The following is a 50,451-nucleotide window of genomic DNA, read 5'->3' on the forward strand; positions in this document are numbered from 1 at the left end:
TGTAACGGACAAAAAGAAAAATCCGGTAAGAACTGGAAAACTCACCAGTTCTTACCGGAACTAATCTTAGATTGTTTTGTTTCCGAACATTACTCTATAACGTGCGCCAAAAGTCTGGATTCACGTGTCTAACTACAGCCAATTCAATAACCATAGTACGGTTATTGAATTGGCTTACGTTACGCAGTAAATCCAAAAGCGACTTTTGTCCCACTCCCTTGTTATTTTTAGACATTATTCTAGTGCATCAAAGCACCATTTTTAAAACGATTGACTAGTTTTCAGAACGCCAAAACCTAACTAAATCTGATCACGTGTAATTCAGTGGCCAAGCGGCATAAGCATTGTTTTTAATAGCGATATAATTCGATTTAAATATGAGCACTACACTTTTAACTAGGAGATCTTTACAATCACGCGGCCTTGGCGAGGTGATTTTAAGTAAGTTGGTAGGAATAATCCTAAATCTTTGAATAAGACGGTTTTTACTTTGAAATCAGTTAAATTGGTTGGCCAAAAATCAGTGGCCAAATGTTGCCAAATTACTGGTCGTTGCGTACTGGAAACGTTGACAGAGTCAATGCCATACAGGGTAATTCCCCGAAGAATAAAGGGTAAAGTGGTGGCGGCCAATTGGATGCCGGCAGCATTGCCAGATAAAGCAACGGCACCGGTGTAGCTGATTTGTGGAAGTAAATTATTTAAAAGGGTACCACCAACTGCGTCAACAACACCAGTGTATTTTTGTTTGAGTAATGGCCGTTTTTTATCATTAATTAGTTCAGCAGGATTAATTACTTTGGTTGCGCCAAGTTGCTCTAAATATGATTGCTGCTGTGGTTGACGGGTGACCGCGGTGAGATCTTGGTAGCCCAATTGGTGGAGCATCATGAGTGCTAGACCGCCGACGCCGCCGGTGGTGCCAGTGACAAGTAGTGGTGCTTGCGGATTTAGCATTGAGCTGTGCTGGCGCAAGGTTAGAATGGATAACGCCGCCGTAAAGCCCGCGGTTCCAAAAAACATGGCCTGTTTGGTTGTTAGGCCGTTGGACAAAGGGACCACCCAACTTTCAGGAACGGTAATGTATTCGGCAAAGCCACCGGGATGATTAATGCCCAGACCAAAACCAGTTACAACCACGGCAGTTCCAGGTAGTAATTTGGCGGAAGCACTGTTAACGATCACTCCCGCGGCATCAATGCCGGGAATTTGGGGGTAGTGGTGAAGAACGCCACTTTTTGCGTTAAGCGTTAGGGCGTCTTTAAAATTAATACTGGAATAATCGACCTTAATTTGGACTTGGCCGTCTTCAAGTGGTTGTAGTGTCTGGGTAGTAAATTGCGGGATGATTGTGTCCGCTTCTTGCGTGAGTTCTAAGGCTTGGTAGTCAGTCATGTTATTCCCTCCAAAGTGAAGCTACTTTCTTATCATTGTAAGCCATTTCACAATGGTAAAACAAGTACGGAAAAGGTTTAAAAAAAGCATTTTGTCCGATATAATTGGTGGTGCTGTGAATTAAACTTAAAAATGAATAACTTAACTAAAAAGGAGCAATGTGCGTTGGCAAATACAATTATTAGTTTTGAAGCTGTTGATAAGCGTTATGGTGACACAATTGCCTTAAATGATATTAATTTTGAATTAGAACAAGGCAAATTCTATACCTTATTAGGGCCTTCTGGTTGTGGCAAAACAACTATTCTTAGAATTCTGGCCGGTTTTACGAGCGCAACAAGTGGTGAAATAAAATTCAAGGGCCAAAAGATTAATAACTTACCCGCAAATAAACGTAAAGTTAATACAGTATTTCAAGACTACGCACTTTTTCCCCACCTAAATGTTTTTGATAATGTTGCTTTTGGCCTCAGTTTACGAAAAGTTCCTAAGGCAGAAATTCGGCGACGAGTACTTGAAGCGTTACGCCTAGTTCAGCTAACGGGCTATGATGATCGTGAGATTGCCGAGTTATCCGGTGGTCAACAACAACGGGTTGCAATTGCCCGGGCCATTGTTAATGAGCCGGAAGTTTTACTGTTGGACGAACCATTATCGGCGTTAGATGCCAAATTACGAACGGCAATGCAAGTTGAATTACGTCAGTTGCAACGTAGATTAGGCATTACTTTTTTGTTTGTTACCCATGATCAAGGTGAGGCACTGGCAATGAGTGATGAAATCTTTGTAATGAATAATGGCAAGATTTTGCAGCAAGGGAATCCGGTAGATATCTACGATGAACCAATTAATCATTTTGTTGCGGATTTCATTGGCGAAAGTAACATCGTCAAAGGAAAAATGGTCAAGGATTACTTAGTTTCTTTTGTTGGTAAGCAATTTGAGTGCGCGGATGCAGGAATGCGGCCTAACGAGCCCGTTGAGATTGTTTTACGCCCAGAAGACTTAGTTTTAACCGATGTAACCAAGGGAAAGCTTACTGTGACGGTAGATACGCAAGTTTTCCGGGGAAATATTTATGAAATTATGAGTCATGATAGTGCAAATAATCAGTGGCTCATTCACGCCGTGCATAAGGCCACGATTGGACAAAAAGTGGGGATTAGTTTTGGCCCCGAGGACGTACACGTTATGCGCTTTGGTGAATCAGAAGAAGAATTTGACGCGCGGCTTGAGACTTATGAAGGTGAAGAAGAATGAAACGTTTTAATCCGGCCTATAGCTTCCTGTACATCCTTTGGATCGTTCTTTTTGTAATTGCGCCGTTAGTCTTGATTGTTTACCAATCATTTTTTGATATTAGCGGCCATTTAACGCTTGCCAATTATCAAGCGTACTTTGGTTCGGGTACTTACCTTAAAATGACACTTAATTCGATTTGGTACGCACTATTGATCACGTTGCTAACACTCCTGATTAGCTACCCAACGGCCTATTGGCTAAATCAAACTAAAAACAAGCAGTTGTGGCTGTTGCTGATTATTTTACCGACTTGGATTAACCTTTTATTGAAGGCTTATGCGTTTATTGGTATTCTCAGTCAAAATGGTTCAGTGAATCATTTTCTCACTTTTGTTGGGATTGGCCCCCAGCAACTGTTATTTACCAACGCTAGTTTTATCTTTGTCGCGGCTTATATTGAAATTCCGTTTATGATCTTACCAATTTTTAATGCCATTGACGAGCTGAATCCATCCTTCGTTAATGCCAGTCGTGATTTAGGCGCGACTAATTGGCAAACCTTTAGTAAAGTAATTTTTCCCTTAACGATAAATGGTGTTAAGGCAGGCGTTCAAGCCGTTTTCATTCCTTCATTATCGTTATTCATGTTAACGCGTTTAATCGGCGGTAATAAGGTGATTACGCTAGGAACAGCAATTGAGGAGCATTTCTTAGTAACTCAGAATTGGGGAATGGGTTCCACGATCGGCGTGGTTTTAATTGTTGCAATGGTCATTATTATGTTTGTTACTGGTGAACGACGAAAAAAGGGGCGAAAAGGTGAATGAAAAAGCGATTTAGTTGGCAAAACTTATATTTAATCTTCGTTTTTGCGTTACTTTACGTACCGATTTTTTATTTAATCTTTTATTCCTTTAATCGTGGCGGAACGATGACGCATTTTACTGGTTTTACTTGGCAGCATTATACGGAATTATTTAGTGATTCCCGGATGATCGAGATTGTTGTTGATACCTTGTTAATCGCGCTTTTGTCATCACTTTTGGCGACTATTATTGGAACGTTGGGAGCATTACAGATTTATAGTGTTAAACGGCCGGTTGTTAAAAACGCTATTTTATCATTAAATAATATCCTAATGGTTTCGCCAGATGTTATCATTGGGGCCAGCTTTTTAATCTTTTTTACCTTTTTAGGGTTCAAACTTGGTTTTGGCTCCGTCCTACTAAGCCATATTGCTTTTTCAATTCCAATTGTGGTATTAATGGTGCTCCCTAAGCTAAACGAGATGAATTTATCTTTGATCGATGCCGCAACTGATTTAGGCGCTACCAATTTTCAAGTCTTCAGTCGAGTGATTTTACCCTACATTGCCCCCGGTGTTTTTGCCGGTTACTTCATGGCCTTTACCTATTCGCTAGACGATTTTGCGGTGACCTTTTTTGTTACTGGTAATGGCTTTGAAACGCTGTCAGTTGAAATTTACGCTCGGGCTCGGCAAGGAATTAGTTTAGAAATTAATGCACTATCTGCGTTGATGTTTGTTTTTTCTTTATTGTTAGTTGTTGGGTATTATTTTCTAAATCAGTATAATTCTTCCAAACGAACGCGAAAGCGGCAACGATTGGAGGCAACCCAAATTAAATGAAACGATTAGTTAGCTTTATTTTAGGAATTCTGGCGGTTTGTCTCTTATTATTTATGACTAGTAGCCATTTACAAAAGGCACAAGGCCTGACTAATTCCGATACGTTAACCCTGTATAATTGGGGCGATTATATTGATCCACAATTAATTAAAAAATTTCAACGGGAAACTGGCTATAAAGTTCGTGTTGAGACTTTTGATAGCAACGAAGCAATGTTTACTAAGATTCAGCAGGGCGGTACTAGTTATGATCTTGCCGTTCCATCGGAATACATGGTTCAAAAAATGCGAAAGGCGCATTTACTCAAGCCATTAAACAAGTCCCGAATTCACGGCCTGGCTAATATAAATTCACGCTTTCTTAACCTTGGTTTTGATCCGGATAATCGCTACTCAGTACCCTATTTTTGGGGAACGTTAGGAATTGTCTACAACGATCAGATGGTTAAGGCTAATCAGGTACAACACTGGCGTGATTTATGGTCGCCACGTTTTCGTAACCAAATTATGTTGGTGGATTCTGCCCGGGATATTATGGGAATGGCTTTAATCGAGCAAGGTCATTCCGTTAATACAACTAATCCAGTTCAGTTGAATGCAGCAAAAAAACGTCTTGATCAGTTAAGTCCAAACGTTAAGGCGATTGTTGCAGATGAGATTAAAATGTACATGGCACAAGATGAGGCGGCAGTAGCGGTTACTTGGTCCGGCGAGGCCTCTGAGATGATGGCGAATAATTCTCATTTACATTATGTTGTACCAAGTGAGGGAAGCAATCTGTGGTTTGATAATTTAGTGATTCCAAGGACAGCCAAGCACTATAAAGCAATTTACGCGTTCATTAATTTCATGCTAAGACCGGAAAATGCTGCGCAAAATGCGACCTATGTTGGTTACGCCACGCCGAATAAAGCGGCCGAAAAAAAGCTACCAAAATCAGTTGCTAATGATCCACAATTTTATCCTGATGAAAAAACAATTAGTCATCTGCAAGTTTACCAAGATCTAGGACCGCGCATGGTTGGTATTTATAACGATAAATTTCTTGAATTTAAGATGCATGGGCACTAAAGGTAATTCGGTTGTTTAGCGGTTAGGGAGGACTTTTCCAAATAAGTTTAGCGGAAACGTAGTCCCGTTCGTGCTATAATAATAACGCAAGTTTATAAGAAGTGGAGGTAGCCTATGTCAATTAATTGGAATGATCTATTAAACTGGGGTAACATCGTCAACTTGTTAGACATCTTTGTTGTCTGGTATTTTATTTATAAGTTGATCATGTTAGTCCGGGGAACCAAGGCGGTACAGCTATTAAAGGGAATAGTTGTGATCGTGGTAATTAAATTGATCAGTTGGGGAATCGGGCTACGAACTGTTTCATTTATTATGGATCAGGTCATTAATTGGGGTGTTATTGCCACTGTAATTATATTTCAACCTGAAATTCGACGAGGCCTAGAGCATTTAGGCCGCGGTTCAATTTTTGTACGTAATCGTTCGCAAAATGAACAGGAAAAGCGCATGATTGCCGGGCTTGATAAGGCGATTCAGTACATGTCAAAGCGGCGAATTGGGGCCTTGATGACGTTACAGCTAAATACTGGTTTAGAGGATTATATCGAAACTGGGATTACATTGGACGCTGATGTTACCGGGGAATTACTGATTAATATCTTTATTCCTAACACACCTTTACATGATGGTGCAGTAATCATTCAAAATGGGCGAATCGCGGTGGCCGCAGCATATTTACCGTTATCAGATAGTAATCTTATCCCTAAAGAATTAGGGACAAGACATCGGGCGGCCGTTGGAATCAGTGAAGTCACTGATGCCTTAACCATTGTTGTTTCAGAAGAAACCGGTGGGGTCATGATCACTCAAAATAGTGAAATGATGCGTGATCTATCCCAAGAGGATTACCTTAAAATTTTACGTCGTGAATTATTGAAGCCTGAACAACCGCAGCGAAATGTTGTGCAGGAATTTATCGACGCAGTCATTAAGGGGGGAATTAAAAAATGAACAAATTTTTTAATAGCCCTTGGGTTTACCGTGGCTTGGCACTAATTTTTGCGATCATGTTGTTTACTTACGTTAATATTGATCGAATCAATTCAACAAGACAAGCCGCCAGTAGCAGTAGTACAATGTTAGCAAATAAATCAAAAACAATTACGGTGCCTTTACAGATCAACGCTGATACGGATAAATATTTTATCACCGGTTATCCTGAAAAAGTTAAGGTTAAAATTGAAGGGCCTAGTGCTTTAGTAACAGCAACGACCAATACACAAAATTTTAAAGTAATGGCCAACCTTGAACGGCTGGGTGTTGGTAAACACGTTGTTACCTTGCGTCAGGAAGGGCTAAATAAGGAACTTAGTTACCGTATTAGTCCCCAACGAGTAACAATTGATGTTCAGCGTAAGGAGATCAAGCGTTTCCCAATTCAGGTTAAGTTTAATAAGGCTAATTTGGCAACCGGCTACACAACGGGCGATATTAGTTTGAATCAAACGACAACGACTGTAACGGGATCACGTTCGGCCGTGAATTCAATTGATCAAGTTGTTGCAACCGTAAATACAAAGAACAATATTGAAAGTGATATTTCCCAGGAAACTTTACTGCAAGCCTTAGATAGCAAGGGAAATACGGTTAATGTCTTAATGGATCCACAGGCGGTTAAGGTGACTATACCAGTGGAACATCCATCCAAAAAAGTAAGTATTAATTTGAAAGCTACTGGAACACCGGCTGATGGTAAAGCAGTTAAGTTATCTTCAGACACCAAGTCAGTTACCGTAACAGGACCGCAAAGTGAACTTGATAAATTGAAGGACTTAACAGTTGATGTGCCAGTGGATGATGCTTCATCTTCAACTACCAAGACGATTAGTCTTGATCCAGGCAGCAATAACTTACAATGTACTCCGAAGAGTGTTCAGGTACTTGTATCCGTTAATGATGATGATACTAATAATAATGACGCAGCAGCTGAAAGCGGCGCAACCAGCAGTAGTGTTGCCACAACTTCCAGTAAAAATAATAGTTCAAGTAGTTCGACTTCTTCCGAATCGAGTGCGGCGTCAAGTCAGAGTTCGAATCAAGGAAGCTCAAGTAGCAGCAGCTCACAATCTAATCAATAAACGAAAAAAGAAACGAGGAATTTAAGTTATGGGAAGATATTTTGGAACCGATGGCGTACGAGGTGTTGCGAATCAAGAATTAACGCCTGAGTTGGCTTTTCGCGTTGGTCGAACTGGTGGCTATGTTTTAGCTAAATACCAGGAAAATCAAGATAAAAAGCCACTTGTTTTGGTTGCGCGTGACACACGAATTTCTGGTCAGTTATTAGAAGAAGCATTAATTTCTGGTTTATTGTCAGTCGGCATCGAGGTTATGTCTTTAGGTGTTATTTCAACACCAGCCGTAGCCTATTTAACTCGTATTCAAGGAGCTGCCGCTGGTGTACAGATAACAGCTTCGCACAATCCAGCTGAATATAATGGCATTAAGTTTTTTGGTCCCGATGGTTTTAAACTTTTGGATGAACAAGAAGCTGAGATTGAGGACCTCTTGGATGAACCCAAGGACACGCTACCACGACCATCAAAAGAAGGTCTTGGTACTGTTGCGGACTATCCAGAAGGTGTATTAAAGTACACGCAATTTTTAGAACAAACCTTACAAGAAGATTTGTCAGGTCTAAATGTTGTTGTTGACGCGGCTAATGGTGCTACTAGCGGGATTGTCACTCGTTTGTTTGCCGACTTAGAGACTGAGTTTACGACAATTGCCACTAAACCAAATGGTGTGAATATCAACGATGGTGTTGGTTCAACTCATCCCGAAAAGCTTGCGGAAACGGTTGTTGCTAAGGAAGCACAGGCTGGTGTTGCCTTTGATGGTGATGGTGATCGCTGTATTGCAGTTGATGAAGAAGGTAAGATCGTTAACGGTGATAAGATCATGTACATTTTAGGTAATTACTTTGCTCAGCGTGGCCGACTCAAGAAAGATACTGTCGTCACAACGGTCATGAGTAATATGGGCCTTTATAAGGCGTTAGAGGCCGATGGTTTGAAGTCCCTACAAACTAAGGTCGGTGATCGCTATGTTGTTGAAGAGATGCGTAAGAGCGGCTACAACTTAGGCGGCGAACAGTCAGGACACGTTGTTTTATTTGATTACAATACAACAGGTGACGGACTTTTAACGGCTATTCAATTATTAAATGTTATGAAGCAAACGGGTAAAAAACTCTCCGAATTAGCAGAGCCAGTCAAAACTTATCCGCAAAAATTGGTTAATATTAAAGTTGCCGATAAGAAAAAGGCCCTTGATAACCCAACGATTAAGGATGTTATTGACACCGTTGAAAAAGAAATGAACGGTGATGGTCGTGTTTTGGTGCGTCCAAGTGGGACCGAACCATTACTGCGCGTCATGGCCGAAGCACCAACAAAAGAAGAAGTTGGTCAGTACGTTGATCGAATCGCGGCCGTTGTTCGGGAACAAGTTGGTGTCGAATAGCTTAGCAATGAATTTTTTTACCAACTAGATAATTGTAAATATAAAAAAATAAGGAACAATTACAAAAAAATTGTGATTGTTCCTTATTTTTGTGTCTTGGCTTATGATTAATAATAGTATACCAATATTAAATTATTTATTTTTATGTGAGCTATAATTGACAACTGTTTAACTTAAGGCTATAGTTTTAAGTGTTTCCAATTACTAAATGAGAAAAGGATGTGTCTATACCAATATAATGGAAAGCGCCTGGGCCAAAATTAATTTTTTGGTTGACGAGGAAGAAGTCTATCGAATATCGGCGGGTGGCTTCAGGGTCTGCACTCTACAGATTGATCGTTAAAAACAAGTGTAAGCTTGCAATAAAGCGGCAATCACGCAGTTGGAAACATGAACTTCAATTTAATCTGAGAAGAGGATGTTTTTTATGTGTGGAATTGTTGGTGTTATCGGAAAAGAAAATACCGTTGATATTTTGATCAATGGTTTACAAAAATTAGAGTACCGTGGCTATGATTCAGCAGGTGTTTACGTTAACGATCAAAATGGTCATGATTATTTAGTTAAAACAAAGGGCCGAATTGCGGACCTTAAAAAAGCGATTGGGCCTGAAGTGAAAGGAACCATGGGAATCGGGCACACACGCTGGGCAACTCATGGTATTCCTAGTGACGTTAATGCGCACCCACATGTATCGGCTGATGGTCGTTTTTATCTGGTCCACAATGGTGTCATCAATAACTATGCCGAATTACGTGATCAATATTTGCAGGGTGTTAATCTAGTTAGTCAAACTGATACGGAAGTTGTTGTTCAATTGGTTGACTATTTTGCAACCAAGGAGCAACTCTCTGGTAAGGAAGCCTTTCGGAAAACAGTTCAGTTACTGGATGGTTCTTACGCGTTCTTGTTAGTTGATCGTGAAGATCCGGACACGTTATACGTTGCTAAGAATAAGAGTCCGTTGTTAATTGGTGTGGGTGATGGCTTTAACGTTGTTTGCTCGGATGCCATGGCAATGGTTGGTCAAACCAAGGACTTTGTTGAGCTCCATGATGGCGAAATTGTGACGGTTAAAAAAGATGGAATTGCGATTGAAACACTGGCTGGTGAAGCAGTTACCCGAAAGTCATATCACGTTTCAATTAACGAAAGTGATACTGAAAAAGGCACTTACCCATTTTATATGTTAAAGGAAATTGACGAACAACCAGCCGTTATGCGAACATTGCTCCAGAAGTATTTAGATGATGCGGGTAAGCCTAAAATTGAAACTGATCTTTTAAAGGCGCTGAACCAGGCGGATCGGCTTTATATTTTAGCAGCTGGAACCAGCTATAACGCAGGTTTAGTTGCAAAATCAATTTTCGAAAAATTGGCCAATATTCCAACGGAAGTTCAGTTGGCAAGTGAGTTTGGCTATAACACACCGCTATTGTCCAAGAAACCGTTCTTCCTTTTCCTATCACAAAGTGGCGAAACGGCAGATAGTCGCCAAGTATTAGTCAAGGTTAACGAATGGGGCTACCCAAGTTTAACGATCACGAATTCAGAAGGATCAACCTTGTCACGTGAGGCTACGTACACGATGTTACTTGATGCCGGTCCCGAGATTGCGGTTGCTTCAACTAAGGCCTACACGGCACAAATTGCTTTACAAACTATTTTGGCTAAAGCATTAGGTGATGTTCGCCAGCAACCAGTCGCCGCTGACTTTGATGTTAAAGGTCAGTTGAGTATCGTTGCCAATGAAATGCAAAGTTTAGTTGATGAAAAAGAATTGATTAACTCGTTGGCCAAGAATTATTTGGCTACAACCCGCAATGCCTTTTATATTGGTCGTGGCTATGATTTTGCCGTTTCTTTAGAGGCAGCACTGAAATTGAAAGAAATTTCTTACGTCCAAGCAGAAGGTTTTGCCGGAGCTGAATTGAAACACGGCACAATCTCGTTGATTGAGGATGGCACGCCAGTTATGGCAATTATCACTGATAAGCGCGTGGCAAGTCATACTCGTGGAAATATCCAAGAAGTTAAGGCCCGTGGCGCACACGTATTAACCATTGCGATGGATAGTGTTGCCCAACCGGAAGACAACATTACTTTTTCGGATGTTGACCCAATGTTGACACCATTATTAACCGTTGTACCAGCTCAATTATTAGCCTATTACACTAGTTTGAATCGGGGCTATGATGTTGATAAACCACGTAATTTGGCCAAGGCGGTTACGGTAGAGTAAGCTTAATTTAAAAGTGAGTGGGTTAGGCCGTTTGGCAATAATTGCTAAATGGCCTAACTTATTTTTTTGTCAAATTTAATCGGTTAGATTTTTGAGGTGGGGATAATTCAGTTTAAAAATAAGTAATCGGTATCAATTTATTGATGGTGGGTCTTGTCAGCGACGGCTAGTTTTGATAATATAGTCTAGGTGTCTTACTGAATTGACACAACTTTTTGATAAAGGAAAGAGGGAAATAACATGTCAGGACATTCAAAATGGCATAACATCCAGGGCCGTAAAAACGCCCAAGATGCAAAGCGTGGAAAAATCTTCCAAAAAATATCTCGCGAGTTATATATGGCTGTAAAAGCTGGGGGTCCTGATCCTTCTTCAAACCCCCAACTACGCTTGATTATGGATAAGGCACGAGCTGCTAATATGCCGAAGGATAATGTTAAACACGCGGTTGATAAGGGTTCTAATACTGATACAGCAAATTATGAAGAAGTTACTTATGAAGGTTACGCACCAGGTGGCGTTGCCGTTTTAGTGCACGCTTTAACGGATAATAAGAACCGGACATCATCCAATGTACGTGTTGCTTTTACACGTAACGGTGGTGCTTTAGGGGCTTCTGGTTCAGTTGCTTATATGTTTGATCGCCGTGGTTATATTGTAATCGAACGTGAAGATTTGGACGTTGATGAAGATCAGATGTTAGAGGATGCTTTGGAAACTGGTGCCGATGATATGGAAACTTCAGATGAAGCTTTCGAAATTTACACTGATCCTAAGCAATTGGCAGCTGTTCGTGATGCTTTGGAAGCAAAAGGTTATAAGTTAGCAAACGCTGAATTAACCATGATTCCTGAGAACACGACACCAGTTCCAACGGATAAGGTTGAACAATTTGAACGGATGATTGATCTTCTCGAAGATGATGATGACGTTTCGGATGTTTACCATACTGGTGAATTACCAGATAATGAAGACGCTAAATAATAATTGTAATTTTAAGCACTTGGCAAAATAGCCAAGTGCTTTTTTATATCCGCCAAAAATGAAAACGGTGGTGTGACAAAGGCACGTGAACACTGATTTTGGGCGCACGTTCTAGTGCATCGTAGCGACCATATTTAAAACTAGTAACTAGTTTTTAAAACGCTAAAACCTAACTGGTACAGGAACGAACAGTTTAGATTCCATTCCGGCGCTGGCGTATGGAATGCGTGCACTGGATTGGAATCTAAATTAAATCCGCCCACGTGTAAGTCAATAGCAAGCGGCATAAGCATTATTTTTGGTAGCAATATAATTCAATTTAAATATGAACGCTACATTCCACTAGAGTAATGATCAGAAATAGTAAGCGGCTAGGATTTTTATTCCTGCCTTCTAAAAATTACATCTTATCAGTTAAATAAAATGGCGCTACGTTTTACGTAATTTATTGATAAGGAGGTGAGAACATGTCTGTTGAGGAACAAGCAACAAAAATATTGAGAATGGCCGTTGAACAAAGACTAACTGATTTATATTTCTTACCAGTTGGCCAGCAATATCAGATTAAAAAGCGAACGAGTACAGGCATTGAATTGTGGCAAATGATGACGAGAACAGAAGTTAAACCATTATTAAATCATTTGAAGTATAGTGCCAAGATGTCACTTAGTGAAACAAGGCGCCCACAATTAGGGGCACGGACACTTAAAATGGCGGATCGTACTGTATTCTTACGTTTATCTACCGTTGGAAATTTTGAAAACCTTGAATCAATGGTTATTCGTTTTATCTACGCGTACGCAGATACGAATCAATTTATTTTTCCCCAGCAATTAACCCAGTTGCAGCAATTAAGTCAACAACGTGGCCTGATGTTGTTTGCCGGGCCAACTGGTTCTGGTAAAACAACGACTTTATATCGAATTGCTCGGCAAAATGCTCAGGAAAAAATCGTCATGGCGATTGAAGATCCGATTGAAATTTATGAAAATAATTTTCTACAACTTCAAGTTAATGACCAGGCCAATATGACCTACGCCGAATTACTGAAGGTTAGTTTACGCCACCGACCAGATATTTTTATTATTGGGGAAATTCGTGATGAACAAACTGCCGCCGCAGCGATTAGGGCGGCCTTAAGTGGTCATTTGGTGTTGAGCACGGTACACGCGCGAAGTGCCGCGGGGGTCATTAAGCGCCTAACTGATTTTAAAATTGATCAAGAAACCTTAAAAGATTGTCTAACCAGTGTCTGTTATCAACGAATTTTACCCACTGAAAAAAAGCAAGCGGCTATTTTGTTTGATTTATTGAATAACCAGACCTTGGCGGGGGCCTTTACCGGAAAAACGATGGTAGGTTGGCCTAAATTATTGGAGCAGGCATGGCAAGATGGGATTATTTCTTCAGAAACGGCTAAAGCATATCAAAATGGGTAAGCAACGACGTCATTTTGAAATTGAATTTTTTTCGTTACTGGCCGATTTACTGGAGGCTGGTTTTTCCTTACCCCAAAGCATTGAATTTATGCTGGTATTACTACCTAATCAAGCAGACCGGTTAGTTCTACTCAAGCAACAATTAAGTTCGGGAAAAGAGCTGGCAGATGCCTTTTTTGAGGTGGGGATTAACGCGGATGTTGTGAGCCAAATTCGAATCACCGAAAAGCATGGTGACTTGCAACAAAGTCTAAAACAGATTGGCCGCCTATTACTTGAACAAGAAAAGCAAAAACGGCAACTTAAACGCCTATTACGCTATCCCTTCGTGTTGTTATTACTTTTAGGTGGGCTCATCTTTTTTGTCAAGCAGATGATCGAGCCTGAATTACTATCCTGGCAGGCCAATATGAACCAAAACGTCCTGCTTTATTGGCGTTACTTTGGTCTGAGTTTGGCGGGGATCGGCTTAGTTAGTTTGATCTTTTACTTAAAGCTACTTTTTGAAAAGAATCCGTTAAAAAGAGCCATATTTTGTAACCGTTTACCACTTGTTGGCCGTTCGTACCGAGAATATTATCATTATTATTTACTTTTTAACTTGGGAACGTTATTAAAAAATGGGCTAAATTTACAAGAAATATGTCAACTATTAACCAATTTTTCGGAAAACAGTTTACTTTATCAACTCGGCAAACAAATTCAACCGCAATTGGCAGAAGGTAAGAACTTAGCAAATATCGTAACCGAACAGGCGCTATTTCCAGATGAATTAGCATTATTTGTCCAAAAGGGGGAAACTAAAGAATTTTTGGGAGAAGAACTAATTGTCCAAGCAAGATTGACCTACCGCAAAATGCTTCAAGAGATCGAACGAATCGTCACTTACGTTCAACCTTTCTTTTTCGGCATTATTGCGCTGACGATCATTGGTGTCTATTTAAGTATCTTATTACCGCTGTACCAAATGATGGAGGGGATGTACTAATGAAAATTATTTTGAAGAATAAAATGGGTCAAAGGGTGTCATTGTGGGGGTCTTTTGTACAAATTAAAAAGTTGATTGCTTCATTTAGTCATCAGGTTTTAAAAAAATCGAAAAGGGCCTTTACCTTGATCGAAATGGTAGTTGTCTTATTTATTATTACTTTATTAATTATGATCGTGTTACCCAATGTGGGTGCCCAACGTAAAAATGCAGAATCAACGAGCGATGTCGCGTTTAAGACAGTGGTCCAAACCCAAAGGGATCTTTACGCCAATGATCACGATAATAAGCGGGCCAGTCTGGATGAATTAAAAGAGGCGGGTTATTTGTCTGAGAAGCAATTAACTAAGGCCAAGGCACTTGAAGCTAAAGAAAAATGATTAGTCACCGTGGCTTTACGTTAATCGAAACGGTTATTGTTTTGGCGATGATCGTTTTATGTATTACCTTTCCTGCAAGCCAAATCCGCCCTTTTTATTATCACCGGGCAGAAACGATTTTTTTAAATCAATTTGATCAGGCGTGGCACTATAGCTTGATTAAATCGGCCGTGGAACGGGATCGTGTCCAGGTGAGTATTACACAAAAGCAAGTTTTATTCCGTGGTAAAGATAGCGGCTGGAGTCATCAAATTATACTACCAGAAACAATGCGGGCGCTTCCGCAACAATTTTCCTTAAGTAATCAAGGGCACGTTAGTCCAGTTAAAATAACTTTTCATTCCGACTATTTTAAAAATAATACGGTTCTAAAACCGCAAATGGGGTGGGGTTCTTATGAATAAATTACGATCAGGTTTTGTTTTAATGGAGACCATGTTTGCGCTTTTTTTAATAACTTTAGGGATTATTAGTTTTGGAGAAAGCTTTCAACAATTTAAAAAACAAGTGAACCTCGAACAAGCTAAAGTAAACCAGGCAAAATTGGTTTACGAGTCCAGCCAAGTTAAGCTGGCCAAGACCGTTTTAGTGGATGATTGATGATGGCAATTAAAGTAAATCATTCTGGTTTTACGCTGGTTGAGACTGTCTTAGGTCTATTTGTGTTAGTTTTAAGCGTCTGGTTATTACAGTTCCAATTGACACAATTTAAACGGATTACCACCTATTTCAATGATGATACGGCGCTGAACTTTCATGTTGCTAACTGTCAATTGGGTGATTTTTTGGCGGATAGTTATTTTGTTAGTCGAAGTAACCAGCAAGTTACTTTTTACCGAATGAAAGAAAAAAAGATTTATCAATTAGAGCAATATCAGGATATGTTGCGGGTTCGGGGTGAAACTAAAGGTCATATGCCGCTGATACAGTCAGTTGCGAGTGTGAAGATGAGTTACCAGCAGCCAATTCTAACCGTCAAAATAATATTGAAGAATCGGCAAACTTTTAGTAGCAAACAATATTTACCTAAGGGGAGTCCGACAGTTGAATAAACGACGTTCAGGGAGTGTTTTAATCACGGCGGTTATCTTTTTAGCACTGACGATTTTATTGATTGAAGGGTATGCATTAGTTTACCGACAACAAGTGATGACGTTACGGACAATCAAGTTTCGTTACCAACAGGATACGCTTTATAATCTGACGCTAGCACAACTCGATCAAGGTGTTGCCAAAAATAAATTTAATTATTCACTTGGGCAAGTTACGGTTGTGGATAACCAACTTATTATTAAATTGAAGGAATCAAATAAGGAAATTCACCGAGATTTCGCAATAACGAAAAAGTCTGATACTAGTAAAACGAAAGCGCTTGAAAAAGTAGATTAGATTCGTTAAGATGAAATAGTATTATGTCTATTTATTTAGCTTGAGGTGAATTGATTGGGACAAAAAGATGTTGAAGCGTTATATAAACATTTAGATACAACAGCAATGTTGTTAAAGCGTGATTTAGATGTGTCCTACATGGATGCACTCATAGAAACAGGAGAAAATATTGTTGATGGCGGTCAAATCAAAGTAGAGGACGGTTTACCGCATGCGGCAATTCACCAGCAGTTAACAACAAGTTATCAACAGATAAATTTAAAACGTTTGACAACTGATGAGATTCGGCAAGCGTTTCAGTTAGCTATTCTACGTGGTGAACGAACGGATGCAATTCAGGCCAATCATCAAATGACACCGGACGCAATTGGTTTTCTGGTTGCCTATTTGATTGAAAATTTGGCCGGTTTAAATGACCAAGAACAGGTATTGGATTTAACCGTTGGGACTGGTAATTTACTTTATACCGTACTTAACCGCTTATTTACGGCTAGTGGCGTCAATTTAAAGGGCTATGGGATTGATAATGATGATACGATGCTGGCCTTAGCCAACGTTGGCGCACAATTACAACACCTTGATGTTGAACTTTTTCATCAAGATGCCATTGAAGATCTAGTGGTACCCAAGGTTGATGTTAGCCTAGCTGATTTACCAATTGGTTATTACCCAATTGATGAGCGGGCGGCAAAGTTTGCGACACATGCCGAAACTGGTCATTCGTACGCACACCATTTATTAATTGAACAAAGTATGCGTTACACTAAGGCTGCTGGTTTTGGTTTCTTTCTTGTGCCGAGTCTACTCTTTCAATCGCAAGAGGCCGCTGAGTTAACTAAATGGATGACATCTGCAACATATTTACAGGGGCTATTAAATCTGCCACGGGAGTTGTTCCAGGACGAAAAGGCGCAAAAGGCTATTTTGATCTTACAAAATAAGGGTGGTCAGGCCAAGCAGGCTAAAAAAGTGATGCTTGGGGAATTTCCTTCTTTTAAGGATCAGGCCGGTTTTCAGCGCTTTGTGGCCGAGATTAGTGAGTGGAAAGAAAAAAATATTGCACAGTAGGGAGACTTGTAACATGGCAAAAGTTATTGCAATTAATGCAGGCAGCTCAAGCTTAAAATGGAAATTATTTGATATGCCAGCTGAAAAGGTTATTGCTTCAGGAATGGTTGATCGAGTTGGCTTGAAGGATTCTGTTTTTACAGTACATTATGGTCCAGATAACAAGGAAAAATTCCAAAAGACCTTGGACATCAATGATCAAAATGCCGCTGTCAAAATGCTGCTTGAAGAATTAATTAATTTAAAGATTGTCAAGGATATCCATGAGATTTCCGGTGTTGGTCATCGTGTCGTTGCCGGTGGCGAGATCTTCACTGAATCAACGATTGTCGATGATAAGGTTGAACAGCAGATTAATGACTTAGCTGAATACGCACCGTTACATAATCCGGCAGAATTAATGGGAATTCAGGCTTTTCGCAAATTATTACCTGAAGCGACCAGTGTTGCGGCCTTTGATACGTCATTCCACCATACAATGCCAGCTGTAAATTATCTTTACAGTATTCCTTACGAATATTATGAAAAATACGGTGCACGTAAGTACGGCGCTCACGGGACAAGTCACCGTTATGTTTCTGCTCGTGCGGCGGAAATCTTGGGTAAACCATTGAAAGACTTAAAATTAATCACCTTACATTTAGGTGCAGGTGCTTCGATTACTGCCGTCAAAGATGGTAAATCATATGATACTTCAATGGGCTTCACACCATTAGCTGGGATTACGATGGCAACGCGCTCAGGGGACATTGATGCTTCATTAATAGCGTACCTGATGGAGAAATTAAACATCTCTGATCCGGAAAAGATGATTGATATTTTAAACCATAAATCCGGTATTTTAGGTATTTCTGGGCTTTCGCCTGATATGCGTGACCTTGAGAAAACGCGGGATACGCGTAAACGTTCGCAGTTAGGCATTGATATCTTTGTCAATCGTATCCAAAAATACGTCGGTAGCTATGTGGCCGAAATGGGTGGTGTTGACGCGCTAGTGTTCACTGCTGGGATTGGTGAAAATGATATGACCATGCGGAAGCGAATTATCGATGGTTTAGGCTATTTTGGCGCTAAAATTGATGATGAACGGAACAACGTCATGGCCCAGGAAAGAATCATTAGTACGGATGATTCTAAAACCAAGGTGTTGTTAGTTCCAACTAATGAAGAGTTAATGATTGCGCGGGATGTTGTCCGATTAAGTAAATAAATGAAACTTTGGAGTTTGTTGTTTAGTTGTTTCCTTACTAGACTTTAATTCTAAAGTAGAAATGATGCACGTTTAACGATATTCTCTAGTATAATGAAATGAACCAAGGGTTTAGGCTTAAAGGCTAACCTTTGATTCATTTTTTGTTTTTCGTGAATAATTAGCTTTTTCAAACACATTTACACTAAATCAATCGCAGAGTGGAACAAAGGTAGCTTTTGGGCTTACGGTGTAACGTAAGCTAATCCAATAACTGTACTATGGGTAATTGAATTAGCTGTAGTTAAGCACGTGAACCCCGACTTTTGGCGCACATTCTAGAGTAATATTCGGAAACAATAAGAAGTTGGGACTTTTTTCCCAGCCTCAGTAGTTAAGCACGTGAACCCCAACTTTTTTGGTGCACATTCTAGAGTAAGGTTCGCAAATATAAGCGGTTAGGACTGTTTCTCAACCGCAAACACAGCTTAGGAAGGTTTAGATCATTATGTTAAGTATAGTAGAGTTAGGGTTACTTTTAATTATTTTATTGGTGGAAGGTTGGTTCTGGTGGTTGATTAAAATTCCCGCGCGGCCTAATTGGTGGGTACGGGGTGGTCTTGTTCTGTTAGCCTTATTGCTGCTTAGTTTAACGGTGCCAAACGAAGGCTTTGTTACGGCCAAAATTCAAAGTATTTTTGCCGCCGGTTTATTAGTTGTAATTGCCGTTTGGCCGAGGGGATTAATGGTCAAGGGTATTTTAAACGGGGCCTACAGTACACGTTTGTACACAACAATTATTAGTATTCAATTACGATTTGACCAGAAAAGAAAGGTAACTTACCTAACTTATCAGGCAGGACCAATGGCACATTATCAATTACGTTTTAAGAAAATACCAACTGAGTTACAGAGCTATTTAGAACACTATTTTGATGCTGATTTAATTCAAATACAAGCAAGCAAAAAGTAGTTAAGTGAAATGCTTTCATCTAACTGTGCTAAATTCTCAATGCAGTTTACAACGCCAAATCTATTTTTTATATCTTTATGAGAAAAATCAGGGGTATAATTAGAAAATAGAAAGAAAAGGAGTTGTAAAAAATGAGTGAGAAACAAACGGGTGAAACGCAAGGGTTGGCGCGTAACCTAAAAAGTCGCCACGTTCAATTGATTGCTATTGGCGGTACGATTGGAACGGGATTATTTTTAGGTGCCGGTAAATCCATTCATTTGGCAGGGCCTTCAATTTTATTTGCTTACTTATTAACCGGAATTGTTTGTTTTCTTTTAATGCGGTCGCTGGGAGAATTATTGCTCTCGGATTTAAATTTGCATTCATTTGTTGATTTTATAAAAGAATATTTAGGTGAAAGTGCTGGCTTTATTGCTGGTTGGACTTACTGGATTTGTTGGGTCACGATTGCCATGGCCGAGGTTACGGCAACTGGGCTTTACATGAAATTCTGGTTTCCATCGTTGCCGCAGTGGTTACCTGGTCTATTAATGCTCATTATTTTATTAGGCATTAATCTAATAACGGTCGGTGCCTTTGGTGAAGTTGAATTTTGGTTTGCGCTGATTAAGATTGTTGCCATTATTGCGTTAATTGCTGTGGGTATTTTTATGGTGATTGTTGGCTATAAAACTCCAACTGGTCAAGCAAGTTTATCTAATTTAACAAATTATGGCGGCATTTTTCCAACTGGTGCCAAGGGCTTTATTTTATCCTTCCAAATGGTTGTTTTTAGTTTTATTGGTATTGAAATGGTTGGGATGACAGCTTCTGAGACCCAAAATCCAGAAAAATTATTACCCAAAGCAATTAATGATATTCCGTTACGGATTATTTTATTCTACGTTGGTGCGTTATTTGTTATTATGTGTATTTATCCTTGGTCTCATTTATCAGCTTCACAAAGCCCATTTGTGCAGGTTTTCAAAAATATTGGAATTCGTTCAGCCGCTGGGATTGTTAATTTTGTCGTAATCACGGCTTCAGCTTCTGCCTGTAACAGTTCTTTATTTAGCACTGGACGAATGTTATTTTCGTTAGCCTATGATTCTGACAATCGCTTTTTACACCATTTTGGTAAGCTTTCAAAGAGTCGGGTACCGGCTTCAGCGTTATTATTTTCAACGGTTGTTATTGCCTTTGCGGTTTTGCTTAATCTGTTTATTCCGAACATTGTCTTTACGTTAGTTTCTAGTGTAGCGACAACTTGTTTTTTATTTATTTGGGGAGCAATTATCGTAACTCACCTACGTTATCGGAAAACAAAATTGGCCGCAGCGAGTACTTTTAAAGCACCATGGCAGCCATTTGCGGATTACTTTGTTTTAGCATTTTTGGTTTTTGTCGCAGTCGTACTGTGTCTAGAAAAATCAACATTAATCGCTTTAATTATTTCCGTTATTTGGTTTGCCGGCTTATACTTGATTAAGTTCTCGCGTGATCGCCACCGAGCAACTGGCCGGCAGGTAAAGTGAGAACTTGTTCAAAAACAATCACTTAACACGCAGGTTTTATATTAAAGTTAGGAGTTACGCATGAAATTTGACGTTATTACAAGCAATATTGCTCATACCATCAGGGACCGGCGAAAACACGCAGGCCGACAACAGGTTAGCTTTCCAGTAACCTTTACCCATAATAAAAAAGAGGCGACCGGGTGTCTTATATTTGTTGTCGAAAAAGATGGTCAGTACCAGGCTAAAAAGTTTTCCGAACGTTATATGAATATTGATGATCCTGCAGTGCACGTTTATCACGGTGCTTATTACGAGTGTGACGATGACCTTGATCGGCGTGATGAGTTAATTGATGTCATTGCCGGAAAGCTTTGAGTTGTTAAAGTAATTATAAAAGAGGTCAGTTCGTTTGAATTGAATTAAGTCGCTGCGAATAAAGGGCCAGCCAGGCAAAAGAGCACTAACATCGCTAGAAAAGTTAACAAGACAACAATTACCACTGATGCCGAAAGTGTGACAAAAAAGTGAACGTAGATACCGATATTATCAGCACCACAAGTTGAAATAGTAATGACGGCTACATTTAGGATGAGTTCACGCTGGTTTGAAAGTTTTTCGTTGACAACATCAGCGTTATCATCCACACCACTTAGCAATAGATTGAGTCCCATAATGATTGGAATCAAACTTAGAAGGCCAAGCATTCATTCGGTTGGAATAAAATGAAGAATAAAAGCTAAGATTAACGCGCTTAAAACGAAGGTACTTGTCCCATCAAAAAATGCCTTTCATCAAGACATATGACTTTTACAAGCAACTGATGCATGGTCATTTTCCCAATTTAAGCTTTTAATCAATTAGGTATTATTTCTGTACGTAAGGGCATCGGGATGACAAGCGGTTAACATTAAGATGAAGGACAAGCAACCAAGTAGCCAATTAATTGGGTATAAAATTTATAGGAGTGAACTAATAAAATGAATAAAAATGATAAGATTACGATTTTTGGTGTTATCAGCTACTAGCGCTGATTGGACAAAGTGTTAAGGATACTTATAATTGGTGTTTATCCTTGAATATGCTATAATGTAGCTACTGAATAAAGTACAAATGGATTGTCACCGCTTGAGTGGACTCTCAAGCAGGGATGCCGGTGCCGCTATCTCAAACGATAGCGGTTTTTTTTGTACCTGAAAATAATAAAAGCCCAGTAGGTGGACTAAACCTAAAGGACTCTTAATGAACTAATGGCGAGAGTGCTTGCCATTTGGGTGCTTCGAGTGTCTTCCTACAGGGCTAAGTACATAATGCACATAGCAATAACGGCCAGAGGCAACAACTGTAGTAGTAGCGACACTCACGATCACGGCTTTAAGAACATCTACCATCACCGTACTGAATAAAGAATAAATGGATATTTCACCGGCAGTAGTCACTAGTTGTGATTTAAACTACCACCATTTATAATTTTATCAATAATTTAAGGAGTGTTTGGAAAGGCGTTTAGATTCTGAGGATTAGCCTAAACAGACGAATTACCTTTGAAAAAGGTGATTTGGCTGTTGTAGCTAATATTCCGCAATTGAGGATTATTAGCAAAAACACGCTAATAATCTTGATGTTTCATCCGTTGTCCATTCAACTACGGCGAAAACCGCCAAGTTGAAACATGGCAACCGCAGGAATCTGCCTTTTCAAACACGTTTACATTAAATTAGTCCGTAAAATACTAGGGAGTGTATTTTCCAAACATTCTTTGGATTGATAGATAGTCGCTTATGTGAGGTGCTCGTGTAAAAAATAGAGAATTATTCTGCAAACAGCATTGCAGTGGGCCCGCTTGCCAAAGTTAATTAGATAAATCCAAACGATCTAGTTTATAAATTAAGAATTTTAATTGTTTTCTTGCCTTCTAGTTACTGCAAGGAAATACAGTAAACCATAGACAAATTAGTAAAATTATTTAAGGAGGTTTTTTATCATGACAAAAGTATTAATTATTGGAGCTACTGGAACGGTAGGGGGAACTACGCGTTAGTATCTTTTAGATAATTCCACGGATCAGTTAGCTTAATGGCACGGAATACGAAACGATTGGGCAAACTAAATGAGGATTAGGAACGAACAATTGCTGGTAGTGTTACGGATCAAACAACTTTACAGCAAGCCTTAGAGGGGCAAAAGGTGGTGTTTTAATCAATCAGACAGGAAGATTCGGATTGTGCCGGATCAGACTATCAAAGCAAGGTTTTATATGTCTGAATTATCGGAAGGCCTTGAACCTGCCAAACGATTGATCTTAAAACTTCATAGTTAAAAAACTGGCAACTAGCCAAATTACTCATAAAGCATGAGTAGTCGGCTAGTTGCCAGTTTTTTTATAAATTATTTTAAATTTTCCAGCAAAAGAATTAAGATGTTTTCGCTCGTTGGCCGAAATTAATTGTTCCGGCAATACTGGTGAAGAAGAGGCCTAATTGTGAATGGTCGGCGTTATCATTTGGCATTGGGTGATGCTGGATGATTAGCGTTGGTTCCGGTTTTACAAAATCAGCCCGTAGACTTTGTGGTCGTTTCTTTGGCTGTGCTTTTTTAGCGACGTGCTGTTTTGCCGGAGTCACTTGTGTTTTGCCCGGCCTGGTTGGTTGTACTTTCTTGGTTGTAGGTGCCTGATAATCAGTTCCAGTTTCTTGTTTCTCAGCGGTATTCCCAAATATAAAGTTGTAAACTTGCTGGGTATCGTTCAGTAGCCAACTCATTTGGCGGGTTTTATTGACTAATGCCACCGGCTTGGTTGAGCGTTGTACTTTGGTCTTAGCTGCTTGCGGTAGATTAGCCGCGGCCAAAGCAGCCTGTTTTGGTGCACTATCCGTTAAATTTTTATTGTTATTAGATTTCACAGATATTGCCACTGCCTTATCGTTATTAGTTACATCAGGATTGATGGTGGTGCTTGTCGCCGGCGTAATTGAATTAGCGGGGGTGACTGGTGTTGCTTGAGGACTTTTATTAGTATTTTTAGTGTAAACAATTGTTTTAACAACATCGGAGCTAGCGGGGGTCAAATCGGTGATCGCCGCTACCAGGGAATGACTTGGTGTGTAGCCGGAAATGGTTGGCGCCACTTTTGTAGCAAAGGATGTGACGCCATTAGTAGCACGCCAATCCAGATAAACAATTTTTCCGGTGACTTCATTAAAGGTGGCTTGGCGGGTAAAAGTGACCTGCTGCGTTTGTGCAGTTGCCAGACTTTTACCTTCATTATTTACAAAGTAGATGGTTTCCGTAATGGCCTGACTTAAATCAGTTTCAGCCGTACCAGTAGGCCAGGTGGGGCCAGCCGGATTATCTGAATCAACAACTTGTCCTGGGTGACCAGGATTTTCCGGCGTGATCGTGACAATCTTTTCGGCCAAGTGAACGGTGTAAAGTTGGTCAGTTGCGTCATCATGATCAAATAAAATTCCAGTTGCGGGAACTTGATCATCACTGACCGTATAACCAGCAATTTTATACCGGACTAAGGTATTGGCGGTTGAATACGCATTAGTTGAATCACTTCCGCCGCTTAAACTAAAGCTGGCCAAGGTTTGTTGCGTTGTGTCATCAACGTAACGGACAACGGCATTTTGCTGATCAGCACGGTAGTTGATGATCGTGTCTTGACCAGGATCCGTTGGTTGTGGAAGCCAGTAGCCTTGGGTGACGTCTTTGGCGTTAATTAAGGCCAGTCCTTGGCCTGCGTCAGTATACGGCGTATAGCCGGCAATATAGGCCAGCGTACCTCCAGAAATGACCGCCGATGGATCATTTGGGTCCGTTTGGTAGTCAATGTTGGACGTTTCGGCAGTAGGTGCGGCGGCCGTAGAAGTACTTGCTTGACTGGCCGCCTGGGCTGCTGGTGCACTAGTTACGCTTGCCGTGCTGCTAGAAGTTACTGTATCTGGCGTCGTGCTAGTTGCGCCGGTTTGGGGTGCGGTACTGCTGGCCGCCGAACTTATTGTGTTTGTTCGGGCCGAATTAGCCGCCGGTGGCACTGCAGAGCTTGCTTGAACGGCGGCCTGGCTTGATCCCGAACTAGCGGCCGCTGGGGTGATCGAATCTGTGGCGGCAGCGGCCTCGTTCGTTGGTTTGAGTGCCACCTGTTGCCCCTGGAGTGCAGAGTTGGCCGGAGTTGCGCTAGTCGGCTGCTGTGTGGCCTGACTAGTTACGGCCGCTTGGGCATCTTGGCCAGTGATCAGTTCCGTGGTTGCTCCCAGGAGTAGGGTTGATAAACCACCAACAAACAAGAGTTTACCGGAGACAAGCCACTGTCTTTTATTTTCCTGGTAGACGTGGAAACGAATCGGGGTTCCCTGGTCTTTATAAGAAAAGCGTTGCATGAGAAATCACCTCCAATTAACGCTAATTATCATCGTCAGTAACGTTAGTCATTTTTTGTTTCTTACAATCAATAATTGTGTCACCTAGTAGTGACCAATCCAGTGGTGTTGGCGGATTGCGCCAGGTAATTTGAATCTGTTGGACACTATTATTGTAAAAATCTGAAAGGTAGATGTCGGTTTCAGGTGAGGGAATGCGCTCAATCATAATGTGGGCGTTGCTAAATGCGGTTAACGTTCGAATAACGTAATCGGTGTAAAGCTTACCTTGCGAGAAATCGACACAGATGTAGACCATATTTCGTAATAAATTAATTGGAATATTATTGATAAAAGCAAACATATAGCTGAAGTAGAGGTTAACTGAATCATTTTGGCCCATCTTAATTGTTGTGTTTGAATGAAGGGTCTGAATAAAGTGACTAATGACCTGATCAAACAACGGGTAGGTTTCCTTGAAAAAGCTGACCTGATCAAGCGAAATAAACGTCGTTGGTTCAACGTAAAAAGTCGTGAACTGGATATTGATGCGTAAAATAGCACTTTCTAAAGTGGTTGTTTTAAGGGCGTCATTATCCAAGAGCATCTGGCTTTGCTTGACCTGGGTCATAAGGTCAGTCGCCCAACTGTAAGCTAACGGCATTGTCATTTTGGAAGTTAACTCGCTATAGCCGGGTTTATAACCCTGAATGACAAGGAAAGTTTCCAAGTAATCCAGTTCGATTTGACCAACTGGAAGCGTCAGTGTCTTGCTCAAGATTGCCTGGATTTGATCCAGTAGTTGGTGATCTAATTCATCCAGTTTGGTTTCGGCTAACATTGGCTTCGTAACAAAACACTGGTTTTTCATTCGTAAAATCCAAGTTTTCAAAAAGATTAATAATTTTGTGCGTTGCGTTGGCGTGATGGCCACCTGGAACTTAGTTTGGATACTTTCAATAATTTGGTCGGCCGGCGCGTCAAGCTCAGCGAATGGATTATCAATCCCATTGAAGGCTGTGTAGAAAAACTGGAACAAATGCAGCCGAATAGCGTGTTCATTATCACCAAATTCGCTAGATACTTGATAAAAATCTTCTTGCTGCAGAATATCTTTTAATTTGTTCTGAGAGTTATAAAAAGTTGTTTTACTAATGTAGTTTTTCTTCATAAAAGCCGCGTTTGATAATTGGTTTGAATAAATGAAGTGGTATTCAAACATCGCGTACAGTAAAGAGTGCTTTAAGTACATGAGCCGAATAGACTGAACGACTGTCGTTGTGATGTTTATCCCGTGGAGCAGCTTTTTTTCTGAGGTATCAATATAGCTGGAAACATTCGATTTAACGTTTTTTAAATCGTGATTTAAAGTTTCTAAGACGTGCTGTAATCGATAAGAAGAAATCGAAAAGTCCAATAGAACCTCATTCTCAGTGATCTTCCCGTCTGGTTGTTGTGAGATTACTTGCAAGAGTGAGTAGCTAATTAGGTCTTCTTTTTCAAAAAAGAGTTTATAGTTCATTGCAACCACCAATCAATTTTTATTATCGATATATCAGTAATTCAAGCTTGTAGTTTTATTCTATTACATTTTTGTATAAAAAAAGCCTGAAATCCTGAAAAGATGAGGACCACCCCGGTGAAGCAAAATAATCCGGGGTGGTTTATTTTTTTGTGTTAGGTTTATTAACAACTATCTATCCTTATTATAAAGGTATTGTAAGCGCTATTCAAAACTGATTGGACTGATTGCTAAGGCCAAATTATCAAGCCACTTCCGGTTTTCCCGACTTTTTCCATTTTTCCCACAAAAGTTGGGACTCTGCTTCTCTTGAATTAAATTCGAAAAAAATACACACTTTATTTATCGATGAATAACACTAAGTCTATTTTTAAAGACCGTAATAATTCCGTTTGTTAGTGCTATCATTTTTTATTATTTGCTAAATTAGGTTCATAATCGGAATTAGTAGTTTTGGTTATTTATGAAGTGCTGGGAAAGGCGTCCAGGTTCTGAGGATTAGTCTAGATTGACGAATAATTCACGTAGTGGATTATTTGGCGATCGTAACTACTATTCCGCAATTGAGGATTATTAGCCTAAATCGCTAATAATCTTAATGCTCCATACGTTGTCCATTCAACTACGGCGAAAAGCGCCAAGTTGAAACATGGCAACCGCAGGAACCTGCCCTTCCCAGCACGTTAACACCAAATTAGTCAGGGAGATATTAGTTAAGACACTCCCAAGTCTAACCCGGGGGAGAAGCCCGCATTCGTGCCACAAGCACACCGTTACATATTGATCAAATGAAAATAATGAAATGAGGAGGGGCATAATGGAGGACGCAAATTCAAAAGGTCTTGGTAAGGTGCAGAACCGAATTGTTATCCGTTACGTTGATCGTGATGGCAACGCACTGAACGAAGATCTTAGTCTTTTTGGTGAGGTTGGGAGTCGTTATGAAGTCAACGCGCCGGCCTTTAGTGGCTATCTGCTAGTTGATAAGTCACGGCCAACCGTTGGTAAGATGCCAGCGGAGGCTAAGCCAATGATTATTTTGACGTACGCACGCTTAGGATCAGTTCGAATTTTTAACACGATTTCTGATTTGCAGGGTAAGGTGTACGCGCTGACAACCATCAATGAGCAACCAGACAAGGTTCAACCGTTGCACTTACCAGAGGTAGCGGGTAAGGATTATTACTTAAGCGTAGATAAAGAGTCCAGTATTCGTAAAATTTTTAAGCCCCAAGACTTTGTGCCGGATGATCCAACGCAAGAAACAGTCCTATTGATTTTAAGTATTACGGAGGCCAGAAAGCTTAAGGAAACGCAGGCAACTGAGTCGGATAGCGAAATGGGGACGGAAGCCGTTACCCAACCAGCCAGTGCTGAATCAACAGTTGTGGTCACGACGCCAGCCAGCAAACCAGAATCAATCCCCGCCAAGATTCCTGTGGTGAAGTCAACCAAGGCTGAAGAAACATTGCCAGTAACTAAAACCAGTGTGGCACCAGTTACGGCCAAGGCTAGTTTGCAACTGGCAACAATTTTGTTACAGCAAGCGGCCTTACTGGATAATAATGCTGATCAAATCGTCTTAGACGAGCAACAGTTACAACGCTTAACCACCAACATGCGGCATTTTATGTTAGCAATTAAAATTTTAAATCAATAAGTTTACTGCAATCAGTTGCTTAATGACAAAACAAAAAAATGAAAAGGAAGTTTTAGTGATGAACAATGAAGAAATCGAAGCATTAATCAACCTAACACCAATGAAGGTTATGACCCAGAACATGAAACAAGTTGCCGAGGCCATTGATTCTTCAGTTGAAAATAACCAGACGGACCAAATCGCTGATCTTGTGAAGAGTGGTAACCAATTATTAGACGCAATTTCAAAATTAAGTCGACAGTAATAGAAGGGTGGCACCAACCATGTTAGCTAAGGATAATAAAGATCCCGTACTTCAGGCAGTTGCTGAAAAGTCGGCGTTAGAGCCAGAAAAGAAGAAGGCAACGACGCCCTTTGTTGTTCGTTTGAACTATTTTATGGAGAACCCACAGGATCATGATTTAGAGCGGCGTTTTGCGGCGATGTTGCTGGAGACCTATTTTCGGGCCTTGGTTAAAGTTCAACCAACGCAAAAGATGGCCGGGGAAGAACATTCTAGCCTCTTAGAAATGGGTCTTGCAATTACAACTTATTTAGCGGATGGGAAAAAATATATCCCCGTTTTTACGGATCAATTAGTTTTAAAACAGTTTGCTAAAGAAATGATCCCCAACATGGATTTTCGAACGTTTCGTTTTTCCAGTGCTGAATTAATGACCGAGGCCCAACGTCTTGGCGTAACCGGATTGTTGGTTAATCCAGGGAAACAAACTTTTCCACTTTCTAGGGATTATTGGCAGTACATCAATCAGGTTGTGCCACTGATCGCACCTACAAATGACAAACTGCGGATTGAATTACCAAGTTTAGGGACCAAGAAATTAATGGGGATGCTAAAAAAGCAGTGTAAACATCTGCATAAAATTAATGAGGTCTGGTTGGCCAACGTTACCATCGCAGGGCATGACAAAGCCGATTTGGCAGTGATTGCTGACTATCGTGGTGAACATGAGGAATTTGGAAGCAAGGTTGCACGAAAGCTGGCCTTAGCCTGCAAGCCATTTTTAGAATACGATCAGGACGTTTTGGTTGGTGATTTAGATGATGAAATGGGCAAGTTGATTTCCCAGCAATTTGCACCGATCTATCAAGCGACTACTTTCTTTGGAGGTCGACCAAAATATGATTAATCAGTATGGACAAGTCATTCCGTCACAACATGAGTTAAAGAAGGCTCAGCATGAAGTGACAACGATGCACGGATTAAATGCTGATCACGTGCGGATGAGTGCGGTTGCTCCAGCGATTAAGCTAGGTGCAGCGATTGATTTGGGTGTTTTTCCAAAAGATAAGAAAATTGGAAATACAAGGAGTAAATAAAAATGAGAAAGTTTGAGTACGATAAATTACAACGGGAACAAACCATTACGCGGTTTAAGTTATACAAAGCAAAGAAAATTTGGTTAACTACTGGGACAAGCCTAGTGATGTTTGGGGCTGGCTTGGCCTTTGCAGGGCACGCCAACGCTGCAACTACGCAATCAAGTTCAACCGAACAACAAGCCAGTTCAGCCGGAAATACAAGCAATAATAGTTCTGTAGCTAGCAGTGCCACGCTAGAAAGTGGCAGTAATTCTAGTGCTGCGACTTCGGCTACGGTTACTTCTAAGGTCACAACTGATTCTGTAGCAGCCAACGTTAGTTCCGCACCACAAAGTAGTACTGCCGTTTCCAGCACTGGTACAAGTGCTCAAGTGGATAATATTACGCCAACGTCCGTTGTTTCGGCCACGCAAAGTGCTGGCAGTGTTTCAACGGCCAAGACAGTTTCAGTTGCTAGTGCATTTGTAGCAACGGCGGCCACAGCTTCAGCGGCTGAACCAACTAATAGTCCCGTTAGTACGCCGGTAGCGGCAAGTAGTGTCGTTTCACCAGCGCCAGTCGCACGTGCTCAGGCTCGTGCACTTGCGGTTACGGCAGCTGCAACACCGCCTGATAGCACTGGTGTAAATCCTGCAACGGTTACTTTAGTACAGGGTTATACTAATGATCAATTGACGGCCGATATTACCAGCTTTACACAATCTATTGCCACTGATAGTGCGCGTTTTACTGCATTAACTGGTCAGAATTATGAAACTGCCAAGACTCCTTATACGGGTGGTTTGATTGGGCAGGCATCTGGTGCGGACAAACTCTCATTAATGGGGGAAGCAGCGGGAATGCCGGCCTCAATTAAGGTTGATGTTGCTACCTTGACCTATGAACAAGCGTGGCAAAATTATCAATTTGGGGATAATTCATCTAGTGGCAGTTCTTCAGCCAGTAGTGAAGATACCAGCTTGTACGTTAGTGTCGCCAGTAGCAGTGCGCAAGTGGCTCAAAGTGCGGCAGCTGCTGCCGCAACCTCGGCAGTAACTGCTCAAAGTGCTGCTACTGTAGCTCAAGCGGCCGCGACCAGTGATCCAAGTAATTCAGCGGTTCAATCTTTGGCCAGTCAAGCAGTAAGTGCGGCCACGGCAGCTAAAAGTGCCGCTAATGCCGCGACAACGGCGGCTAGTACCGCACAAACTAATTTTGCGGCTACTCAGGCCGCAACGACGATTGCTGCAGCAACGAGTGCTTCTAAATTAACTCAAAGTGCTACCACTACTGCCAAGACTGCTGCTACGACAGCGCAAACCCAGGCGACTATTGCAACAACAGCAGCAACTAGTGCGAAGGCCCAAGCTGACGCTGATGCTAGTGCTAATAGTAGCGCCAGCAGTAGTGCAGCCAGTTCGGCGGCTGAGAGTACAGCGAAAGTGGCCGCCATCAGTGCTGCCAGTAGTAGTGCTCAAGTAGCCCAAAGTGCCGCGAAAGCAGCTTCAACCGCCGTTGTGACCGCACAGAGTGCCGCAACTGTTGCTCAAAGTGCGGCCACCAGTGATCCAAGTAATTCAACGGTTCAATCTTTAGCCAGTCAGGCTGCAAGTGCCGCAATAGCAGCCAAGAGTGCGGCTATTGCGGCCACAACAGCAGCTAGTACGGCAGAAACTAATTTGGCCACGGCCAAGACTGCCAGCACAGCCTCCGTGGCTCAAACAGCAGCATCGGCAGCTAAAAGTGCGGCCACCAGCGCAACAATGGCGGCCAGCACGGCCCAAACTCAGGCAACTACTGCCACTTCGGCAGCGACTAGTGCCAAGGCGCAGGCTGATTCAGATGCTAGTACCAATAGTAGTGCAGCTAGTTCGGCGGCCGAGAGTACAGCGAAAGTGGCCGCCATCAGCGCAGCTAGTAGCAGTGCTCAAGTAGCTCAAAGTGCAGCGAAAGCAGCTTCAACTGCAGTTGTGACCGCACAGAGTGCCGCCACCGTTGCTCAAAGTGCCGCCACCAGTGATCCAAGTAATTCAACAGTGCAATCGTTAGCTAGTCAGGCTGCGAGTGCGGCCACGGCAGCTAAAAGTGCGGCCACAACCGCTGCCGCGTCAGCTAGTATGGCTGCAACTAACTTGACCACAGCCAAGACGGCCAGCACAAGCGCGGCGGCCCAAGTAGCAGCGTCGGCGGCTAAGAGTGCGGCCACAACCGCTACAACCGCAGCCAGTACGGCCCAAACTCAGGCAACTATTGCCACTTCAGTAGCGACTAGTGCCAAAGCGCAGGCTGATTCAGATGCTAGTACGAATAGTAGTGCGGCTAGTTCCGCGGCCGAGAGTACAGCCAAAGTGGCTGCTGTTAGTGCAGCTAGTAACAGTGCGCAGGTAGCCAAAAGTGCCGCTGCAACAGCTTCAACGGCAGTTGTAACGGCGGAAAGTGCAGCAGTAGTTGCTCAAAGTGCAGCCACCAATGATCCAAGTAATTCGGCGGTTCAATCTTTGGCTGGTCAAGCGGCGAGTGCAGCAACAGCGGCCAAAAGTGCGGCCACCGCGGCCACAATGGCAGCTAGTACAGCAGAAACTAATTTGGCCACGGCTCAGACGGCCAGTACAGCTGCTGTAGCTCAGACGGCGGCAACTGCTGCTCAAAGTGCGGCCACAATCGGCACAACGGCGGCCAGCACGGCACAAACTCTTGCAACTACTGCCAGTTCGGCAGCGACTAGTGCCAAAGCACAAGCTGATTCAGATGCAAGTACGAATAGTAGTGCCAGTAGCAGCGCGGCCAGTTCGGCGGCCGAGAGTACAGCCAAAGTGGCCGCAATTAGTGCGGCTAGTAGTAGTGCTCAGACGGCCCAAAGTGCAGCAGCTACTGCTTCAACGGCAGTTGTAACGGCGGAAAGTGCGGCAGTAGTAGCTCAAAGTGCAGCCACCAGTGATCCAAACAATTCAACAGTTCAATCCTTGGCCAGTCAAGCGACGAGTGCGGCGATAGCGGCTAAAAGTGCGGCTACGACAGCCGCAACGGCTGCTAGTATGGCAGAAACTAATTTAACCACAGCTAAGACGGCCAGTACGGCTGCTGCAGCTCAAACGGCAGCGGCAGAGGCTCAAAGTGCCGCAACTAGTGCAACTACTGCGGCCAATACTGCACAAATTCAGACGGCCAACGCCACTTTAGCGGCAACTAGTGCCAAGGCGCAAGCTGATGCTAATGCTAATAGTGGTGCCAGTAGCAGTGCAGCCAGTTCGGCGGCTGAAAGTACGGCCAAAGTGGCCGCAATTAGTGCGGCTAGTAGTAGTGCTCAAGTAGCTCAAAGTGCGGCAGCAACTGCCTCAACGGCAGTTCTATCGGCGCAGAGTGCGGTGGCAGTTGCCCAAAGTGCGGCCAATAGTGATCCAAGTAATTCGGCAGTCCAATCCTTGGCCAGCCAAGCAGTTAGTGCAGCAACGGCGGCTAAGAGTGCTGCCACGATAGCCACAATGGCAGCTAGTACAGCAGATACTAATGTGACAACGGCCAAGACGGCCAGTACGGCTGCGGCGGCTCAAACGGCCGCAACGGTGGCTAAAAGTGCAGCAACTACTGCCATGACAGCGGCTAGCACGGCCCAAATTCAGGCAACCAAAGCTACTTCAGCGGCGGTTAGTGCGAAAACCCAGGCTGATGCTAGTGCCAGTAGCAGTGCGGCCAGTTCCGCGGCTGAAAGTACGGCTAAAATGGTTGCAATTAGTGCTGCTAATAGTAGTGCTCAGGTGGCCCAAAGTGCCGCATCGACGGCCTCAACGGCAGTTGTAACGGCGCAAAGTGCGGCGGCAATTGCCCAAAGTGCAGCGACCAGTGATCCAAATAATTCGGCGGTCCAATCCTTGGCCAGTCAAGCTGCTAGTGCAGTAACGGCGGCCAAAAGTGCGGCTACTACCGCCACAACAGCCTTTAGTGCGGCGCAAACTAATTTAGCAACGGCTAAGGCTGCCAGTACGGCCGCCGCGGCCAAAACCGCAGCGACAACAGTCCAAAGTGCAGCGACCACAGCCACTACGGCGGCTAGTACGGCCAAGACGAATGCAGATGCTGCAATAACAGCAGCAACCAGTGCGAAGACCCAAGCTGACGCCGATGCTAATAGCAGTGCCAGTAGCAGTGCGGCTAGTTCGGCGGCCGAGAGTACGGCCAAAGTGACGGCAATTAGTGCAGCCAACAGTAGTGCCAAGATGGCCCAAAGTGCGGCAGCAACTGCTTCAACAGCAGTTGTAACGGCGGAAAGTGCGGCAGTAATTGCTCAAAGTGCGGCAACGAGTGATCCAAATAGTCCGGCGGTCCAATCTTTAGCTAACCAAGCTGCAAGTGCAGTAACGGCAGCCAAAAGTGCGGCCACAGTGGCAGCAACGGCAGCTAGTACGGCGCAAACTAACTTAGCGGCGGCCAAGGCTGCCAGTATGGCTACCGCGGCCCAAACGGTAGCAACGGCGGCTAAAAGTGCCGCGACCACTGCAACTACGGCGGCTAGCACGGCGTTAGTTCAGGCCAGTATTGCGACTACAGCAGCAACTAAAGCGAGGGCTCAGGCGGATGCCGATGCAAATGCTAATAGCAGTGCAGCCAGTTCGACGGCCGAGAGTACAGCTAAAGTAGCAGCAGTTAGTGCAGCTAGCAGTAGTGCCCAAGTAGCTCAAAGTGCTGCAACCATTGCGTCAACGGCAGTTGTAACGGCGCAGAGTGCAGCAACAATTGCGGAAAGTGCTGCAACAAGTGATCCAAGTAATTCAACGGTTCAGTCCTTGGCCAGTCAAGCTGCTAGTGCAGCAACGGCGGCAAAGAGTGTGGCCACCATAGCTACAACGGCAACTAGTACGGCGCAAACTAATTTGGCGACGGCTAAGGCTGCTAGTACGGCTGCCGCGGCCCAAACAGCCGCAACAGTAGCCAAAAGTGCTGCAACTAGTGCCACAATGGCGGCCAGTACGGCCCAAGTTCAAGTGACTATTGCAAGCAAAGCAGCAACTAGTGCAAAGAACCAGGCTAACGCCGATGCAAATACTAATAGTAGTGCCAGTAACAGTGCGGCCAGTTCAGCAGCTGAGAGTACGGCCAAAACGGCAGCAATTAGTGCAGCTAGTAGCAGTGCCCAAGTAGCTCAAAGTGCCACAACTACTGCTTCAGCGGCGACCGTAACGGCAGAAAGCGCAGCAGTAGTTGCTCAAAGTGCAGCCACCAGTGATCCAAGTAATTCAATGATTCAATCCTTGGCTAGTCAAGCCGCTAGTGCAGCAACGGCGGCAAAGAATGCGGCCACTATAGCTACAACGGCAGCAAGTACGGCGCAAACTAATTTAGCGGCGGCCAAGGCTGCTAGTACGGCTGCCGCGGCTCAAGCAGCTGCAACAATGGCCAAAAGTGCTGCAACTAGTGCCACAACGGCAGCCAGCACGGCCCAAGTTCAAGTGACTATTGCAGGCAAAGCAGCAACGAGTGCAAAGAACCAGGCTAACGCCGATGCAAATACTAATAGTAGTGCCAGTAACAGTGCGGCCAGTTCGGCAGCCGAGAGTACGGCCAAAGTTGCCGCAATTAGTGCAGCTAGTAGCAGTGCTCAGGTAGCCCAAAGCGCGGCAACAACGGCTTCCATGGCAGTTGTAACGGCGCAGAGTGCGGTAACAGTTGCTCAAAGTGCTGCAACAAGTGATCCAAGTAATTCGGCGGTCCAATCCTTGGCTAGTGCGGCCGTTAATGCGGTGACAACAGCTAAGAGTGCGGCAACGATGGCTACATCGGCAGCTAGTACCGCAGAAACTAATCTGGCCACGGCCAAGGCGGCCAGTACTGCAGTTGCGGCCCAAACAGCAGCGACGGCGGCTAAAGTGGCTTCGGCTACTGCGACTACAGCGGCCAACATGGCTCAGGCCCAGGCAACTACCGCAACCACTGTGGCCAATAGTGTAACCGCTCAAGTTAATGCTGATGCAGCAGCCAACACCAATAGCAGTGTCGGTAGTAACTCAAGTAGTGCTGCGTCTAGTTCGGTAGCGGTCAGTACAGCCAGTAATGCTTCTGTAAAGGAAGCAACAAGTACGGCGCCAATTGCAGCAATGACACCAGGAGCGACGGCGACTAGTAAATCAGTTACCTTAACAACTGCTCCAGCGAATAAAGAGCAATTAGGAAAGGTAGTAGCAACTAAATCGGCCATAAAACAGCAGGCACCAATAGCGACTGCTGCAACCAAGATCAAATTACCAACAACCGGTGAAACACCGCAAAGTAGTATCTTGGCCTATCTTGGTTTGGCGATTAGTAGCCTAGGACTTGTCCTAACGAATTTGTTCTACCGTAAAAATGATAAAGATTAATAAGATAATTGGGAAAAAGTGGTTTAAAAACTCGCTTTAACCTAGGAATCTACACGAAAGAGGCTATGACAAAGCAAAATTTGTTATGGCCTTTTCGTATAGATCGTAATATTCGAGATTTTAATAAGTCCCGATTTTTTTGCAAAAAGGTGAATAAAACGGAACCATGAATTCACTATTTGCAATATATTTTGGTTGTTTATGAATTATACTTACGAAGTAAACATTATGAAATCTTAATCTTTTTAAATGTTCTTAATAAATTGTGCAAGGGAGGTAACCGACCTTTTAAAGAACAGCCCGGTGGATGGTAAATCGTCATGATTGGAAAAAGTAAACGTGTAACAACGAAGTTAAGATAGAACCGAATTTATTAGTACTAGGTACCAGGGAGGAATACAGAATGAGAAGATACAATTATCGAGATATGCTTATTAGTGAAAGTAAAACTCATTATAAAATGTATAAAGCTAAAAAGCAGTGGGTTGCAATGGGAATGACTGCCTTTGGGCTTAGTTTGGGTGCCTTTGTAGCAAATCCAGCAACAAAGGCGAATGCGGCCACCGTTCCAGCCAAGGCGGCAAATAGTCAGGCTAGTAGTGGGGCGGCAACCAGCAGTGCTAGTTCGGTTGCTTTGAAGACTAGTATCACTGCCTCCAGCGCTGCTTCAAGTACAGCAAGTTCTGCGGCAAATAGCTCAGTTGCGGCATCAACGAATACTGCTGCCTCAAGTAGTACTGCTGCTCAATCAACAACTAGTGCCGCAGTCAAAACAGCTACCAATACCGCTACACAGCCGACAGCTACTAGTACAGCGGCCCAATCCACTGCTACCAGCACTCCAGCAACCACAACGGCCACTAGCTCTGCCGCCCAATCAACGGCCTCAAGTACGGCGGCTGCCACAACGGCTCAGTCAACTGCAAGTACTACTTCAAATAAGGCGGCCACAAGTACAGCTGACCAGTCCACTGCGGCTAGTAGTGTCGCTACACCCACAACACCCCAAACGACAGCAGGTCAAGTTGGTGCGACTAGCACAGCCAAGACTGACCTTGCTTCAACGGCTACCACTATTTTAACTGATCCAACAGCAACCGAACTTGCGGCCACTAAATCAGCCGCGGCAGCGAAATATGTAGCAACTGGACAGGCACAAGTAATCAATGCTAGAGCAGCGGCTAGCTCCAATTTTAGTCTGACCGATGCAACGGCAAGTACACCGATTGATATAAGTAATTATTCAAAACAACACAATGTGATAGCGACTGTCAATGCTCAAGCAGGCGATGTAATTAAAATTACAGTTCCGTGGATTTTTAGAGCAACCAGTGACAATGTTATGGGTGTTAAGACATCAACGGTTGTAGCTGATGTGACCGGACAAACCACAACTACCGCAACTAATGAGAATACTGTTTTTACTTATGTAGTAGACCAAACAGGGATTCAAACAATTAACATCGTTTTGAATTATAAGATTTCACCAAATGGTTTGTATGATAATAGTACTTATAATGTTGTGCTGACAGATAATGGCACCACGCAGTCGACTCTAACTTATACAGTTAATAATTCTAATAAACTCTCTTTTAATGGAATTATTTTAGATAAAAATCAAACTGGAACTCTAGTAATCAATCAGAACTACGCCTTTGGAGTATTTGTTGATAGCTCTGGAGTGGTTTCGAATTCATCGTGGACTGGCACACTTTCATTAGCAGTTCCGGCCGGTTTCAAGTTATTAGGTGGCCAATTAACTGGTGGAGCAGGAATTGGTGACGGTGCTATTTCTTATATTGGTTCACATTCGATTTCACATACACCTGAAACCTCTGCTATATCTATTACACAGGCCAATATTGGTGCTCCAATCATTATTAAAGAGAATTCTTCAATAATAATTGGAAATAGTCAAGCCTTAGTTACTTTTTGGGGTATGTACATGAATCCATTAGGCGGCACTGAAAATACTTTTTCGATTTCAGGCCAACTAACAAGTTATGATTCTTCGTGGGTATCCAATAATATCCAATTAATAAAAGGTGCAAGTACGCTACCATTGACGGTGAGTGCTGCAGCTAGCGATGAAAATGCAGAAGTTAGTCCCATCCTTTTTGGTGATTACGGTGTTGGTTTATCCAATAATTACGGTCAAGATGATCTTAATAATATATATTTAGATAGTGTTGGCACTAATGGTAGTAAGCAATCTACAACCAATAATTATTCGTTTACATCTGATAGTCGATATGCAGCTATTTTAAATACTGGGAACGTTGCCCAAACTAATGCAAAATTATCAATTAATTTAGAACCTGGATCTGAAGCACTCTATAATTCAACTAAAAAGCAATATTACTATGTACTTGGCCCTGGTACAAATATTTATAATACTCTGAACTCAATTACTTTAACGGACACAAACGGTAACCAAACTAGTTACACTACTAATGATCTAATTGATGGGGATACTTTATTCTTACCTACCGGGCAGGATGGTAGTGATGTTCAAAATATTACTATAGTATGGAATCAGATTTTACCAGGAGTTCAAGTTGGTATTCAATACATGTCGAATGCCATTTTGACTTCCAAAACGATTGATGATGTGGCGAACTATACGTATAACTATTCCAGTGACCAAATTACCACACCGATTGAAAGTACTCAGAGTTTAACAATTGTGGACGCCCCTGAAATACCTTTTTCAACATCTATTGAAGAATCACGGAGTACACTTCCTTCTGGATCTTATCGTCCTGGAGATACATTTTATAGTGAATTTTTGATTTTGACTAGTCGTGGTGGAAATCTGGGGACCTACTATCTAACAATTCCACAGGGATTTGATTTTTCTTCGATTACTAAGTATCCTACAAATAATTTTAATGCTAAATTATTACCAGATTTCAATGATTATTTAACAGATCTCGGATATATCGGTCCAAATGGTGATCGTGTTTTAAAGTTGGATCTATCATCAATTAATAGTGATTCGTTTATTAATAGTGCTACAGTTAATAATTCTAATGGTTTTTATTTGAAATTGATGGTTAATCAGGATGCACTGCCATTAACGGCCACCGTAAATTTTAGCGATGTAGTCCAAATTGCTGATAATGATTCTTATACTTTATATTCAGGTCAAAAGGCTTATGAGATGCAGTATGGTGATCAAACGGTTGAGGTTATTTCACCAAGTGAGCACTCCGGAGATTTTTACGGTAATAGTAATTATCAAATTGTTGTTCCATCATTCATGGGTTCACAAGATGGCATTGATGATCCAATGACGGCCAAGAATACATTCTTAGATTATGATTCAGCTGATTCAGATAATACAACGGCTCGCTTTAGTGCCGGAGCAACAACTGCTACTAGTGATGATATTAATAGTAGTACGGTTCAGATGGTGACGGTTAATGGAACCGATCAGTCCTCACCGTGGACACAGAATTTAATCAATTTACCCAATTCTGCCAATAAGGCAGCCTTTAATTTGATTTTAACTGGTGCGGGAACCATTGAAGCGCAAACGGCCGCTGGAGATGCACAATTGCTTTATTCTACCGAGAATATAACGGCGGTTGCTGGTGAAAAAATTGATCAATCTGGTTTTTTAACCGCTGATCAAGTGACTGATTGGTCGACTATTAAATCAATTCTGATGACCACTGGTTCATTGGTTGCAGGTGATCTGGCCGTTGCTTGGTTACCAGTTCAGGTGCAAGATATCAATGATGTACCAGTTGATAGTTCGGCGACCTTTAGTTCAGTGTTCAAGGCAGAAAATACCGTGGATAATTCGATTCTTGAATCAGGGCAAACTATGAACGCCAAAGTTGTGGCTACGAGTATTGTTACAACAAAATGGATTCAAGAAAGTGCTGACGGCACGTTAACTGAAATTAAGCCCGCAAATACTACGGCCTATGAAGTTGGGGATGATTACACAACAACGCCCTTAGCGATCGGTGATATTCCTGTAGGCTACATGCTGGATTCGACACCAACGAATGCAACTGGGACAACTGGTAAGGATCCAATCATCGTTACTTACTTGTATGTGGTTCAAGCACAGCGTGTGAACATTCATTATATTAATGTGACTGGTTCCAAGAAGACTAGTGGCTGGAAAGCTGCCGATGGGACCGAGCTAATAGATGCTGAGCAAAAGTTGACCGGTAATTCTAGTGCAACTTACACTAACACAATTGGTGTGCCAACTAATTATCAATTGGCCAAAGGAACTATGACCGCTGGTGGTTCTTATGATGCCGGAGCTGCAACAGGGACGTACGATACGGACTTTACGACCGACCAAGATTACTACGTTTACGTTAAGGATGACACAGTCACTGAGACGCCAACTGATAATCCCGATAATTATGATCTAACTAAAGATGTTAATGAAACAATTACCTATGTTTATGAAGATGGGACTACTGCGGCGGGTGACCATACGGATAAGGTCAGCTTTACCCGAACAGCCACTAAAGATCTCGTAACTGGCGATGTTACTTATACCGATTGGGTAGCCACCGATAAAGATACAACCTTTGATGCAGTCACCAGTCCAACAATTAAGGGTTACACCGCCGATCAACCAACTGTTGCGGCTGTAACTGGTTTAACTGAGGCTAGTACCGATGTAACTAAGAAAGTAACTTACGGAATTGCCGATGGTGCGATTGTTATTGAGGATAATACTAAGGTTTATGATAACGATCCAACCACTGATCCAACTTATACAGTAACCTTACCAACTGGCATCGTAGCACCAACTTGGACGGCTGATGACTTTACGGCGCCAAGTAGTCAAGATGCTAGTGATACTGCTTATAGTGTGAGCTTAAGTACTAAAGGCCAGGATGATTTAAAGGCCGCCAATCCTAATTTTAGTTTTACAACGGCTATGATTACGGCTGGGGCTTTAACAATTACACCAGCTTTGATCACAATTGCTGGACCAGAATTAAATAAGACCTATGATGGTAAAGCTTATACAGGTAAAGGCAATGTTGCTGTTATTACTGGTGTTCCAGCTAGTGGCAGTGCACCTGATTTTGATTTAGGTGATTTAAGTGACGATATCAATGTTGGTACTTACATCATTGCGGTAACGGCAGATGCAGCTAAGAATGGTAATTATAAGATTACGACCACACCTGGACATTTGACGATTACGCCACAAGGTTTAGAAACCGTACCACCAAATACACCAACGACTCCAACTAATCCTGACGATCCAAGTCAGAATCCGCAGTTAACGGCTTCAGTTGTCGTTCAAGGTGCAACCAAGGTTTACGATGGTGATGCTAGTACTGATCCAAACACCTTTACTGTTTTGGCACCAAGTAACTACGCTGATTTTGTTATTCCAACTTTAACGGCGGATGATTTTGATTTAAGTAATCTGACTAGCCAAAATGTGGGTAGTTATAGCCTGACTTTAAGTGCCAGTGGGTTGCAGAAGTTACAAGCCGCTAACACGAACTATAAATTTGACTTAACTGACGTTCAAAATGGTCTATTCGTGATCACACCAGCGTCAATTACGATCACCGCACCAACAGTCTCGAAGACTTATGATGGTCAGGGTTATACAACTGCCTTAACAGGTGACGTTACTGGTGTACCGGATAAAGGGCTAGCACCAGATTATAGTTTGACCGATGTGACTGGGGATAAAGATGTTAATGATTATGATATTAACGTCACAACACCTAATACGGCTGACAACAGTAATTACACAATTACAGCCGTTGCCGGTAAGTTGTCGATCACGCCAGCTGGTTTAGATGTGACACCACCAAATACACCCGAAAATCCAACCAATCCTGACGAACCAGGTAAGAATCCACAGTTAGCGACTTCCGTTGTGGTTCAAGGTGGCACCAAGGTTTACGATGGTGACGCTAGCACCGATCCAACCACTTATACTGTTTTAGCACCAAGTAACTATCCTGATTTTGTTGTTCCAACCTTAACCGCTGATGATTTCGATTTAAGTGGCATTGATAGTCAGAATGTTGGTAATTACGTGGTTACTTTAAGTGCCAGTGGTTTGAAGAAGTTACAGGACGCTAACACAAACTATAAATTTGATTTAACCGATGTTCAGAATGGCTTATTCGTCATTACCCAAGCACCAGTAACCATCACGGCACCAACGTTAAACAAGACTTATGATGGCCAACCTTATACAGGGACAGATGATGTGGCCCAAGTTACCGGGGTACCAAGCAACGGGGTAGATTTAACTTATAGCTTGACCGACTTAAGCCAAGATATTAACGCTGATAGTTATGCCATCGACGTTATTGCAACGGCTGACGATAATCCAAATTATAAGATTACGACCACACCAGGTCAGTTAACGATTACGCCACAAAGCTTAGAGGTCACACCACCAAATACACCAACGAACCCAACTAATCCGGACAATCCTGGTCAGAATCCGCAGTTAACGGCTTCCGTTGTGGTTCAAGGTGGTACCAAGATTTACGATGGTGACGCTAGTACGGATCCAACCACCTTTACCGTTTTAGCACCAAGTAACTACGCCGACTTTGTTATTCCCGATTTAACGGCCGATGATTTTGATTTAAGTGATTTGAACAGCCAGAATGTGGGTAACTACGTGGTTACTTTGAATGCTAGTGGCTTGAAGAAGTTACAGGATGCGAATACAAATTATAAATTTGATGCGACTGACGTTCAGAATGGTTTGTTTGCCATTACGCCGGCACCAATTACGATCACGGCACCAACAGTTTCAAAGGCCTATGATGGTCAAGGTTATACAACTGCCTTAACGGGCACCGTTAGTGGTGTACCAGCTAAAGGCCTAACCCCAGATTATAGTCTGACTGATGTTAGTGGTGACTCGGTAGTTGGTGAATACGATATTAAGGTCACAACACCAAATACGGCCGGTAACAGTAACTACACGATTACAACAGCGCCAGGTAAATTGACGATCAACTCAGTTGTTGATGGCATTACAGTTAGTCTGGGCACGCAAGAAAAGTTGTATGACGGCGATGCTAGTACCGATCCAACCATGTATCAAGTTAGTTTATCCAATGGTTTAGTTGCCCCAACTTGGACGACGGACGATTTTGACTTTAGTGGGATTACCAGTCAAAACGTTGGTACCTATAACGTGACTTTAAGTGCCCAAGGGTTATCTGATTTACGCGCGGCTAATTTAAATTACACGATTACCGCAGCGGAGATTGGCACTGGTAGTTTCAAGATTACACCAGCTCCAGTGACGATCACAGCACCAACAGTTTCCAAGACTTATGATGGCAAACCTTATAGTAGTGATCTAACTGCTACTTTGACTGGTGTACCAACTAAAGGGGACCAACCCGTTTATAGTTTGACTGATGTTAGTGCCGATGTTGCGGCCGGCGAGTATGAGCTTAATGTCAACGCCGATGCTACAGCTAACAGCAACTACACAATTACAACTGTTGCTGGTAAATTAACAATTACACCACAAGGCTTAGACGTCACACCACCAAATACACCAACAAACCCAACTAATCCGGAAGACCCTGGTCAAAATCCGCAGTTAACGGCTTCGGTTGTGGTTCAAGGTGGCACTAAGGTTTACGATGGTGACGCTAGTACTGATCCAACAACGTTTACTGTTTTGGCACCAAGTAACTACGCCGACTTCGTTATTCCAGATTTAACGGCCGATGATTTTGATTTAAGTGATTTGAACAGCCAGAATGTGGGCAACTACGTGGTCAACTTAAGTGCCAGTGGTCTGCAGAAGTTGCAAGCGGCTAACACGAATTACAAGTTTGACTTAACCGACGTTCAGAATGGCCTGTTTGCCATTACGCCGGCACCAATTACGATCACGGCACCATCAGTTTCAAAGACCTATGATGGTCAACCTTATAGTGGTGCTTTAACGGCCACGGTAGACGGAGTGCCAGCTAAGGGCCTAGCACCAGATTACAGTTTGACCAACCTTAACGGTTACACAACGGTTGGGGATTACGATATCAATGTATTAACAACTAATACTGCTGATAACAGTAACTACAAGATAACGGTAGAACCTGGGAAGTTATCAATTACGGCGGCTGAGCTAGACGTGACACCACCAAATACACCAGAAAGCCCAACTAATCCTGGCGATCCAGGTCAGAATCCGCAGTTAGCGACTTCCGTCGTGGTTCAAGGTGGTACCAAGGTTTACGATGGTGACGCTTCAACTGACTTAACGACTTATACGGTTTTAGCACCAAGCAAAGATACTGACTTTATTATTCCTGATTTAACCGCTGATGATTTCGATTTAAGCGGCATTGACAGTCAAAATGTTGGCAATTACGTGGTTACTTTAAGTGCTAGTGGCTTGAAGAAGTTACAGGACGCTAACACGAACTACAAATTTGACTTAACCGATGTTCAAAATGGGTTATTCGTCATCACGCCAGCGCCAATCACAATCACGGCACCAAGTGCGTCTAAGACTTACGATGGTCAACCTTATACCGGTGCTTTAACGGCTACGGTTGCCGGAGTACCAAGTGCCGGGGTTACACCAGTTTACAGCTTGGGTGATTTAAGTCAGGATGTTAACGCTGGTAGCTACGATATCAATGTTAATGCAACAGCCAGTGATAATTCGAACTACACGATTACGAAAATGCCTGGTAAGTTAACGATTACACCAAAGGGCTTAGATGTGACACCACCAAATACACCAGAAACACCAACTAATCCTGGCGATCCGGGTAATAATCCGCAATTAGCAGCTTCAGTTGTGGTTCAAGGTGGCACTAAAGTTTACGATGGTGACGCGGCAACTGATCAGACAAATTACACCGTTTTAGCACCAAGTGAGGATACTGATTTCGTTGTACCAGATTTAACGGCAGCTGATTTCGATTTAAGTGGTATTAACAGCCAGAATGTAGGCAACTACGCGGTTACCTTGAACGCTACTGGTTTACAGAAGTTACAGGCTGCTAATCCAAACTATGACTTTGATAATACCAACGTTCAAAATGGTTTGTTTGTCATTACACCAGCACCAGTGACGATTACGGCGCCATCTGTTAGCAAGACCTATGATGGCCAAGCATATAGTGGCAAGGTCACCGCAACAGTTACCGGCGTACCAACAAAGGGAGCAAACGTCAGTTACGATTTAAGTGATCTCAGTTCAGATGTTGCAGTCGGTAACTATGAGATTGACGTTGCAGCAGACGCGGCGGCTAATTCAAACTACACGATTAAGACGGAAAAAGGCCAGTTAAGCATTACACCAGCTGGTTTAGATGTGACACCACCAAATACACCAGCGAATCCGACTAATCCTGATAATCCAGGTCAAAATCCGCAATTAGCGGCCTCAGTTGTGGTTCAAGGTGGGACCAAGGTTTACGATGGTGACGCAAGTACTGATCCAACCACGTTTACTGTTTTGGCACCAAGTAAAGATACTGATTTTGTCGTACCAGATTTAACGGCTGCTGACTTTGATTTAAGTGGTATCGACAGTCAAAACGTTGGTAACTACGTGGTTAACCTAAGCGCTAGTGGATTGAAGAAGTTACAGGCTGCTAATCCAAACTATGACTTTGATTTAACGAATGTTCAGAATGGTTTATTCGTCATTACACCAGCAGCAATTACGATCACGGCACCAACTGTGTCCAAGACCTATGACGGTAAGGCTTATAGTGGTGCATTAACGGCCACAGCGGCTGGCGTTCCAGCTTCAGGGGTAGCGCCAGTATACAGTTTGACTGATTTGAGTCAGGATGTTAACGCTGGTAGTTATGCTATCAATGTTAACGCAACAGCCGATGATAATTCGAACTACAAGATTACCACTGAACTAGGTCAGTTAACCATCACGCCACAAAGCTTAGAGGTAACACCACCAAATACGCCAGCGAACCCAACGAATCCTGATGATCCAAGTCAGAATCCACAGTTAACGGCTTCGGTCGTCGTTCAAGGCGCAACGAAAGTTTACGATGGTGATGCTAGTACTGATCCAACCACTTATACCGTTTTGGCACCAAGTAACTATTCTGATTTCGTTATGCCAATCTTAACGGCTAGTGATTTTGATTTAAGTGATGTAAACAGCCAGAATGTGGGTAACTACAGTGTGACTTTAAACGCAAGTGGTTTGAAGAAATTGCAGGATGCCAACACGAACTACAAGTTTGATTTAACTGATGTTCAAAATGGCCTGTTTGTCATTACGCCAGCACCAATTACCATCAAAGCACCAAGTGTGTCCAAGACCTATGATGGTCAAGGCTACACTGCTGATTTAACGGCTACCGTAGCTGGTGTACCAACTAAGGGCTTAGCACCAGATTATAGTTTGACTAATGTTAGTGGTGATGCGGCAGTAGGTGATTATGATATTAACGTCACAACACCAAACACTGCTGATAATAGCAATTACAAGATCACGACAAATCCTGGTAGCTTAACCATTACGCCAGCCGGTTTAGACGTGACACCACCAAATACGCCAGAAAAGCCAACGAACCCTGACAATCCAAGTCAGAATCCACAATTAGCAGGTTCAGTTGTGGTTCAAGGGGCAACTAAGGTTTACGACGGTGATGCCAGCACTGATCCAACCACGTTTACTGTTTTAGCACCAAGCAAAGATACCAATTTCGTCGTACCAGATTTAACGGCGGCTGATTTTGATTTAAGTGGTATCAACAGTCAAAACGTTGGTAATTACACGGTTACTTTAAACGCAACTGGTTTGAAGAAATTACAGGCCGCTAATCCAAACTATGATTTTGATAGTACAAATGTTCAAAATGGTTTATTCGTGATTACGCCAGCGGCAGTCACAATCACCGCACCATCTGTTAGCAAGACCTATGATGGCCAAGCTTACACTGGTGATTTGAAGACAACTGTTTCTGGCGTACCAACAAAGGGAACTAGCCTTAAATACACGTTAAGTGATTTAAGCAAGGACACTGCGGTTGGTCAATACGCGATTAACGTTAATCAAACCGCTAGTGATAATTCAAATTATAAGGTTAGCGTTGTAGCCGGCCAGTTAACGATTACGGCCGCTGCTGATTATAGTTTAACCACTAACTACGTTGATGAAACAGGTAAACAAGTTGCAACTAGTGATAGTAAAACTGATTTAAGTTTCGGTGATGCTTACACAACGACGGCCAAGGTCGTGAACGGCTACTACTTAACGGCAGTACCAAGTAACGCCAAAGGTACAATCGGCAAGGGTGACTTAACCGTTACCTACGTTTACAACAAGGTTGGTAGCTACATCATCACACCACCAAACGGTGGCAGTGAAACGGATGTTCCTTATCCCAATGATCCTGCTGATCCTGGTAAGGTCACCACACCAACGACACCAATCGTGCCAAGTGTGCCTGGTGAAACCCCAGTTGGACCAAATGGTGATCCATTAACGCCATCTGGTGACGGCTACTTGCCACCAGCAACACCAGCTGATCCCGGCAAAGATACAACCATCACTTATGTCGCCAACGATTACGGCGTGACGGTCAATTACGTTGATCAAAACGGCAAACAAGTAGCGCCAAGTGAGACGCAGACGAAGTTGCACGATGGTGATGATTACACGACAACCGCCAAAGTTGTTAATGGTTACTACTTAACGGCCGTACCAAGCAATGCTAAAGGCACAATTGGTACCAGTGATTTAACCGTTACCTACGTTTACAACAAGGTTGGTAGCTATGTGATTACGCCACCAAACGGCGGCAGTGAAACGGATGTTCCTTATCCAAACGATCCGGATAATCCTGGTAAGGTCACCACCCCAACGACACCAATCGTGCCAAGTGAACCTGGTGAAACCCCAGTCGGACCAAATGGTGATCCATTAACCCCATCTGGTGACGGCTACTTGCCACCAGCAACACCAGCTGATCCAGGCAAAGATACAACCATCACTTATGTCGCCAACGATTATGGTGTGACGGTCAATTACGTTGATCAAAACGGTAAACAAGTAGCGCCAAGTGAGACGCAGACGAAGTTGCACGATGGCGATGATTACACGACAACTGCCAAAGTTGTTAATGGTTACTACTTAACGGCCGTACCAGGCAATGCTAAAGGCACAATTGGTACCAGTGATTTAACCGTTACCTACGTTTACAACAAGGTTGGTAGCTATGTGATTACGCCACCAAACGGCGGCAGTGAAACGGATGTTCCTTATCCAAATGATCCGGATAATCCTGGTAAAGTCACCACACCAACGACACCAATCGTGCCAAGTGAACCTGGTGAAACACCAGTTGGACCAGACGGTGATCCATTAACGCCAGCTGGCGATGGCTACTTGCCACCAGCAGTACCGGCTGATCCAGGCACGGATACGTCAATCACGTATACCAAGGATGATCAAACGGCAACTGTGACGTACATTGATGACGATACCGGTCAAGTATTAACGAGTGATAGTCTTACAGGTAAATCTGGCGCAACCATTAGTTATAGTACGGCTGCTAAGATTGCTAGTTACACACAAAAGGGCTACCAGTTAGTGAGTGATGGCTTCAGTGGCACGCCAGTCTTTGATGACGACACCACAGCTACCCAGAACTTCGAAGTTCACTTTAAACAGGGTCAAGCAACGGCAACACCAGCTAACCCCGGAACACCTGGTGCACCAATTGATAGCACGAATCCAGATGGACCAAAGTGGCCTGATGGCACAACCGAAACTGATTTGGTGCACAACGTGACTGAGACGATCCATTATGTTGACAATAACGGTAAGACTTTAGTGCCTGACAAGGTTGATACGGTAACCTTCACGCGGACGGCAGTTGTTAATGAAGTCACCGGCAAGTTAACTTATACACCTTGGACGGCAACTAATGGTGACACTAGCTTCGATGCGCAAAACACACCAACGGTTAGTGGTTACACGCCAAGTCAAAGCACCATCGCTGCTGTAACTGGGCTAACAGCAACAAGTTCGGATATTGTCAAGACAGTCGTTTACGCAGAGAAGACAGCCCAAACAGTTGTGACTCCAGCAACACCGACAACACCTACGACAACGCCAGCTAAAGTCGTCACACCAACTGTTAAAACGCCAACTGAACAATCAGTGACGCCAACCGTTAAGGCAACGACAGAAAAGACTGTTCCAACAGCTGCCAAAGCAACACCACAAGTAGCAACTACGCAGAAGACAGTCAAAACGGCGAAGGCAATACCAAAGACAACTAAACCTGTCTCCACGGCGGCAGTTAAGGCAGCCACTTCTGATAACGGTCAGAAACGCTTGCCACAAACTGGTGACGCCAAGGAAGGCTGGTTGGCCGAAGTTGGCCTAGCCATGTTAGGCTCCATTGGTTTACTAGGTGCAGCCAAACGACGGAAACACGATGAAGATAGTAATTAACAAACACTAATTCACCTAAGGTACGAGAAAAAGCACATCAACTTAATCTAAGTTGATGTGCTTTTTTGTGCTCTGAATTTGTGAATTACAGGAAGTATTTTTATGCGACTATTTATTATTTTTGTGATCAAATTAACCGCCTTTAGAAGGTTAGTTTTTGCTAAGGAAGGTTAAAAAGAGGTGATTGTGCAGCCTTAACTTTAATTGATTACCAGAATAAGCGGCTAAAAGAATTGGTAACGGTCTTGCGTCGGCAGGGCTGAATAACGGCGCTTTTCTTGTATGCTAAGTCAACTATATTATAAAATGTTTATGAAAATTGATTTATGGATAAGACATTGGCTAGAGATCTTTTAGATGAAATCCTATCATGAAATAGTCATTATTTAATGATTATCTGATAGTTTGGAAAACTTCAGGCCGTGAATTAAGTGGCGCTTATTTTTAATCTTGCTAATCCCTCCTATGATTGAAAAAAATAAATAGTTCCTATTTTTGGCCAATTTTGGCTAAAGATGGGGATTCATTGGTAGTGAATAATCAAGCGGATTGGGCTAAAATTTAAGTATTGGCAGTTGGAGTTAGCAAAATAAAAAAATCAATTAATGATGATTAATTGGCGCTTAGTTGATTAAAGTTTTAATAATTAAGCTGTCAAAAAATAAATAAAAAAATAATGGTAATTGAATGAAAACTTAAAGCAGGTTTAGAAATTAATTTCACAAGTAGTTTCTGGCCAATTAAGTCACAAAAAATTATTTGCCGGATTTACAATCTAAGTGCAACACCTAAATAACTAGACCAAAAAGGCCATGAAGCCTTAAACTTATAAGCGACG

Annotated in this window: 31 protein-coding genes; 27 read left to right on the forward strand and 4 right to left on the reverse strand. The window is 42.7% G+C overall.

The genetic code is table 11. The annotated features are described in order from the left end of the window. Positions 1-396: 396 nt before the first annotated feature. Complete coding sequence (locus EKM98_RS06530) at positions 397-1,395, reverse strand: YhdH/YhfP family quinone oxidoreductase (protein ID WP_125981426.1); 999 nt, start codon at positions 1,393-1,395, stop codon at positions 397-399. Between the two features lie 165 nt (positions 1,396-1,560). Here EKM98_RS06530 and EKM98_RS06535 point away from each other — a divergent pair, with 165 nt between their 5' ends. From EKM98_RS06535 to EKM98_RS06635, 21 genes are all read left to right on the forward strand, one after another. Next, the gene (locus EKM98_RS06535; protein ID WP_125981428.1) at positions 1,561-2,655 is read left to right on the forward strand and encodes an ABC transporter ATP-binding protein; all 1,095 of its coding nucleotides are present in this window, start codon (positions 1,561-1,563) and stop codon (positions 2,653-2,655) included. Further along, complete coding sequence (locus EKM98_RS06540; protein ID WP_068225251.1) at positions 2,652-3,464, forward strand: ABC transporter permease; 813 nt, start codon at positions 2,652-2,654, stop codon at positions 3,462-3,464. The genes EKM98_RS06535 and EKM98_RS06540 overlap by 4 nt, the downstream gene beginning before the upstream one ends. Beyond that, positions 3,461-4,285, forward strand: coding sequence for an ABC transporter permease (locus EKM98_RS06545; RefSeq protein WP_068225247.1), 825 nt, complete (start codon positions 3,461-3,463; stop codon positions 4,283-4,285). The genes EKM98_RS06540 and EKM98_RS06545 overlap by 4 nt, the downstream gene beginning before the upstream one ends. Next, positions 4,282-5,355: an ABC transporter substrate-binding protein gene (locus EKM98_RS06550; RefSeq protein ID WP_125981430.1), complete on the forward strand. Its 1,074-nt coding sequence runs from the start codon at positions 4,282-4,284 to the stop codon at positions 5,353-5,355. The genes EKM98_RS06545 and EKM98_RS06550 overlap by 4 nt, the downstream gene beginning before the upstream one ends. A gap of 114 nt (positions 5,356-5,469) precedes the next feature. Further along, positions 5,470-6,309 carry a diadenylate cyclase CdaA gene (cdaA, locus tag EKM98_RS06555; protein WP_068225242.1) on the forward strand — a complete coding sequence of 280 codons (840 nt, stop codon included), beginning with the start codon at positions 5,470-5,472 and terminating at the stop codon, positions 6,307-6,309. Continuing rightward, on the forward strand, positions 6,306-7,436 hold the full coding sequence (locus EKM98_RS06560; protein WP_125981432.1) for a CdaR family protein: 1,131 nt from the start codon (positions 6,306-6,308) through the stop codon (positions 7,434-7,436). Before cdaA ends, EKM98_RS06560 begins: the two co-directional genes overlap by 4 nt. A 28-nt stretch (positions 7,437-7,464) precedes the next feature. Then, positions 7,465-8,823, forward strand: a complete 1,359-nt coding sequence (gene glmM, locus EKM98_RS06565) for a phosphoglucosamine mutase (RefSeq protein ID WP_125981434.1) — start codon at positions 7,465-7,467, stop codon at positions 8,821-8,823. 427 nt (positions 8,824-9,250) lie between these two features. Next, positions 9,251-11,065: a glutamine--fructose-6-phosphate transaminase (isomerizing) gene (gene glmS, locus EKM98_RS06570; protein WP_125981436.1), complete on the forward strand. Its 1,815-nt coding sequence runs from the start codon at positions 9,251-9,253 to the stop codon at positions 11,063-11,065. A 240-nt stretch (positions 11,066-11,305) separates the two neighbouring features. Further along, positions 11,306-12,049 (forward strand): YebC/PmpR family DNA-binding transcriptional regulator, encoded by a 744-nt coding sequence (locus EKM98_RS06575; RefSeq protein WP_100071412.1) that lies wholly within the window; start codon positions 11,306-11,308, stop codon positions 12,047-12,049. A gap of 467 nt (positions 12,050-12,516) precedes the next feature. Continuing rightward, positions 12,517-13,488: a competence type IV pilus ATPase ComGA gene (gene comGA, locus EKM98_RS06580; RefSeq protein WP_125981438.1), complete on the forward strand. Its 972-nt coding sequence runs from the start codon at positions 12,517-12,519 to the stop codon at positions 13,486-13,488. Further along, positions 13,442-14,476 carry a competence type IV pilus assembly protein ComGB gene (gene comGB, locus EKM98_RS06585; RefSeq protein ID WP_125981440.1) on the forward strand — a complete coding sequence of 345 codons (1,035 nt, stop codon included), beginning with the start codon at positions 13,442-13,444 and terminating at the stop codon, positions 14,474-14,476. The genes comGA and comGB overlap by 47 nt, the downstream gene beginning before the upstream one ends. Positions 14,477-14,550: 74 nt before the next feature. Then, positions 14,551-14,856 carry a competence type IV pilus major pilin ComGC gene (gene comGC, locus EKM98_RS06590; protein ID WP_404802943.1) on the forward strand — a complete coding sequence of 102 codons (306 nt, stop codon included), beginning with the start codon at positions 14,551-14,553 and terminating at the stop codon, positions 14,854-14,856. Further along, positions 14,853-15,260, forward strand: a complete 408-nt coding sequence (locus EKM98_RS06595; RefSeq protein ID WP_125981442.1) for a type II secretion system protein — start codon at positions 14,853-14,855, stop codon at positions 15,258-15,260. Before comGC ends, EKM98_RS06595 begins: the two co-directional genes overlap by 4 nt. Further along, entirely contained in the window at positions 15,253-15,456 is a 204-nt protein-coding gene (locus tag EKM98_RS06600; RefSeq protein WP_125981444.1) for a hypothetical protein, read from the forward strand. Before EKM98_RS06595 ends, EKM98_RS06600 begins: the two co-directional genes overlap by 8 nt. A 2-nt stretch (positions 15,457-15,458) precedes the next feature. Then, positions 15,459-15,908: a ComGF family competence protein gene (locus EKM98_RS06605; protein ID WP_164512667.1), complete on the forward strand. Its 450-nt coding sequence runs from the start codon at positions 15,459-15,461 to the stop codon at positions 15,906-15,908. Further along, positions 15,901-16,245 carry a hypothetical protein gene (locus EKM98_RS06610; protein ID WP_125981448.1) on the forward strand — a complete coding sequence of 115 codons (345 nt, stop codon included), beginning with the start codon at positions 15,901-15,903 and terminating at the stop codon, positions 16,243-16,245. The genes EKM98_RS06605 and EKM98_RS06610 overlap by 8 nt, the downstream gene beginning before the upstream one ends. 54 nt (positions 16,246-16,299) lie before the next feature. After that, a complete protein-coding gene (locus tag EKM98_RS06615; protein WP_125981449.1) occupies positions 16,300-17,313 on the forward strand; it encodes a class I SAM-dependent methyltransferase in 1,014 nt (337 codons plus the stop codon). Positions 17,314-17,326: 13 nt separating this feature from the next. Beyond that, on the forward strand, positions 17,327-18,523 hold the full coding sequence (locus tag EKM98_RS06620; protein WP_125981451.1) for an acetate/propionate family kinase: 1,197 nt from the start codon (positions 17,327-17,329) through the stop codon (positions 18,521-18,523). A gap of 487 nt (positions 18,524-19,010) precedes the next feature. Next, positions 19,011-19,475 carry a hypothetical protein gene (locus EKM98_RS06625; RefSeq protein WP_125981452.1) on the forward strand — a complete coding sequence of 155 codons (465 nt, stop codon included), beginning with the start codon at positions 19,011-19,013 and terminating at the stop codon, positions 19,473-19,475. Positions 19,476-19,606: 131 nt separating this feature from the next. Next, entirely contained in the window at positions 19,607-20,992 is a 1,386-nt protein-coding gene (locus EKM98_RS06630) for an amino acid permease (RefSeq protein ID WP_125981454.1), read from the forward strand. A 60-nt stretch (positions 20,993-21,052) separates the two neighbouring features. Then, positions 21,053-21,349 carry a hypothetical protein gene (locus EKM98_RS06635; RefSeq protein ID WP_068225206.1) on the forward strand — a complete coding sequence of 99 codons (297 nt, stop codon included), beginning with the start codon at positions 21,053-21,055 and terminating at the stop codon, positions 21,347-21,349. 44 nt (positions 21,350-21,393) lie between these two features. Here EKM98_RS06635 and EKM98_RS06640 read toward each other — a convergent pair whose 3' ends face one another. From EKM98_RS06640 to EKM98_RS06650, 3 genes are all read right to left on the reverse strand, one after another. Continuing rightward, positions 21,394-21,678 carry a cadmium resistance transporter gene (locus EKM98_RS06640; protein ID WP_125981456.1) on the reverse strand — a complete coding sequence of 95 codons (285 nt, stop codon included), beginning with the start codon at positions 21,676-21,678 and terminating at the stop codon, positions 21,394-21,396. 1,707 nt (positions 21,679-23,385) lie between these two features. After that, positions 23,386-25,356, reverse strand: a complete 1,971-nt coding sequence (locus EKM98_RS06645) for a mucin-binding protein (protein ID WP_125981458.1) — start codon at positions 25,354-25,356, stop codon at positions 23,386-23,388. Between the two features lie 22 nt (positions 25,357-25,378). Beyond that, complete coding sequence (locus tag EKM98_RS06650; protein ID WP_125981460.1) at positions 25,379-26,857, reverse strand: helix-turn-helix domain-containing protein; 1,479 nt, start codon at positions 26,855-26,857, stop codon at positions 25,379-25,381. Between the two features lie 817 nt (positions 26,858-27,674). On the opposite strand from EKM98_RS06650, the gene EKM98_RS06655 reads away from it, so the two are divergent. From EKM98_RS06655 to EKM98_RS06680, 6 genes are all read left to right on the forward strand, one after another. After that, complete coding sequence (locus EKM98_RS06655; protein WP_164512669.1) at positions 27,675-28,517, forward strand: MucBP domain-containing protein; 843 nt, start codon at positions 27,675-27,677, stop codon at positions 28,515-28,517. 58 nt (positions 28,518-28,575) lie between these two features. Beyond that, complete coding sequence (locus EKM98_RS06660; protein WP_125981463.1) at positions 28,576-28,761, forward strand: hypothetical protein; 186 nt, start codon at positions 28,576-28,578, stop codon at positions 28,759-28,761. Between the two features lie 19 nt (positions 28,762-28,780). Continuing rightward, positions 28,781-29,647: an enhanced serine sensitivity protein SseB C-terminal domain-containing protein gene (locus tag EKM98_RS06665; RefSeq protein ID WP_125981465.1), complete on the forward strand. Its 867-nt coding sequence runs from the start codon at positions 28,781-28,783 to the stop codon at positions 29,645-29,647. Further along, entirely contained in the window at positions 29,640-29,837 is a 198-nt protein-coding gene (locus tag EKM98_RS06670; protein ID WP_125981467.1) for a hypothetical protein, read from the forward strand. The genes EKM98_RS06665 and EKM98_RS06670 overlap by 8 nt, the downstream gene beginning before the upstream one ends. Positions 29,838-29,839: 2 nt before the next feature. Beyond that, positions 29,840-36,169, forward strand: coding sequence for a KxYKxGKxW signal peptide domain-containing protein (locus EKM98_RS06675; RefSeq protein WP_125981469.1), 6,330 nt, complete (start codon positions 29,840-29,842; stop codon positions 36,167-36,169). Between the two features lie 403 nt (positions 36,170-36,572). After that, entirely contained in the window at positions 36,573-49,613 is a 13,041-nt protein-coding gene (locus tag EKM98_RS06680; protein ID WP_125981471.1) for an MBG domain-containing protein, read from the forward strand. Positions 49,614-50,451 lie beyond the last annotated feature (838 nt).

The sequence above is a fragment of the Loigolactobacillus iwatensis genome (assembly GCF_003950295.1).
Classification (GTDB): domain Bacteria; phylum Bacillota; class Bacilli; order Lactobacillales; family Lactobacillaceae; genus Loigolactobacillus; species Loigolactobacillus iwatensis.

What these genes read in the sequence shown, in the direction of transcription:
- EKM98_RS06530 (WP_125981426.1), bottom strand. Translation starts at nt 1,395, where the DNA reads ATGACTGACTACCAAGCCTTAGAACTCACGCAAGAAGCGGACACAATC.
- EKM98_RS06540 (WP_068225251.1), top strand. Translation starts at nt 2,652, where the DNA reads ATGAAACGTTTTAATCCGGCCTATAGCTTCCTGTACATCCTTTGGATC.
- EKM98_RS06545 (WP_068225247.1), top strand. Translation starts at nt 3,461, where the DNA reads ATGAAAAAGCGATTTAGTTGGCAAAACTTATATTTAATCTTCGTTTTT.
- EKM98_RS06550 (WP_125981430.1), top strand. Translation starts at nt 4,282, where the DNA reads ATGAAACGATTAGTTAGCTTTATTTTAGGAATTCTGGCGGTTTGTCTC.
- cdaA (WP_068225242.1), top strand. Translation starts at nt 5,470, where the DNA reads ATGTCAATTAATTGGAATGATCTATTAAACTGGGGTAACATCGTCAAC.
- EKM98_RS06560 (WP_125981432.1), top strand. Translation starts at nt 6,306, where the DNA reads ATGAACAAATTTTTTAATAGCCCTTGGGTTTACCGTGGCTTGGCACTA.
- glmM (WP_125981434.1), top strand. Translation starts at nt 7,465, where the DNA reads ATGGGAAGATATTTTGGAACCGATGGCGTACGAGGTGTTGCGAATCAA.
- glmS (WP_125981436.1), top strand. Translation starts at nt 9,251, where the DNA reads ATGTGTGGAATTGTTGGTGTTATCGGAAAAGAAAATACCGTTGATATT.
- EKM98_RS06575 (WP_100071412.1), top strand. Translation starts at nt 11,306, where the DNA reads ATGTCAGGACATTCAAAATGGCATAACATCCAGGGCCGTAAAAACGCC.
- comGA (WP_125981438.1), top strand. Translation starts at nt 12,517, where the DNA reads ATGTCTGTTGAGGAACAAGCAACAAAAATATTGAGAATGGCCGTTGAA.
- comGB (WP_125981440.1), top strand. Translation starts at nt 13,442, where the DNA reads ATGGGATTATTTCTTCAGAAACGGCTAAAGCATATCAAAATGGGTAAG.
- EKM98_RS06595 (WP_125981442.1), top strand. Translation starts at nt 14,853, where the DNA reads ATGATTAGTCACCGTGGCTTTACGTTAATCGAAACGGTTATTGTTTTG.
- EKM98_RS06600 (WP_125981444.1), top strand. Translation starts at nt 15,253, where the DNA reads ATGAATAAATTACGATCAGGTTTTGTTTTAATGGAGACCATGTTTGCG.
- EKM98_RS06605 (WP_164512667.1), top strand. Translation starts at nt 15,459, where the DNA reads ATGGCAATTAAAGTAAATCATTCTGGTTTTACGCTGGTTGAGACTGTC.
- EKM98_RS06620 (WP_125981451.1), top strand. Translation starts at nt 17,327, where the DNA reads ATGGCAAAAGTTATTGCAATTAATGCAGGCAGCTCAAGCTTAAAATGG.
- EKM98_RS06625 (WP_125981452.1), top strand. Translation starts at nt 19,011, where the DNA reads ATGTTAAGTATAGTAGAGTTAGGGTTACTTTTAATTATTTTATTGGTG.
- EKM98_RS06630 (WP_125981454.1), top strand. Translation starts at nt 19,607, where the DNA reads ATGAGTGAGAAACAAACGGGTGAAACGCAAGGGTTGGCGCGTAACCTA.
- EKM98_RS06635 (WP_068225206.1), top strand. Translation starts at nt 21,053, where the DNA reads ATGAAATTTGACGTTATTACAAGCAATATTGCTCATACCATCAGGGAC.
- EKM98_RS06640 (WP_125981456.1), bottom strand. Translation starts at nt 21,678, where the DNA reads ATGCTTGGCCTTCTAAGTTTGATTCCAATCATTATGGGACTCAATCTA.
- EKM98_RS06645 (WP_125981458.1), bottom strand. Translation starts at nt 25,356, where the DNA reads ATGCAACGCTTTTCTTATAAAGACCAGGGAACCCCGATTCGTTTCCAC.
- EKM98_RS06650 (WP_125981460.1), bottom strand. Translation starts at nt 26,857, where the DNA reads ATGAACTATAAACTCTTTTTTGAAAAAGAAGACCTAATTAGCTACTCA.
- EKM98_RS06655 (WP_164512669.1), top strand. Translation starts at nt 27,675, where the DNA reads ATGGAGGACGCAAATTCAAAAGGTCTTGGTAAGGTGCAGAACCGAATT.
- EKM98_RS06660 (WP_125981463.1), top strand. Translation starts at nt 28,576, where the DNA reads ATGAACAATGAAGAAATCGAAGCATTAATCAACCTAACACCAATGAAG.
- EKM98_RS06665 (WP_125981465.1), top strand. Translation starts at nt 28,781, where the DNA reads ATGTTAGCTAAGGATAATAAAGATCCCGTACTTCAGGCAGTTGCTGAA.
- EKM98_RS06670 (WP_125981467.1), top strand. Translation starts at nt 29,640, where the DNA reads ATGATTAATCAGTATGGACAAGTCATTCCGTCACAACATGAGTTAAAG.
- EKM98_RS06675 (WP_125981469.1), top strand. Translation starts at nt 29,840, where the DNA reads ATGAGAAAGTTTGAGTACGATAAATTACAACGGGAACAAACCATTACG.
- EKM98_RS06680 (WP_125981471.1), top strand. Translation starts at nt 36,573, where the DNA reads ATGAGAAGATACAATTATCGAGATATGCTTATTAGTGAAAGTAAAACT.